At 28.5% G+C, this 51,667-nt stretch carries 52 protein-coding genes; 48 read left to right on the plus strand and 4 right to left on the minus strand.

The genetic code is table 11. The features are described from left to right. The 21 genes from QX51_RS01360 to QX51_RS01455 form a co-directional block, all read left to right on the plus strand. A partial coding sequence (locus tag QX51_RS01360; RefSeq protein WP_039678111.1) for an AbiH family protein occupies window positions 1–507 on the plus strand: 507 nt, incomplete at its 5' end. Continuing rightward, window positions 504–854 carry a hypothetical protein gene (locus QX51_RS01365; protein ID WP_039678112.1) on the plus strand — a complete coding sequence of 117 codons (351 nt, stop codon included), beginning with the start codon at window positions 504–506 and terminating at the stop codon, window positions 852–854. The genes QX51_RS01360 and QX51_RS01365, both read left to right, overlap by 4 nt. 204 nt (window positions 855–1,058) lie before the next feature. Beyond that, the gene (locus QX51_RS21045; RefSeq protein WP_052232806.1) at window positions 1,059–1,259 is read left to right on the plus strand and encodes a P-loop NTPase family protein; all 201 of its coding nucleotides are present in this window, start codon (window positions 1,059–1,061) and stop codon (window positions 1,257–1,259) included. A 212-nt stretch (window positions 1,260–1,471) separates the two neighbouring features. Next, on the plus strand, window positions 1,472–2,017 hold the full coding sequence (locus QX51_RS20960; RefSeq protein WP_207641676.1) for a hypothetical protein: 546 nt from the start codon (window positions 1,472–1,474) through the stop codon (window positions 2,015–2,017). A gap of 18 nt (window positions 2,018–2,035) precedes the next feature. After that, entirely contained in the window at window positions 2,036–3,157 is a 1,122-nt protein-coding gene (locus QX51_RS01380) for an SPFH domain-containing protein (protein WP_039678113.1), read from the plus strand. A gap of 200 nt (window positions 3,158–3,357) precedes the next feature. Beyond that, window positions 3,358–3,459 carry a hypothetical protein gene (locus tag QX51_RS21730; protein WP_408645544.1) on the plus strand — a complete coding sequence of 34 codons (102 nt, stop codon included), beginning with the start codon at window positions 3,358–3,360 and terminating at the stop codon, window positions 3,457–3,459. A gap of 84 nt (window positions 3,460–3,543) precedes the next feature. Further along, complete coding sequence (locus QX51_RS01385; protein WP_039678115.1) at window positions 3,544–4,176, plus strand: DUF3786 domain-containing protein; 633 nt, start codon at window positions 3,544–3,546, stop codon at window positions 4,174–4,176. 243 nt (window positions 4,177–4,419) lie between these two features. Continuing rightward, the gene (locus tag QX51_RS01390; protein WP_039678116.1) at window positions 4,420–5,226 is read left to right on the plus strand and encodes a hypothetical protein; all 807 of its coding nucleotides are present in this window, start codon (window positions 4,420–4,422) and stop codon (window positions 5,224–5,226) included. A gap of 120 nt (window positions 5,227–5,346) precedes the next feature. Continuing rightward, on the plus strand, window positions 5,347–6,012 hold the full coding sequence (locus tag QX51_RS01395; RefSeq protein WP_052232807.1) for a hypothetical protein: 666 nt from the start codon (window positions 5,347–5,349) through the stop codon (window positions 6,010–6,012). A 28-nt stretch (window positions 6,013–6,040) separates the two neighbouring features. Next, window positions 6,041–7,045, plus strand: coding sequence for a macro domain-containing protein (locus QX51_RS01400; protein WP_039678117.1), 1,005 nt, complete (start codon window positions 6,041–6,043; stop codon window positions 7,043–7,045). Window positions 7,046–7,144: 99 nt separating this feature from the next. Next, window positions 7,145–7,789 (plus strand): vWA domain-containing protein, encoded by a 645-nt coding sequence (locus tag QX51_RS01405; RefSeq protein WP_039678118.1) that lies wholly within the window; start codon window positions 7,145–7,147, stop codon window positions 7,787–7,789. Window positions 7,790–8,029: 240 nt separating this feature from the next. Beyond that, the gene (locus tag QX51_RS01410; protein ID WP_242842670.1) at window positions 8,030–8,353 is read left to right on the plus strand and encodes a hypothetical protein; all 324 of its coding nucleotides are present in this window, start codon (window positions 8,030–8,032) and stop codon (window positions 8,351–8,353) included. A 314-nt stretch (window positions 8,354–8,667) separates the two neighbouring features. Continuing rightward, complete coding sequence (gene pepV / locus QX51_RS01415) at window positions 8,668–10,017, plus strand: dipeptidase PepV (protein WP_039678120.1); 1,350 nt, start codon at window positions 8,668–8,670, stop codon at window positions 10,015–10,017. Window positions 10,018–10,338: 321 nt separating this feature from the next. After that, window positions 10,339–11,607: a cytosine permease gene (codB, locus tag QX51_RS01420; protein ID WP_277613719.1), complete on the plus strand. Its 1,269-nt coding sequence runs from the start codon at window positions 10,339–10,341 to the stop codon at window positions 11,605–11,607. A gap of 552 nt (window positions 11,608–12,159) precedes the next feature. Beyond that, window positions 12,160–13,128, plus strand: a complete 969-nt coding sequence (locus tag QX51_RS01425; protein WP_039678123.1) for a hypothetical protein — start codon at window positions 12,160–12,162, stop codon at window positions 13,126–13,128. 334 nt (window positions 13,129–13,462) lie between these two features. Beyond that, entirely contained in the window at window positions 13,463–14,275 is an 813-nt protein-coding gene (locus QX51_RS01430) for a transporter substrate-binding domain-containing protein (protein ID WP_039678124.1), read from the plus strand. Window positions 14,276–14,300: 25 nt separating this feature from the next. Beyond that, window positions 14,301–14,963: an amino acid ABC transporter permease gene (locus tag QX51_RS01435; protein WP_039678125.1), complete on the plus strand. Its 663-nt coding sequence runs from the start codon at window positions 14,301–14,303 to the stop codon at window positions 14,961–14,963. 31 nt (window positions 14,964–14,994) lie between these two features. Next, window positions 14,995–15,729, plus strand: a complete 735-nt coding sequence (locus QX51_RS01440; protein ID WP_039678127.1) for an amino acid ABC transporter ATP-binding protein — start codon at window positions 14,995–14,997, stop codon at window positions 15,727–15,729. 8 nt (window positions 15,730–15,737) lie between these two features. Further along, window positions 15,738–16,178: a GNAT family N-acetyltransferase gene (locus QX51_RS01445; protein ID WP_039678128.1), complete on the plus strand. Its 441-nt coding sequence runs from the start codon at window positions 15,738–15,740 to the stop codon at window positions 16,176–16,178. A gap of 8 nt (window positions 16,179–16,186) precedes the next feature. Continuing rightward, the gene (locus tag QX51_RS01450; protein WP_039678129.1) at window positions 16,187–17,341 is read left to right on the plus strand and encodes a MalY/PatB family protein; all 1,155 of its coding nucleotides are present in this window, start codon (window positions 16,187–16,189) and stop codon (window positions 17,339–17,341) included. Between the two features lie 337 nt (window positions 17,342–17,678). After that, the gene (locus QX51_RS01455; RefSeq protein WP_052232809.1) at window positions 17,679–17,879 is read left to right on the plus strand and encodes a hypothetical protein; all 201 of its coding nucleotides are present in this window, start codon (window positions 17,679–17,681) and stop codon (window positions 17,877–17,879) included. A gap of 129 nt (window positions 17,880–18,008) precedes the next feature. Here the strand turns inward: QX51_RS01455 and QX51_RS01460 are convergent, their stop codons facing one another. Further along, window positions 18,009–18,458 (minus strand): staygreen family protein, encoded by a 450-nt coding sequence (locus tag QX51_RS01460; RefSeq protein ID WP_039678130.1) that lies wholly within the window; start codon window positions 18,456–18,458, stop codon window positions 18,009–18,011. Window positions 18,459–18,638: 180 nt separating this feature from the next. Between QX51_RS01460 and QX51_RS19250 the strand changes: the two genes are divergently transcribed. Then, a complete protein-coding gene (locus tag QX51_RS19250) occupies window positions 18,639–19,682 on the plus strand; it encodes a hypothetical protein (protein ID WP_052232810.1) in 1,044 nt (347 codons plus the stop codon). A 242-nt stretch (window positions 19,683–19,924) separates the two neighbouring features. Further along, window positions 19,925–20,839, plus strand: coding sequence for an alpha/beta hydrolase fold domain-containing protein (locus tag QX51_RS01470; protein WP_039678131.1), 915 nt, complete (start codon window positions 19,925–19,927; stop codon window positions 20,837–20,839). Window positions 20,840–20,910: 71 nt separating this feature from the next. Here the strand turns inward: QX51_RS01470 and QX51_RS01475 are convergent, their stop codons facing one another. Further along, a complete protein-coding gene (locus QX51_RS01475) occupies window positions 20,911–21,345 on the minus strand; it encodes a hypothetical protein (protein ID WP_039678133.1) in 435 nt (144 codons plus the stop codon). A gap of 298 nt (window positions 21,346–21,643) precedes the next feature. On the opposite strand from QX51_RS01475, the gene QX51_RS01480 reads away from it, so the two are divergent. The 22 genes from QX51_RS01480 (at window position 21,644) to ilvA (ending at window position 46,582) form a co-directional block, all read left to right on the plus strand. Beyond that, window positions 21,644–21,892: a hypothetical protein gene (locus tag QX51_RS01480; protein WP_039678134.1), complete on the plus strand. Its 249-nt coding sequence runs from the start codon at window positions 21,644–21,646 to the stop codon at window positions 21,890–21,892. Window positions 21,893–21,967: 75 nt separating this feature from the next. Then, a complete protein-coding gene (locus QX51_RS01485; protein ID WP_039678135.1) occupies window positions 21,968–23,002 on the plus strand; it encodes a LacI family DNA-binding transcriptional regulator in 1,035 nt (344 codons plus the stop codon). Window positions 23,003–23,597: 595 nt separating this feature from the next. Continuing rightward, window positions 23,598–24,002 carry a beta-galactosidase trimerization domain-containing protein gene (locus tag QX51_RS01490; protein WP_152607190.1) on the plus strand — a complete coding sequence of 135 codons (405 nt, stop codon included), beginning with the start codon at window positions 23,598–23,600 and terminating at the stop codon, window positions 24,000–24,002. Between the two features lie 12 nt (window positions 24,003–24,014). Further along, the gene (locus QX51_RS21735; protein WP_408645545.1) at window positions 24,015–24,128 is read left to right on the plus strand and encodes a hypothetical protein; all 114 of its coding nucleotides are present in this window, start codon (window positions 24,015–24,017) and stop codon (window positions 24,126–24,128) included. 52 nt (window positions 24,129–24,180) lie between these two features. Then, complete coding sequence (locus QX51_RS01495) at window positions 24,181–25,344, plus strand: galactokinase (RefSeq protein WP_039678137.1); 1,164 nt, start codon at window positions 24,181–24,183, stop codon at window positions 25,342–25,344. A 19-nt stretch (window positions 25,345–25,363) separates the two neighbouring features. Beyond that, window positions 25,364–26,350: a UDP-glucose 4-epimerase GalE gene (gene galE, locus QX51_RS01500; protein ID WP_039678139.1), complete on the plus strand. Its 987-nt coding sequence runs from the start codon at window positions 25,364–25,366 to the stop codon at window positions 26,348–26,350. 14 nt (window positions 26,351–26,364) lie between these two features. Next, complete coding sequence (gene galT, locus QX51_RS01505) at window positions 26,365–27,894, plus strand: UDP-glucose--hexose-1-phosphate uridylyltransferase (RefSeq protein WP_039678140.1); 1,530 nt, start codon at window positions 26,365–26,367, stop codon at window positions 27,892–27,894. A gap of 107 nt (window positions 27,895–28,001) precedes the next feature. Continuing rightward, on the plus strand, window positions 28,002–29,042 hold the full coding sequence (locus tag QX51_RS01510; RefSeq protein WP_039678141.1) for an aldose epimerase family protein: 1,041 nt from the start codon (window positions 28,002–28,004) through the stop codon (window positions 29,040–29,042). A 36-nt stretch (window positions 29,043–29,078) separates the two neighbouring features. Next, on the plus strand, window positions 29,079–29,225 hold the full coding sequence (locus QX51_RS20260) for a hypothetical protein (RefSeq protein WP_330376022.1): 147 nt from the start codon (window positions 29,079–29,081) through the stop codon (window positions 29,223–29,225). Window positions 29,226–29,457: 232 nt separating this feature from the next. After that, on the plus strand, window positions 29,458–31,419 hold the full coding sequence (locus QX51_RS19255) for a sensor histidine kinase (protein ID WP_052232811.1): 1,962 nt from the start codon (window positions 29,458–29,460) through the stop codon (window positions 31,417–31,419). 390 nt (window positions 31,420–31,809) lie between these two features. After that, on the plus strand, window positions 31,810–32,055 hold the full coding sequence (locus QX51_RS01520) for a hypothetical protein (RefSeq protein WP_039678142.1): 246 nt from the start codon (window positions 31,810–31,812) through the stop codon (window positions 32,053–32,055). A gap of 190 nt (window positions 32,056–32,245) precedes the next feature. Continuing rightward, on the plus strand, window positions 32,246–32,887 hold the full coding sequence (locus QX51_RS01525) for a C40 family peptidase (RefSeq protein ID WP_052232812.1): 642 nt from the start codon (window positions 32,246–32,248) through the stop codon (window positions 32,885–32,887). A gap of 225 nt (window positions 32,888–33,112) precedes the next feature. Then, on the plus strand, window positions 33,113–34,075 hold the full coding sequence (locus tag QX51_RS01530) for a tetratricopeptide repeat protein (protein ID WP_039678143.1): 963 nt from the start codon (window positions 33,113–33,115) through the stop codon (window positions 34,073–34,075). A 202-nt stretch (window positions 34,076–34,277) separates the two neighbouring features. Next, the gene (locus tag QX51_RS01535; protein WP_161791883.1) at window positions 34,278–36,287 is read left to right on the plus strand and encodes a tetratricopeptide repeat protein; all 2,010 of its coding nucleotides are present in this window, start codon (window positions 34,278–34,280) and stop codon (window positions 36,285–36,287) included. Between the two features lie 11 nt (window positions 36,288–36,298). Next, the gene (locus QX51_RS01540; RefSeq protein ID WP_039678163.1) at window positions 36,299–37,996 is read left to right on the plus strand and encodes a molecular chaperone HscC; all 1,698 of its coding nucleotides are present in this window, start codon (window positions 36,299–36,301) and stop codon (window positions 37,994–37,996) included. A 198-nt stretch (window positions 37,997–38,194) separates the two neighbouring features. Next, window positions 38,195–38,668, plus strand: coding sequence for a HutD family protein (locus QX51_RS01545; protein ID WP_052232813.1), 474 nt, complete (start codon window positions 38,195–38,197; stop codon window positions 38,666–38,668). Window positions 38,669–38,829: 161 nt separating this feature from the next. After that, window positions 38,830–39,639 (plus strand): nitroreductase family protein, encoded by an 810-nt coding sequence (locus tag QX51_RS01550; protein ID WP_039678146.1) that lies wholly within the window; start codon window positions 38,830–38,832, stop codon window positions 39,637–39,639. A 236-nt stretch (window positions 39,640–39,875) separates the two neighbouring features. Further along, the gene (gene nrdE / locus QX51_RS01555) at window positions 39,876–41,975 is read left to right on the plus strand and encodes a class 1b ribonucleoside-diphosphate reductase subunit alpha (RefSeq protein WP_152607191.1); all 2,100 of its coding nucleotides are present in this window, start codon (window positions 39,876–39,878) and stop codon (window positions 41,973–41,975) included. Between the two features lie 12 nt (window positions 41,976–41,987). Beyond that, a complete protein-coding gene (gene nrdF / locus QX51_RS01560) occupies window positions 41,988–42,959 on the plus strand; it encodes a class 1b ribonucleoside-diphosphate reductase subunit beta (protein WP_039678148.1) in 972 nt (323 codons plus the stop codon). Window positions 42,960–43,189: 230 nt separating this feature from the next. Continuing rightward, window positions 43,190–44,512, plus strand: coding sequence for a putative DNA modification/repair radical SAM protein (locus tag QX51_RS01565; RefSeq protein WP_039678149.1), 1,323 nt, complete (start codon window positions 43,190–43,192; stop codon window positions 44,510–44,512). Between the two features lie 9 nt (window positions 44,513–44,521). Continuing rightward, window positions 44,522–45,268: a TIGR03915 family putative DNA repair protein gene (locus QX51_RS01570; RefSeq protein ID WP_039678150.1), complete on the plus strand. Its 747-nt coding sequence runs from the start codon at window positions 44,522–44,524 to the stop codon at window positions 45,266–45,268. A 111-nt stretch (window positions 45,269–45,379) separates the two neighbouring features. Beyond that, on the plus strand, window positions 45,380–46,582 hold the full coding sequence (ilvA, locus tag QX51_RS01575; protein ID WP_039678151.1) for a threonine ammonia-lyase: 1,203 nt from the start codon (window positions 45,380–45,382) through the stop codon (window positions 46,580–46,582). A 44-nt stretch (window positions 46,583–46,626) separates the two neighbouring features. Here the strand turns inward: ilvA and QX51_RS01580 are convergent, their stop codons facing one another. Next, window positions 46,627–47,166: a hypothetical protein gene (locus QX51_RS01580; protein ID WP_039678152.1), complete on the minus strand. Its 540-nt coding sequence runs from the start codon at window positions 47,164–47,166 to the stop codon at window positions 46,627–46,629. A gap of 186 nt (window positions 47,167–47,352) precedes the next feature. On the opposite strand from QX51_RS01580, the gene QX51_RS01585 reads away from it, so the two are divergent. Then, on the plus strand, window positions 47,353–47,892 hold the full coding sequence (locus tag QX51_RS01585) for a hypothetical protein (protein WP_039678153.1): 540 nt from the start codon (window positions 47,353–47,355) through the stop codon (window positions 47,890–47,892). 365 nt (window positions 47,893–48,257) lie between these two features. Beyond that, window positions 48,258–48,794: a flavin reductase family protein gene (locus QX51_RS01590; protein ID WP_039678154.1), complete on the plus strand. Its 537-nt coding sequence runs from the start codon at window positions 48,258–48,260 to the stop codon at window positions 48,792–48,794. Window positions 48,795–48,930: 136 nt separating this feature from the next. Here QX51_RS01590 and QX51_RS01595 read toward each other — a convergent pair whose 3' ends face one another. Next, the gene (locus QX51_RS01595) at window positions 48,931–50,025 is read right to left on the minus strand and encodes an acyltransferase family protein (protein ID WP_039678155.1); all 1,095 of its coding nucleotides are present in this window, start codon (window positions 50,023–50,025) and stop codon (window positions 48,931–48,933) included. A 230-nt stretch (window positions 50,026–50,255) separates the two neighbouring features. Between QX51_RS01595 and brnQ the strand changes: the two genes are divergently transcribed. Beyond that, window positions 50,256–51,575: a branched-chain amino acid transport system II carrier protein gene (brnQ, locus tag QX51_RS01600; protein ID WP_039678156.1), complete on the plus strand. Its 1,320-nt coding sequence runs from the start codon at window positions 50,256–50,258 to the stop codon at window positions 51,573–51,575. Window positions 51,576–51,667: the final 92 nt, after the last annotated feature.

Consider the following 51,667-nt stretch of genomic DNA (forward strand, 5'->3'; position numbering starts at 1 on the left):
GAAGTTGTAAAATTACTAGAAAAGTATAATTATACACTAGTATCTAATTTTGATAAATGGTCTGACTTAGAGAAAGGATTAGGAAAATATTTGGGAAACGTTACATTAGAAAATATAGAAAAATTTTTTAATGATTATGAAAATTTAAGATCAGATTTAGAGCATTATTTATCTAAAGAAGGAAAAAATTTAATGCATAGTTATGACGATGGAGTAAATATAAATGAATTAAAAAATAGTCTAATTAAGTTTTATGATTTTTTAACCCCAAAAGACAAAAATGATATATTAAGAAAAAGCAATATTAATTCATTGAATTATGAAAATATTTTTTCTCCTATCATACATATACATGGGAAATTAGATGAAGAAATGATTATAGGAGTAGATAATAAAACGCAAATTTTTAATAACGATATAAGGGATAATGAAGAAATAACATATTTAATAAAACCTTTATGCAATGAAGAATTAAGAAATGAAAAAATACATTATGCAAGAATATGATTAATAATAGCCATATAATATGCTTATTTGGTGTTTCATTAGGAGAAACAGATAGTCAATGGTGGGAAATAATAGATAATTGGTTAATTGATGTAAATAATGAAAATCGAAGATTAATAATTTTTACTTATAAACCAGACTGGAAAAAAAGTAATCCAAGGGAAAGGTTAGAAGTTCAAAACAAATTGAGGAATAATATGAAAAAATATTTACAAGAAGGTAAGAAGAAAGATCAGTCAATACAAGCACAATTAGATAATAAAATAATGGTTGCATTGAACACAGAGATGTTTAAATTAAATCAAATGAATGTTAAATTAAACGAAGTTTCAGTGACAAGTGAATAATTAGCAAGTCAAGTGACTATGTACATTGATAAGTACCTCAAGGGGTTCAGTTCTTAATGTTTTTTATCAATAACTTGTTAAAACTGAAAGGAGAAGAAAAATACAAATAGATACAGATAAGATGGCGCAACAGTACATAGATGCCATCAATGATAAAATCAAGAATCTGAAAAAACTCAATATAATTGTTGTAGGAAAAGCACGTTGATTAACAGTTTGTTTAGAGAAAATTTTGCTGAAACTGGATTAGGCAGGCCTGTGACATCAGAAATTAGAAAGCAAGAAAAAAAGGATTATCCTCTTGCAATTTATGATACGCCTGGATTTGAACTTTCAAATGAACAGCAAAACAACGTTAAGGAAGAAAATCTTGAAATTGTGAAGGTTGTTCCTGTTCTTGAATAAGATATGGATTTTGATGAAGAGTACATAGCAAGGGCATATGGACTTGACCAATTAATTGATGTTATGGCATAAGTATTGCCAGGTGAATTACAGGATACTTTGCAAAATGTTCAGAAAGTGAGTTTAGAGTCAAAAAAAGAGCAACCTATATTTTATTAAAGGTGTAAATAAATTTGTCAAATCTATACAAATAATAAGGGGGAGATGTAAAAATGAGTGATTACAATTTATATCCAAATGAAGCTATACTTCTTAAATCACAAGACGTATTTCAAGGAATGCGTAAAGGTGATCTTGTGCTTACAAATCTTGCAATCCTTTGGGCAGAAAAGACTCTTTTTGGAAAAATTAAAAATGTTAACCGTATACCATTTAATCAGGTGAAAATGTATAATGAAAACCCACAGGTACGTTTAGGTAAAGCTGGGAATGGAATATCTCAATTGGAAATATACCTTGTTAATGGACAGGAGAATTTTTCATTTAATAATACATTGTTGGGAAAAAGAGAGATTAATAAATGGATAAATGAAATTACGAAAGCAATAACTGGGCATGCACCTGAGAAATCATTTACAGCAATTCCTGGAACAGAATTTGTGGCTGATACTTTAAAGGGAACTGTAGGTGCATTTAAAGATTCACTTGGGTTGAAAAAAACAGTTTCAACAAAGTGCATGGCATGTAAAGCGCCAATAACAGGAAAGAAAGGCGAGGCAGTTCGATGCAAGTATTGTGATACACAACAAACTTTATAATTTTGGAGGAAAAAACATATGGGAATTATCAAAGCTTTTACAGATTCAGTTAGCACTACCTTAGCTGACCAATGGATTGATGTATTCACAGCGGCATCATTTGATGAGTTGACGGTTGTTTCTCCTGGTGTGAAAAAAACATCAAATAATGGCAGAGGGAGTAATTACAAGGGTTCTGAAGGTGTAATAACTAATGGTTCTAAAATATTTGTACCTGAAAATACAGCTGCTTTTATTTTTAGTCAAGATTCAATAGAAAATATTATAACTATCTCAGGAGCATATGAATATCAGGAAGGTGAAGATAGCATATTTAATGGGGACAGATTTGAAAATTCTGTTTTTGAGCAGGTTAAAGAACGTATAAAATTGGGAGGAATGACTTCCGCACAGAAACAAATTGCATTTGTTAATCTTCGAGAAATAAGAAATATAAAATTTGGAACAAGAGGACCTCAGGTCTATAACGATTTATATTATGGAGTTGATTTGGAAATATATGCGTATGGATCTTTTACTATTAAAGTAGTAAATGCTGAAAAATTTGTTAGAGAATTTTTACCACCAAATGTCAACTTCTACTCATTCGGTTGTGCTCAGGTTAGAGAACAGATAGTAGCAGAATTCCTGCAGTCCTTTGCTGTAGCACTAAATAAATTATCGGATAAATGTAGAATTTCAAAGATACATTCTCATGAAAATGAACTTTCTCAAGCAATTATAGATGATTCATTCAATGCTGGTACATGGGGAGAAAGATTTGGTTTTGAAATAGTCAAGGTTGCTATAGAAAATATAGAATTTTCAGATGAATCAAGACGTGTGGTTAATAAGTTTGCAGAACAGAAGTTGAGCATTAGCGCATATGAAGAAACTTCACAAAGAGCATCTAATATAGCTGCACAGCAAAAAATTGCTGAAGGTATACAGAAAAAGGGCTTAGGTGATGGAGGAGGAATGTTGTTTGGAATGAACATGGGTCAGAATATTTCAAATAATCTAGGTTCAAATGCAGAAGTTAAAACCACATCATTGGATGAACAGATAGAGACAATGAAGAAGTTAAAGGACCTTCTTGATTTAGGAATTTTAACCCAAGAAGAGTTTGACGCAAAAAAGAAGGAGATCATGGGTCTTTAATATTAGACTTTTCAAATATGGTGTTTCGAAGTAATTTTGAAGCACCTATTTTAGATTACCTTTATTTTGAATAGATAGAACTACTAGAAACAATGATTTCGGAATTGTAAGCCCTCCAGGGGTGAAGTTATTCACAGCTTATGTCAAAAACTTGCTATTAGTAATAAATAATTTAATAGAATATTTGAAGAGAGATTTACATAGTAGAGCGTGAGGAGAAAACTGGCAAGGGATATGAAGATTTTACTTTTCATCCACGAAGAAAAAATGATATGGATTTTATTGTAGAATTGAAAAAATAAAAATGTAGATGTGTCAATAAATCAAGAATACTTAACAGACATATTTACATCCAACAAAGATGCTTAAATCGAGGGGGAAAATATATGGAAGATAAAAAAATAAATAGAGCTTTCAATGAGATGTATATAGTAGCTCAAAAACGCCTAGAGAATAGGTCGCCTATAGATATTGCTAAAAAAGCTGGGGTAGTATTTTGTGAAGATACATCTACTTTAAAAATAAAGAGTTTAGATAAGACTATTGAACTTATATATCCATCATATGAGCCGAAGCAAAAACTAGAAGACTGGTATATTTTAATTTTACTACATTATCTAGATATAGCAGATGGAACACCTATATCTTATAAAGCAGTTCATTTTGGAGAGCTAAAAGATGGGCTTATAAGGGGAGTTAGATTTGATAAAACTGTGGAGGGAGAACTAGGTCGTTTCTTATTTAATAAAGAGTCAGAACAAGTAATAAATGTATGTAAATCATTAGGTGCAGAAATTATTGAATCTAAATTTGATTTATGTGCTGTATTTCATCTTTTTCCAAACTATCTAGTAACTTTAAATATATGGTTTGCAGACGAGGAGTTTGAAGCTAGTGGAAAAATGTTAGTTGATAAGAGTGCAGATCATTATCTTACAATGGAAGATTCGGTTATGGTTGGTGAATTTATGCTAAGGTGCATTTCAGAAAGGTACAATCAGTTGTATGATACTTTATAAAATGAAAGTTGGCATAACATGCCAACTTTTTCTACTTTATAAAGTTAGCAACTCAAAGAATATAATTGAAGTTCTTTAGCATCTGTGACAGGAAATATTACTCAAATAGTTATAGGGCTAATTATAGGTGTTCCTGTAGCTAAGGCTGTTAAAAAATATATTAGATAAAGTTAGATTGCTTTTCATTTTTACTAATATTACCAGTGTTATAATATGCTAATATTATTATAGGGGGTGTTTAATATGAAAAAAATAAAAAAGTTAAGTGTTTTATTACTATCAATAAGTATGATAGTTGGAAGTGTTTTTGTAGGAAACATTAATAGTTCATATGCTGCTACATCATATAAGAAACAGTTAACAATTGGAAAGTCATACAAATATGATTTAGACGGGGACGGAGATAAGGACAGTATAAAAGTTTATAGCACAGGTCATAAATTATTATTAAAAGTAAATAGCACAACTAAAACATTGGACTCAAATTACTATCCTGATTATGGTTACTATGATGTAAAAATTTACGACTTTAATAAAAAGGACAAAAGTTCAGAAATTGTTTTTTATTGGTCTGGAGATAGTGAGTGGGGAACAAAGATACTTAAATTTAAAAATAATAAATGTATGGTAAATAAGCACTATAAAGATGCAATGTTAAAAAGCTATGATCCTAGTACAGGAATGATAACTTTTGAGGAATATGATCAAGGCAGATATAGTAGTTTTGCAAAGGCAATGGGATTTTTTTGTATTTATGACAAAGTTCAAATAAAAGGATACAATGTTTATAATCAATACACTGCTAATACAAGTGGTAGTACTAGAAAAAATAAATATGTAGCGGCTAAAAAACTAACTGCATATACAAGTACAAGTGGGAAAAAGAAAGCATTTACTATAAATAAGGGTAGTAAGGCTTATGTTTATGCACTATATCAGAAGGGAAGTAGCAAGTATATAAGAGTAAAAAATAGTTCTGGTAAATATGGATATGTTAAAGTTGGGTCATCTATGCTATTTACTGAAAAGTCATGCTTGTGGTGGAGATAAAGAAATACACAGAATATATTCAAATATAATTACAAATATGTAAAAGAGAAGTAATGTATTAATCTAGAAAATGATTTTTAATGGAGCCTTAAATGGCTCCTTAAATAAGGGGGAAGCAATATGAGTAACACATCAAAAGGTCCAGCTACTAAAGGAAGTAAGTTTTGGATGCAATATGTTGTTAAGAATTTGCAAAGTGAATTAAACTCCAAGATTGGTTGTGATTTAACATGGATTTCGCCACTTGAAGGTAATAACAAAGAATACCTAGAGTATGAACTAAAACAAGATGACATCTGTAAAATACTTAATATATCAGCTGAAGAAAAGAAAGAAATATTTTCATTTTGGCCAAACAGGCAACCACAGTGGGATGGCATAGCAATAACAAAAGATAATAACACATTATACTTGGTAGAAGCGAAAGCCCATCTGTCGGAGTTAAAAAGTAAAATCGGTGCAAAAAATCCAAATAGTAAGGACTTAATTTTAAAAACTATGAAAGAAGTATTTGAAAGTAACTATCCAAAAGGTTCATTTCAAATGTGGACAGATGAATATTATCAACTTGCCAATCGACTAACATTTTTACATAAGCTTAATGATAAATTAAAAATAAAAAATATAAATGTAAAACTAGTATTGCTAAATTTTGTAGGAGATTATACATATAGGCCTACAAGCGAAGAAAAATGGAATATGCATTACAAAGAAGTATTTACAAATATGATAGGTATGGAAATACCTAAAAAAGATGTTATAGTTGTTAACTTTCCTGTAAGTTAATTCTAAAACTTTATATGGAGGTAGTAAAATGACATTTCAAATTTTACATAATGACATTACAAAGATGAACACAGATGCCATAGTAAATGCTGCAAACTCTAAACTCCTAATGGGTGGAGGCGTTTGCGGGGCAATCTTTAGAGCAGCAGGTGAGGAAGAGTTACAAAAAGAGTGTGAACAAATAAAACAATGTCCAGTAGGTCACGCCGTTATTACAAAGGGATATAATCTTAAAGCCAAATATATTATTCATACTGTAGGGCCCATATATAAAGATGGAAATTCAAATGAAGCCAAGTTTCTTAGAAGTGCCTATGAAACATCACTGAAGCTGGCAAAGGATTATAATTTAAAATCCATAGCATTTCCTTTAATATCTTCTGGTATTTATGGCTATCCAAAAAAAGAAGCATTAAATATAGCTGTTTCAACTATTAAAGAGTTTTTAGCTGACAATGATATGGATATTTATCTTGTGGTATTTGATAGAAAAGCTGTGCATTTAAGTGAAGAATTATATGAGAAAATTGAGCATTACATTAATGATTTTTATGAAGATGAAAATTATAGATTAAGAGATATATATTCATTAGAAATAGAAGAAATTTATCATGATGATTGCAATTTTCAGGAACCAATATATGAAACAAAAGATTTTAATAAGAGATCCTTAGAACGTATTTTAGATAACATTGATGAAAGTTTTTCACAAATGTTATTAAGACTTATTGATGAAAAAGGAAAAACCGATGTAGAAGTTTATAAAAAAGCTAATATGGATAGAAAATTATTTTCCAAAATAAGAAGTAATAAGGATTATAATCCTAAAAAATCAACAGCCCTATCCTTGGCCATAGGTTTAGAACTATCTTTGGATGAAACAAAGGATTTATTAGCGAAAGCAGGGTATACTCTATCTCCAAGTCACAAGTTTGATTTAATAGTAGAGTATTTTATAAAAAACAAAAACTATGACATATTCATAATAAATGAAGCTTTGTTCTCCTTTGAACAGCCTTTATTGGCAACTTAAAAATATATGTCGCTTTTAAAGCGACCAAGTATCTCCTTAAAAAAAGTATTCTTTATTTAAAGATAAAACTTAGTTATAAATTTTAGGGAGGTATTTTTTATGAAAAATAATTTAACAGAGGTTGTATTCATATTAGATAGAAGTGGGTCAATGTCGGGCTTAGAAGGTGACACTATAGGTGGATTTAACTCAATGCTTAAAAAACAAAGAGAAGAAGAGGGTGACGCAAATGTTACTACGGTTTTGTTTGATGATGAAATAGAAATGCTACACAAAAGAGTTAATATAAAAGAAATTAAAAACATTACAAGTAAGGATTATTATGTAAGAGGGTGTACAGCTCTTTTAGATGCCATAGGTTATTCTATTAATTTTATGATAAATGTGCAGAAAAATAAAAAAGAAGAAAAAGCTAAAAATGTTTTGTTTATTATAACTACTGATGGATATGAAAATGCCAGCAAAGAGTATACCTATGAAAAGATTAAAAAGATGATTACTTATGAAAAAGAAAGATATAATTGGCAATTCTTATTTTTAGGAGCAAATATAGATGCAATTTCAACAGCTAGAAATTTTGGTATATCAGAAGAATTTGCCTCTAATTATGTAAGTGATGAAGTTGGCACACAGATTACTTATGAAGTTATGAACTCTGCCATTTCAAACTGTAGAGTAGATGGAGTAGTAGATGAAAGTTGGAAGAGTAGGGTGGAAGAAGATTATGAAATGAGGAAAGAGTAAATCTTGTTTTTTATAATCATCTTAATTATGAATTTATGAATATATAAGTAGAAGTAAACAATTAATTATAAACAAATAAGTATTTAAACTAATTAAAAATATAGGAGGATAATGAAAATGAAAAAACTGATAATGATTGGTCTTTGCATGGTCATGCTCACAACGATATGTACTGGGTGTAGCTCTACTTCCACAAGCTCTGGCAATGGAGGTAAGACCCAGCAAAATAAAATACCTGACTTGAGAGGGGAATGGAAACAAAAAAATAGCAAATCTAATGACTCTTATCAAGCGGCAACAATAAGTGATGAGACTATTACAATCTATTGGATAAGTGATAACGGTGATACAAAATCACTTTATTGGGCTGGTTCTTTTGAAGCTCCAAAAACTGCTGATGAACCTTATTCATGGACTTCTAAAAATGACCATAGTAAAACTGAAACTGCTTTGTTAGCTTCCAGTGATGATACAAAAACTATTACCTACGAAAATGGGGTATTAAGCTATGAGGCTTCAGCTATGGGCACGACTACAAAGATTATACTGGAAAAGCAAAAATAGCAAATCCAATGAATTAACATGTCTTAGATATAGTTCAGGACAATTTTCACCTAAAAGTTATATTTATGCCTTAATAGCTGGAGGTAATGAAAAGAAAGGTAAATTTATCGAAGAATACTGGTACAAAATTCCATTCAATTGACTATTGACTAGATTGAGGACTATAATAAATGGTAGTATATTACAAAATATCTAACATAGTACTTATGCGCAGAATTTATTATTATAAGAATTTCACTTAAGTTATACAAAAACATATAACTACTGATTAAATGAAATAAAATATGATTATTTTATGAAAGAAGGTATAAGAAATGAATAATAAATTAAACGAAATAGTTGAAAAAAACAGTAAAGAATTAATCAAAGCCCTACAAGACATGGTTAAAATTAAAAGTGTAAGAGATACACCCAAAAAAGGAATGCCATTTGGTGAGGGAGTATGTAAAGCCCTTAATAAACAACTTGAGATTGCTGAAAAACTAGGGTTTAAAGTAACTAACGTAGACAATTACTATGGATATGCAGAATATGGTGAAGGAGAAGAATACGTTTGTGCTCTTGGTCATTTAGATGTAGTTCCAGAGGGAGATGGATGGCAATACGGCCCTTATTCTGGCCAGATAGTTGATGATAAATTATGGGGAAGAGGTACTATTGATGATAAAGGACCTATAAATGCAGCCTTGTTTGCATTAGCAGCACTTAAAGAATCTGGGTTTAAGCCTTCTAAGAAAATTAGAATTATATTTGGATGTGATGAAGAAACAGGTTGTGAAGATATGGAGTATTATAATGAAAGAGAAAAAGCACCTATTTACGGATTTACACCAGATGCTGATTTTCCAGCAATTTATGGTGAAAAAGGAATTCTTCGTTTTGAACTAACTACTCCATTTGATTTGACAGGTGGATCAAACATTAAGAGTATAGCTGGTGGAATTGTGGTAAATGCTGTTCCTGATAAAGCTGAAGCTGTTATCATTGGAAAAACGTGTCCAGATGCAGAAAACATTACATGCAAAGAAAATGCTGATGGAAGCGTAACTGTATCAGCTAAGGGCAGTCCCGCTCATGGAAGTATACCACATACAGGTAAAAATGCTATTGGAATTTTAATTAAATATTTAGTAGATAACAATCTTGTTGAAGGTAAAGAAGGAGAAAAACTTTCATTTATACGTAAGTATTTATGTGATGGAACTTTTGGAGCTGAACTTGGTATAGATATGGAAGATGAAACAGGATCATTAACAATGAATATGGGTATTGTAGATGTTGTAGATGGAAAACTTCGTCTACATATGGACCTAAGATATCCATGTACAAAGACTGATAAAGGAATATTGGAAACTTTCTTGGCTAAGTTACAAGGATTTGATGTGGAGAATGTGGAAAATACAAAACCTCTTTATGTTAGTAAGGAAAGTAAACTTATAAAAACTATAACAGATGTATATAGTGAATTTTACGATGGAGACAGTACTGCTACTGCAATTGGTGGAGGAACTTATGCAAAACACCTTCATAATATAGTAGCATTTGGTCCATGTATTCCAGGAGAGGAAGTTGTGGAACATACTAATCATGAATATATAAAAATAGATCATCTGATAACATTGGCTAAAATATATGCCAATGCACTTGAGTTACTTTCAAAGTAATGTATTTGAGATAATATAGTTAATAATAAAAAGGGAGCTATGATATAGCTCTCTTTTTATTATTAAAAGAGTTATTTAATCAAATTTTCTTATAAATCTATATCCATAGCCTCGTCATTTTCAAGTGCATGCTTATATATAGCTTCTGCAGCGCTAAACTACTACTAATTTTATTAAACACTATAATGATATTATAATATTTTTTCAAATGAAAAAAGAAAATTAAAAAATATTAATAAAATTGTTGAAAAATACCTAAAAATAATGGATTATAAATTAAAGCAAAAAGATAATTATTAAAACAGGGGGAAGAAATACATTATGAAAAAATATTACGTAGACAAAGAATATTCATTAGAAGCAGTACCACAAGATAAAAGAAAAAGTTTTCTACCCATGCTAGTTGTTATGTTAGGTTTTTCCTTCTTTTCAGTAAGTATGTTAGCAGGAGGAAGTTTAAGGGGAAATCTTACTATCAAAAATTTCTTAGATGCAGTATTTTATGGAAATTTATTATTATGTATTTATACAGGACTTTTAGCTTATATGGCAGGGGATACAGGACTTTCTACTCATCTACTTGCCAAATATTCCTTTGGAGAAAAAGGATCCCAGTTAGTATCTTTTTTAATTTCCATAACACAAATAGGATGGTTTGGAATGGGAATTGCACTTTTTTCAATACCAGCTTCTTATTTCATAGGAATAGATACTTGGATTTTAGTTTTGATTTCAGGTGTATTAATTACAATCACAGCTTATTTTGGTATGAAATTATTGATAATTTTAAGTGTGATAGCAGTACCTACAATAGGCATATTGGGCGGATTTTCTACAGTGAAGGCTATAGAAGATATAGGAGGACTAATAAATTTACTCTATATTAAACCTTCGGGAATAATAACTATAAGTACTGCTTTATCAATTGTTATAGGCTCTTTTATAAGTGCAGGAATTTTCACACCAGATTTTGCACGATTTGCAAAAAATAAAAAGGTAGCAGTTAGGTCTACAGTTACTGCATTTTTTATTGGAAATTCTATAATGTTTTTATTTGGTGCATTGGGAGTTATGACAGTAGGAAGTGCAGATATATCAGTAGTTATGTTTGCACAAGGTTTGATAATACCAGGAATTATTGTACTTGCACTGAACATATGGACAACAAATGGTAATGCTCTGTATGGGATAAGCCTTGGATTTACAAATATAACTAAGGCACCAAAGAGAAAAATGGTTATTGTAAATGGACTGATTGGAACTTTCATTTCCATATTTGTATATAGAAACTTGGTTAATTGGCTAAACTTGCTAAGTACACTTATACCACCTATAGGAGCTGTTATGTTGGCAGATTATTTTATAATTAACAAAAGAAAATATGTGGATTTTAAAGATGCAAAGTTTGAATATATAAATGTAAATGCTATATTAGCATGGCTTGCTGGAACTATTGGAGCTTATATTATACCTGGTATAATACACCTTAACTCTGTAGGTGTGGCAGTTATTACATATGTAATTTTGACAAAGTTGAATAAAAACAAAGATATTGAAAGTGTAGAAATGGCAAAGAAAATAGCGGCTTAATTGAAGAGAATTTCTATGAATTGTTTGAGATTCGTAATAGAAAACAATAAATTGAACTTAGTAAATAAGAAACCTTTGAAATATAAGATATTTATAGCAGGCAACTTGCTTTTTTCTTCTTATTTATTATTAAGTGGTTTATATCATTGTTAAATGCTTGTATTTTGACAAATACTTCTGCTGTTTTCATATATTATAGCAAGTCTATTTATTTCAAATCTTATATTTGCAACAGAAAATTGGAGTGGCTAAAAAAGACTGATAATATAATTGTGGAGTTTAGATAGATTTAATAGGTATAGTCTTATCTTTATATTTTCATTAATATAAAGATAAGACTATTTGTTTTAGAGAGATGCTGTCAACGTATATAAAATATACAGTTTTTAGCTCATATTTACCTCCTGAAATGTAGAATTTGACGGCATTTGTCTAGCTCTTATACAAAGGAATTTTTAAGACTAAGTAGAATTATGAATTATAAGTAGAATTTAGGGTGATAAGCAGAATTAAATAAATTAAAGCTGTAATAAAGGTAACAAAGGAGGAAAAATGAGCAGGGAGATAATGTTTTATGGTGAAAAAGGAATTTTAAATTCAATAATACTAGATATTCAAGGTGATATAGCTAAACAAAAGCAATTTCTTAGATCAATAATCTTGGCAGATAAAAGTAAACTTAATTGGGTAGATAACGTATATACAGTTAAATATTTTATGGGACCATATTTGGATCAATTTGGAAGCCCAGATATGATTATGGAAGCTATAACAATAAATGATGATAAATATGTATTATTTGTTAATGCAAAATTGACACCATATCATGAGAGTGCCCTGAGCATGGAACAAATAGAGAATAAAAATAATGATTACCTACCTAGAACCTATAGAAATAATTGCAAAAAAATTAATGTTCAATTATCTTTATTATACAGATTTGTAGAAGCTTATAAAAATAACCCATTAGATGTTAAAGATATAAGTAGTATAATAATTGAAGAAAGTACAGTATCATCAAGCTACAATGACGATATGGAAAGAAAATTAGAGGATTGGACAATTATGGACTATTGGAATCGAAATTTTGAAGATGCAAAAGATTACTACTTCGTTGCACTTACTAACGATTTGAAGGATATAATAGATGAGAAAAATTTGAATAGCAAATTATTTCCTTATAATAATAGTTGTATGATGCCTCCTATTGGTAATGAAAAATGGGAGCTGAATAAAGGAAAATTTGGAATAACAACTTATGATACTCTTGTACATAAAAATGTCATATCTAAAGATAACGGCTATTATAAAGACACAAGTGATCTAATGCTACTTAGCCCTCCAACTATTGCAGACTATAAGAAAAGAAGATCTCCAGAAGTTTTAGTGAATATTGATACTGATAAATGGAAGGAAAATCAAGCGGAATTATATAATATAATGAATGATATGAAAGATCTTGATACGGAGTTCAAATTATTTATTAAAAGCTTTATAGACTCAGTAGAATATAATCATTAAATTTATGTTATGGATGAATTTAGTATGTTGATGATAAATATTTAAAATAAGGATTATTAGGGGTGTATCAAAAATGATACACCCCTTGAATTTTATCTAAAAATAGGAAGTTAAATAATAACAAGAACTTTAACTTTGTATACTATGAACTTTAATTTATCAAGACTACCTATTCAACTATAGATTTTACTAATATACACAGATTATTTATTAATATAATTAATTGGACATATATATTTACCTTAGATATACTAAATTGACAGACAAAATGCTAAATATTTACATATTTAGACAAATCTGTAAATATTGATTTGAATAGAGGGAGGATTACAAAATGAAAAAAAGAATTTTAAAATTATTATTTCTAAGTATTGCAATGTTAGGATTATTAGTAGGATGTAGCCCTAAGGAAGAATCTACAGAAAGTAGTAATAATGAGGTAGAAAAGGTTATTAAAGTAGGGTGTGAAGCAACAACTCCTGGATGGATTCAATCAGGGGATGATGGAAAGTTAGCAGGTTATGATTATGATGTATGGATGGAAATAGGAAAAAGAACAGGTTATAAAATAGAATATAAAGTTATGGAATGGGATGGAATGTGGGCAATGCTACAAGATGGAAGATTAGATTCTGTTGGCGAGCAAATATCAATTTCACCTGAGAGAGAAGAAAAATATAACTTCTCAGAGCCATATGCATATAATCGTTATTGTTTATTAGCTGCTAAAGATAATAAAGAGTTAAATAGTATGGATGATTTAAAAAGTGGAATGTCAATATCGTGTGAGACAAATACAAGTGATGAATCTATAGTTGATGCAATAGACAAAGAATATGGAGTTGAATTAAAAAGAACTTATTATGATGGTATGTCAGTACAAGATGTGGCACTTGGAAGATGTGATTTATGGCCACGTGCTGAAACTTCTTGTAATTTAACTGTAAAAGAAGTAGATAATTTAAAAATTCTTGGTAAAACAAATATTTTAGAAACAAATGCATATCCTTTTGCAAAAAATGATAGAGGTGAAGAACTTAATAAAGTTGTTTCAAAAGCAATTAAAGAGATGAAGGAAGATGGTACACTAAAAGAGCTATCTGAAAAATGGTTCTCAATGGATATATCAGAAAAACCTACAAACTAGTATTAATTTTAGGAGACATATATAGATGGATATCAATTTTTCAATATCAGTAATAAAGGCAATTACAGAAGCTTTGCCAATAACTTTATCATTAACGCTATTATCATTTATTGCGGCTTTAATACTTGCTATTATTATAGCTATGATAGATTATTTTAGAGTTCCTGTATTGAGACCCATATGTAATTTATATGTGTCATTTTTTAGAGGGACTCCCTTAATACCGCAATTATTTTTGCTTTATTTTGGAATACCATCATTTATTCCCTCATTACGTGAGATTCCAGCATTTACAATATGTGTTATAGGTCTTACACTTAATGCAGCGGCTTATATGAAGGAAGTTATAAGAGGATCATTGTTATCAGTTCCAATAGGACAAAAAGAAGCAGCAATTGCTCATGGAATGACACCGATACAATCTATGTTTAGAATAATATTGCCTCAAGCAGCAAGGGTTGCTTTACCATCTCTATTTAATAACTTAGTGGATATAGTAAAAGGAACATCGGTAGCTTTTACCATAGGAGTTATAGAAATTACAGCGACAGCAAATTTAAGAGCATCAGTAACATTTAATTATTTTGAGTCTTATATGATATTAATGCTTGTATATTGGATTATTATTCTTATATTAGAACGTTTAGAGAGTTTATTAGAAAAAAAATTATCTATAGGATATAGATAGAAGAAAGAGCAAATGTAGCAGGGAGAAAAATATGATAAGAGTTAAAAATATACATAAAAGTTTTGAAGGAGTAGAAGTTTTAAAAGGAATCGATTTGGAAGTTTCTAAAGGAGAAGTTATAGCTATTATAGGTTCCTCTGGTACTGGAAAATCAACTTTTTTAAGATGCTTAAATTTCTTAGATAAACCTGACAAAGGAATAATTAATATAGGTAATTTATCAATAGATGCTGAAAATTGTACAAAAAAAGAAATTCATGAGTTGAGAAAACACTCTGCTATGATTTTTCAAAATTACAATCTTTATAATAATAAAACAGTGTTGCAAAATGTTACAGAATCATTAACTACTGTAAAAAAAATGAATAAAAATGAGGCGAAAAAGTTAGCAATATATTATTTAGAAAAAGTAGGTATGGCAGATAGATTAAATCAATACCCAGCAACTTTGTCAGGAGGCCAGCAACAAAGGGTGGCTATAGCAAGATCCATGGCGACTCAACCAGATTTGTTATTACTAGATGAACCAACATCAGCATTAGATCCTGAATGGGTTTATGAAGTTTTAGAAGTAATAAAAAAACTTGCAAAAGAACATTTTACAATGATAATTGTTACACATGAAATTCAATTTGCAAAAGAGGTTGCAGATAGAGTTATATTTATGGATAAAGGTATCATTGTAGAAGAAGGAATTGCTAAGGAGATTTTAAATAATCCTAAATTAGATAGAACAAAAGAATTTTTAAAACTTAAGGTAATATAGGAGTGAATATGAAATTTAACATATTAGAAACTAAAGAATATTTTCCACTAGTACCCATGTATATTGAGGCAGGTTTAGAAGTTAATATAGAAGATCCTGAGCCAGAAGGCATTATATCATGTTTAAAAATGATGTCCGATGATAATATGATTGGCTGTGCAACACTAACAGAAGTTAACGGAGAACATATAATTAGATGTGTAGCCATAAAAAAAGAATATCAAGGTAAAGGATTAGGTAGTATTTTAGTAAATAAAGTAATAGAAAAAGCTAAAGAGAGAAAAGCCAAAAGGGTATTACTAACAGCTAAGGTGCCAGAATTTTATAAAAAATTAGGATTTGAAATAATTTCTAGGAAAGAAGCACCTTTTGAATCAGATTGTATAAATTGTCATCGATTCCATAATGGATGTGAATCAGAAGTAATGAAACTTGATTTAAATTATTAGGAGATAATATGGAAAAAGTAATTTATAAAGAAAGAAAAAATACTAATTGTGAGAAATGGGATGGATTAAAGAAAAAATTTGGACAAGATGATTTATTACCTCTTTGGGTAGCCGATATGGATTTTCAAGCAGCTAAATGTATTCAAGATGCTTTAAAGGAATATGTAAATCAAGGGACTTATGGGTATTATAATGTACCTGATTCTTATTTAGATACATTTATAAATTGGCAAAAAAATAACCATAATGTTAAGCTAGATAAGAAGTGGATTCGTTATGCCCCAAGTGTAGTTACATCAATAAATTGGATTATACAAATCTTATCCAAGATAAATGATAGTATTTTAGTTTTAACGCCAGTATATTATCCATTTTTTAATGCTATAGAAAATAACAATAGAAAGCTAGTTAAAAGTGAATTGATTTATAATAATGGAAAGTATAAAATAGACTATATTGATTTTGAAAATAAGATAAAAAATAATAATGTAAAACTATTCATATTGTGCTCACCACACAATCCTGTAGGACGAGTGTGGAAAAAAGAAGAATTAAAACAAGTTTTAAAAATATGCAAAGAGTATGAAGTTAAAGTAATTGCTGATGAAATACACCAAGATATAATAATAGGAGAAAATAAGCAACACTCCATAATTAAATTTGACGATTATAATGATATGATAGTTACTTTAACATCAGGAACTAAAACATTTAATTTAGCATCTCTTCAAAATTCTTTTGTTATTATACCTGACGATAAAATAAGACAATGCTTTGACGAATATGTAAAGAAAATGGATATAGTAGAAGGAAATGCATTTGCATATGAACAAGCATATGCAAACGGAAGATTATGGCTGAATGAAGTGTTAAAAATAATAACTTCAAATTATAAATTATTAAAGTCAGAATTAAGTGAGAGACTTCCAAAATCAATAGTATCTCCTTTGGAGGGGACATATTTAGCATGGATTAATTTAGATCATTATCTAAATGATGAAAATTACATTGATTTTATTCAAGGAAAATGTAAGCTGGCAGTAGATTATGGTAGTTGGTTTGGTGGAGATAAATATAATAAATTTATAAGAATTAATTTAGCTACAAGTAAAGAAAATATAATAAAAGCTGTAGAGCAACTTGAATATTTAAAAAGTGAGTAATTATAAGAAAGAGCTATTTCTAAATGATTTTTGAATCAGGAGAGGAATAGCTCTTTTTGAAAAACTAAATAATAATATAATCTTTAAAGTATTAAAAGAATGAATTATATAAATTTATTAGTAAAATATTGGTATAGAATTAAGGATTTAATTGGAGGGGAATAAGTGAAAATATTTAAAAATAAAAAGTTAAACCTTTGTTATATTGTATTAATACTAATGTTAATACTCATGGGAAATAGCAATAATTAATTGTAGCAATGAAACTCAAGAGTTTAGTATAAAAATAAAGTCTCCTTCTTTAATAAAAAATCATATAAACAAGGATTATGTTGCTTTGAAAAAGAAGGTGGAAATTTATCCTAAGGAAGGGCAAAATGTATATATAAATGAAGATTTTGACTTTGATTTTAAAGATAATAATGCAGGTTATAGCATTCAGGCTTTTGAGTATGTTTTATTTGACGATGATGAAAATGTTGTTTTTAAGGGAACTGTAGATGATTATTTTGTAGATGAGATGTACTTGGACTATTAGATTTTAGGTGGATGATGAAAGTTAGTGAAGTAGATAGTTTGATAAATAGAAGTCCTTTCCCTTTAACGAGTGGAAGGACTTCTATTTTTAGTGTTTATTTTATATATGGTTAAACTTGAATTTTGTTTATTATAATATATAATCTCTCACATAACCATAAGGTTCATAGTTATCAAACATGGCAATATCAGAATCAAACTTCACATAAATAGGTGTATTAAGAAGATAATCATATTCATCAAGTAAAGCTCTATCCCCATAAAAAACAGCATTAAGAGCTAATTTCATATGATATTTAAAAGCTGCATATTTCATAGAAGCATCTAAAAAATTACCATCCCCAACATATGCATAAAAAATTAAAATAAAAGAGTTATAACCATATCTTTTCCACTTTCCAAGAAGTTCATCTCTAAGATTTTCATCTATGGCAGAATAATTGTATTCCTCTCCTATATCTAAAAATAACATTCCAGTTTCATCTGAGTGAGTTAATGTGTATTTTCTCTCTTCTACGGGTCCAGTTTCAGTCATGGGTTCATAGAAGGTAGTCTCAAGCATGTTTGAATCAAAGTTCATAAGATAACCTACTTTCAAAAGTTTGTGTTAATTTATAATATAGGAAGAGGGTAGGATTTGTTACTATGGAGAGATAAAGGGTTTGAAATCCTATATAATATAACTATAAAGATAAAAACTAAATAAAAAATTTATAAAGATGGGAATATTTTACCAAATACAATCAAATTAGGGGGAATCATGGAATATAATATAATAGGTCAAACAGTTTTACATAAAGCATTTGGAAAAGGCGAAATTTGTGATTTTACAAACAACATAATAAAAATATCCTTCCAAACAGGAGAAAAAGATTTTGTTTTTCCTGATGCATTTGAATTATATCTAAAAGCAGCAGATGAAAACTTTCATAAATATGTAAAAACTTTAATAAAAGAGAAAAAGATACAAGAAGAAAATGAAAAAGCAGAAAAACAACGTATAGAAAGAGAAAATGCTTTAATTAATTCTAAAACTAATAAAAAATCAGTAAGAAAAAAGAAAAAGGAGATTCCACGTGAAAATATAGCATTTAAATGCAACTTTTGTGATGGAGGAAAATCAGACGAACAAGTTGGATATACTAGTGTCTGTAGTGATGATGTAATTTACAACAACATAGTAATAGAAAATAAAACTTGGTGTAAATCTCCAGAATGCCCTTGTTTTCAGTATCATAATAATGAGATAACTAGAAAAGAATTAGACTCATATTGCAATGATGGAGGTTTTGTATGTTATGAAAGTCAGATGCTAAGAGAGTGGAGGGCTTATGCTGGTATTGTACAAAGAGGGGAGAGAAAAGGTGAGCCTATGAAATTAAATAAAGTACAACGAAACAGTTTATGTGTACTAACTACACGAAATCCACAAATGGTCGAAAGTGAGCGATACATATTTGCAGTATTTTTAGTAGATGAAACATATAGTGGAGATAAAAGTGAAGAAGGATATGTTGGGACTAGATCCAAGTATAAAATTAAACTTTCACCTGAAGAAGGTAAAAGTATGTTATTTTGGAAGTATCATAAAAATAGTAATAGTCCTAAAAAAACTGCATGGAGCTCTGGGCTTCATAGATATTTTGAAGATGAAATGGCAGCACAAATTCTAATAGATATTGTAAATATAAAAAAAGGTACAAAAGATGAAGTTTTAGCTACTGAGTTTTTGAGATATTTTTGTAAAATAAATGAAATTGATATTAATAAAGTGAAAAATCCTAGTGGTGCTTTAACATTATAAATTTTTAGATAATAGGATAAGAGGATTTTGAGAACAATAAGCGAATTATATATATGAAATATAATCCACTGAAAATATAAACACACAAAAAAATAAGACCATGAAGGTACTGTAATAGCAACTGAAGCTATAAGGACTTTCATGGTCTTTTCCCCTTTAAGGATAATTTAAGCTTGCTATGTTTAAATATACTTAAAGAATTATATTTACAGAACAAGAATACAATTTGAGGAGGAACAAGAATGAAACAGGAACTAATCCCCGCATACAAAGATATGGAAGAACAGATTAAAAGAATAGCTAAAAATAAGCAAAAGAAATCTGAACCAATATGTATAAGTGGAAAGCCAATGTATCTACCTCTGAAAGGACATAAGATAGAAGTTACTTATTATAAAGCCAAGAAAAGAAATGCACCAATTATATTTGGTACTTATGGCGGTGAATTTATTATGGATGATTATTCATATGATAATTTATTTTGGGAGATGATTTCTCATGAATTTGAATGCAATGTAGTTTCTATATCATATAAAAATTTTAGAAAAAGTAAGTTTCCATGTGCCATAAATAATGTATATGACGTGATTTGTTACTTTATGGATAACGCATCACAGCTTGATTTTGACAAGAATAAAGTAATAATATTTGGAAGCGGTATAGGTGCAAATTTTGCCACATCAGCAGCTTTGTTAGATAGAACAAATAATACTAATTACATAAAAACACAAATATTGAACTATCCATATTTAGATTTGAGTACAAACTTAAATAAACAAGTATGTGATAAGTTTATATCTCCAGATAAATATGTCAATGACGTAGCTGAATTAAAAAATCCATTTGTATCACCTATTTTCGCATCGAAAGAAGCTTTGCAAGGGATGCCCAAGACTATTATGATTTGTGGAGAAGAAGATTCTTTGCGCTTGGAGTATGAGAAGTATGCTAAAATGCTACGAAATAGTGGAACAGAGGTATATTATCAAAATTATAGTGAAATGGAGTATGGCTTTGTAGAACTTTATTTCTTGCTAAAATATATGCCGCTTAAATCTCAAACTTTGTCTAATAAGATGAAAGAACATTTTATTAGTGGACAATTATATCAATCTGTTATGTCAGCAATTGAGTTTATTAAAAAACATTGCTTCTAGCTGAACTTTCATAATAGAACCTTTACAAATACCAAGGGTGTATCAATTTAATTTTGATACACCCTTGAATTTTAATAATTTAAACCAAGTTGTGAGTCAGGTGTTGAATTTGCTTTAAAAGGTATAGTTTCAATTTGGTTTTGTAGTGGTTTCATTCTATCTTCTTCGTCCCAGCTAAACCAAATAGTTCTAGTCTCACCCGTAGAACCTAAATGAGATAATTCTGGGATTTTCAATAATATCTCTTCTTTTGGCTTAATAATAAAATTATTAAAATGATGGGATGAATCAGTTTTGTTTATATAAAAACTGTATGTCACATCCAATTCTTTGTCTGTATTATTAGTAACTCTAAGTACGGGATAGCCATATTCATTTGTTAATGTTTCATTATTTTCTAGTTTAATATGATTTGAGGTGAAGTCAAAAGTTTCACCAAATGAGTTATTTGAAAGTATAATTACAAAAAAGAATAAGCTAAGTAGTAAAAATTTCACTTTTTTCAATTGAAAAACCTCCTTTAGGATATAGTATTTACTATTAAATAAAAGAAATTCAAAATCATATAAAAAAATGGAATTTTCAAACTTATTAATTAAAGAAGAAAATTAAAAGGTAAAAGTAAGTAAAAAATAGTAAAAATAAGTAAATATTATTGTAAATATTATTGATGGTATGTTACTATGAAAGAAACATCAACGTTTAACATAAATAGGGAGGAAATAAAATTAATAATGAAAACGAAAGAAAAATGTCCTTTGAACATATTCAAGCTATTTATGATATAGTAAAAAAGTTAAAGAAATGGTGTATGATTACAAAAATATACGAGAAATAGTACAAGAAGATGATTTCTTCAGATTGGAAAATACTTCATCCAATGATTGTCATCTGTTTGAGTATACAAAAGAAGACCAAGCTTTATTATTTGTATTCTTACCTCAAATAAAAATTGGACATAGACCAGTTAGAGTTAAACTTAGAAACTTTGATGAAAAAGCAATCTATGAATATAAGCTAAATGATGAAGTAATAAGTAAGGAGCTTATTTAATGAATCATGGAACAAATCTACATTTAAGAGGAGACTATGCAAGCGAGATAATATGTTTTTAGAGGAGGTAAAAGAGTGGCAACACTAAAAGAAATTGCCAACAGTGTTGGTGTATCTGTGGGGACTGTATCTAGAGTTTTAAATCACGATAGTAGCATAAGTGTGTCTGATGAAACTAAAATAAAAATATTTGATACAGCAGAAGAATTACAATACAAAACTTTAAAACAAAGAAAAAATATAAATAATGTTAATATAAATAAACTAAGAGTGGGTATCGTTGAGATGTATAATCACAGCGAGCAATTACAAGATCCATATTACTTACTTTTAAGGAGTGTGGTAGATAAAGAGTGTTTTGATAATGAAATAGAAGTTGTTAATATATATAAATCAGAAAATGGATATAAGTTTATTGGTAATGAAGAATTAAATGGAGTTATAGCCATAGGAAAGTTTAGTAAAAAAGAAGTAAAAATGTTAAGTGAAATAAGTGATAATATTGTCTATTTAGACTCTTCACCAGATGAACAAAAGTTTGATTCAGTAAATGTAAACTTTAAACTAGGAACAAATAAAGCTTTAGACTACTTATTAGAACTTGGTCACAGGGAGATAGGATACATAGGAAGTTATAAAACTCTAGACGACTTTAAAGAAAAAACCATGGATAATAGACTTAAAAATTATACAGAGTATATGAAAAGTAAGGATTTATATAAAGAAGAAAATGTTCTAGATACAAAGGAAATGACTACAATAGCTGGATACGAAGCAATAAAAGATTTTATAAATAGTTCTAAAAAAATGCCAACAGCTTTCTTTGTAGGTACAGACACAATTGCAACAGGTGTGTTAAAAGCTTTGTATGAAAATAATATTAAAGTACCAGAGGATGTCAGTATAATAGGATTTAATGACTTAATAGCATCTCAATATACCATACCACCTCTTACTACGGTTAGAGTTCATATTGAACACTTGGCCAGTGCATCAGTAGATCTTATATTAGAGAAAATTAATAAAAGTAGATCTTACTGCAAAAAGGTTATAATACCAAGTGAACTTGTAATAAGACAAAGTACTATGGAATTAAAAAATAACAATTAAATAATAGAATACTAAAAAGATTACAATCTTAAGATTGTAATCTTTTTTTGATTAAATTTCTTAGAAAAAAACAAGTAAAAAGACTGGTGAAAATGGTTAGAAAACTTTTTAGTGAAAATATTGAATAAAAAATATAGTAAAAGTTTACTGGAAATGTTATAAAAGGATATGAATTACTTACACTTTATGTAGAAATAACCTTCATATGGTTTAGCGGAAATAGGTGGATTAATGTTATTAATATTTGGTTTTATAGCACCTACAAACCCAGTACTTATAGCGGCTGCTGGTATAAGGTTCGGGAATGTTACTTGGAGCTAAAACAGTTATGCTTGTAGATGTTGTTGACTACGGACTATACAAACCTTATTAGATATGTAAAAGTTAGGTTTTTATCTATATTAAATAGATAGAATAAAAATCTAGTAAAAAAAAGTAAAAAAATATAAAACTTTTACTAAAACTATTTACAAAGAAAACCATATTTAATATTATAAAGTTAGGATGAACATTATAGGAGGAGTAATATGTACTTAGGAGTAGATTATTTGATAGAATAATAGAAAAAGTTAAAGAAAAAATCTAAAAGTTATATTTGGAATACCAACATCAACAATGTCAGTTTTTAATGTACTTCAGATATAGAGGAGCAACTAAGGGAGCAGAACCATTCTTTGAAAACAATGTGAATATAGATGTAATACAATCATATGCATCTTTTGATGAGTACCAAGTACTATTACTTCCAGTAATGATAGTTTATAAGAAGGAGGTTCAAGAAAAAATAAGAGAATTCGTTAAGGCAGGAAAAACTGTATTACTAAGATTTATAAATAGTGTAAAAGATTACTACAACAATTTAACTTTAAATGAGTTTAACCCAATCAACTTTACAGACTTTGTGGGAGCTTATGTGGGATGTGGTGCAGACGACAACATAGTGAATAAGTTAGAGTATAAAATCCTAGTAGAAAACAATATAAAAACTATAAAATCATAAAAGGATGTAGAAATAGTTAAAAATTCTGTTAGTGGAAAAATAAAATACTTTGTAATGAATCATACAGACAAAACTCAAGAATTAAAAAATACAATAGTAAAGCCTTACGAAGTTTTAATAGTTTAAAATATATTAAAATTATTGTGGTTGAAAAAATATAAATGTAGGGAGAGACAAAATGAAAGCAAATATGATAAAAATGTTTAATGAAATTTATGGGGAAAATGAAAACCTAAGAGTATTTTTTTCGCCAGGAAGAGTTAACTTAATCGGTGAGCATACAGATTATAACGGTGGGAATGTGTTTCCATGTGCTTTAAGTTTTGGAACTTATGGAGCTATAGCCCTAAGAGATGATAAAACAGTAAGAATGTATTCTGATAACTTTAAAGATTTAGGGATAATAACTTTTAATATAGATGAATTAGTAAATGATGAAAAGCACGATTGGGCAAATTACCCAAAAGGTGTTATAGATATAATGAGAAAGCATGGATACAATGTGGAAAGTGGATTTGATATGGTTGTATTTGGAAATATACCAAATGGAGCAGGATTATCTTCATCAGCATCTATAGAGTTATTAATGGCTGTAATAGCAAACGATTTATTTAACTTCAATTTAGACAGAGTAGAATTAGTAAAATACTGTCAAGAAGCAGAAAATAAATTTATAGGAGTTAACTGTGGTATAATGGACCAATTTGCCATAGGAATGGGTAAAGAAAATAGTGCAATCTTACTAGACTGTAATACTCTAAACTATTCATACAGCCCTGTTGATTTAAAAGAAGAAGTTATAATAATAGCTAATACAAACAAAAGAAGGGGACTAGCTGACTCTAAATACAATGAAAGAAGAAGTGAATGCGAAAAAGCTTTAGAAGAACTTCAAACAAAATTAAACATAAAATCTTTAGGTGAACTTACAGAAGAAGAATTTGAAAATAATAAAGATTTAATAAAAGATGAAATAAGAGTAAAAAGAGCAAGACACGCAGTTTATGAAAATCAAAGAACTTTAAAAGCTGTGAAAGCTTTAGAAAATAATGATATACAAACTTTTGGAAAGCTTATGAACGAGTCTCATACTTCTCTTAGAGATGATTACGAAGTAACAGGAAAAGAATTAGATACCCTTGTGGAGCTTGCATGGAAACATGAAGGTACTATAGGAGCTAGAATGACTGGTGCTGGATTTGGGGGATGCACAGTATCCATTGTAAAAAGAAGTCTTGGAGAAGATTTTATAAACACTGTATCTAAAGGATACAAAGAAATAATAGGATATGATGCAGATTTTTATGTGGCAAATATAGGAAATGGAACTAGAGAAATATAGTTTATTGGAGGGAAATAGTATGATATTAGTTTGTGGTGGAGCAGGATATATAGGAAGTCATGCCGTAAGACAACTTATAGATAAAGGTGAGGAAGTAATAATAGTAGATAATTTAGAAACAGGACATGAAGATGCAATTCATCCAAAAGCTAAATTTTATAATGTGGATATAAGAAATGAAGAAGAATTAGATAAAGTATTTGAAGAAAATAAAATTGATGAAGTAATACATTTTGCAGCTAACTCATTAGTTGGAGAGAGTATGACTAATCCATTAAAATACTACAATAACAACGTTCACGGGACAGAAATACTTTTAAAAGTTATGATAAAACATGATGTTAAGAAAATCGTATTCTCTTCAACAGCAGCAACTTATGGTGAGCCAAAGAGTATACCAATATTAGAAACAGATCCAACTTGTCCAACTAATGCTTATGGAGAAACAAAACTTGCCATGGAAAAAATGATGAAATGGGCAGATGTGGCTCATGGAGTGAAATTCATATCACTTAGATACTTCAACGTGGCAGGAGCTCATGCAAGTGGAGAAATAGGTGAAGACCATAACCCAGAAACTCACTTAATACCATTAATATTACAAGTGCCACTTGGAAAAAGAGAATTTATATCAATCTTTGGAGATGACTACGATACTCATGATGGAACTTGTATAAGAGACTATATACACGTAATAGACTTAGCTGATGCACATATATTAGCAGTGGAAAAATTAAGAGCAGGTTCAAGTAGTAACATATACAACCTGGGAAGTGGAAATGGATTTACAGTAAAAGAAATGATAGAAGCAGCTAGAAAAGTTACAGGACATGCAATACCTGCAAAAGTTTGTGAAAGAAGAGCAGGAGATCCAGCTAAACTAGTGGCAGCTTCAGCAAAAGCTAGAAAAGAATTAGGGTGGGAGCCTCAGTTTGAAAATGTTGAAGCTATGATATCTTCAGCATGGAAATGGCACCAAGAACATCCTATGGGGTTTGAAAAATAGTGGGAGATGATAAAATGAGCATATATACAGAGTTTGAAAGATTGATTAATTACGGATTAAAGAAAAAATTATTTGAAGCAGAAGATATAACTTATGTGAGAAACTCTCTTATAGAGCTATTCAAACTAGATGAATATATAATAGAGAAAGTTGAAGATGAAAATTTAGAAAATCCAACATCTATACTGGATAATTTACTAAATTACGCCTTTGAAATGGGAATACTTGAATCTAACACATCTGTTTATAGAGATTTATTAGATACTAAAATAATGAACTTACTTATGCCTAGACCGTCTGAAGTTATAAGAGAATTTAATAAAAGATATAAAGCAGATAAAATAAGTGCTACAGATTATTTATATGATTTAAGTAAATCATGTGATTATGTTAGGACTTCAAGAATTGCTCAAAACATCACTTGGAAGGCTGACACGGACTATGGTGAAATAGATATAACTATAAACTTATCAAAGCCAGAAAAAGATCCAAAAGCAATCGCTGCTGCAAGAAATATGAAATCAGCATCTTACCCAAAATGTTTACTTTGTAAAGAAAACGTGGGATATGCAGGAAGATTAAATCATCCAGCTAGACAAAATTTAAGAATAATACCATTTGAACTTAATAAAGAAGAGTGGAACCTACAATACTCTCCATATTCTTATTACAATGAACACTGCATAATATTTGCAAGTAATCATGTGCCTATGGTAATAAACAAAAATACTTTTGATAGAAATCTAGAGTTTGTAGAAAGATTCCCTCACTATTTTGTAGGTTCAAATGCAGACTTACCAATAGTTGGAGGTTCTATCCTTACTCATGATCACTACCAAGGAGGTAGATATGAGTTTGCCATGGAGCGAGCAGAAGATGTTTATACTTTTGAAATTGCAGGATATGAAGATATAAAAATATCAATAGTCAAATGGCCACTATCAGTTATTAGACTAAATGGAGATAACAGAGTTAAGATAAGTGAACTTGGAGAAAAAATATTAAATCATTGGAGAAGCTACTCTGATGAAAATGTGGGAGTACATGCCTTTACACATGAAACTCCTCACAATACAATAACTCCTATAGCTAGAAGAAGAGGACAAAATTACGAGCTAGATTTAGTCCTAAGAAACAACAGAACAAGTGATGAACATCCAGATGGAATATTCCATCCTCACAAAGAACTTCATCACATTAAAAAAGAAAATATAGGATTAATAGAAGTTTTGGGTCTGGCAGTTTTACCAGCTAGATTAAAAGAAGAATTAACTCAAATAAAAGAATGTTTATTAGATGAAAATAAATCTAATTTAATAAAAGAAGATGAAAACTTAAGAATTCATTTAGAATGGTTTAATAAATTAAAAGAAACATACACTGATTTAAATGAAGAAAACGTGGATGAAATACTAGAAAAAGAAGTTGGAAATATATTTACTAAAGTATTAGAACATTGTGGTGTTTTCAAGTGGGACGAAGATGGAAAAATAGCAATGAAAAGATATATGGAAGATGTTAAAAGCAATATAGAAAATCTATAAGATTTGATAAAATATAATTCCCGCTGCTCTTTGTGAGTTGGCGGGAAAATTTACATAGGAGCTAATTTACTCTTAAAAAAATTTAGACACTAAGAAAGAGGATTGTTATGAAATATACTAAAAGAATAGTAGGCAGTTTAAATGGAGAAGTTATAGTGGCTCATAATATTAAAGCAACAAATGGGTTTGAAGTTGAAATACTAAATTTAGGTGGAATAATAACAAAAATAATAACACCAGATAAAGATAATAATTTGGAAAATATAGTAACAGCATATAAAAACATAGAAAGCTATTATACTAATCCTTCTTATTTTGGGGCCATAGTGGGAAGAACTTCAGGAAGAATTTGTGAAGGAAAGGTAGTTATAGAAGGAAAAGAATATAATCTAAATAAAAATTACGGACTTCACCAAGGTCATGGTGGAAACAGTGGACTAAGTAGTAAAGTATGGCAAGTAGATATTGAAGAAGGTAGAGATTATATTAAATTAAATCTATCAATAAAATCTTACCATAATGAAGAAAACTATCCAGGTAATTTACATATAGTAGTTTCATTTAAAGTTTATGAAAACTATATAATAGAAGAAACATACAGTGCAATAACAGATAAAACTACATTGATAAATATGACTAATCATACTTATTTTAATTTAAGTGGAAATCTAAAAAGACCTGTAACGGATCAATATATGAAGTTGGATAGCAATAAATTAGTAGAAATAGATGACACATGTGTACCTACAGGTAAGCTTTTAGATGTGACAGACACGCCTTTTGACTTTAGAAATATAAAGTGCATAGGTGAACATATAGATGACTCTCATGAGCAGATAAAAATAGGATGTGGATATGATCATCCATTTTTACTAGAGAAAAAGAAAAATATATATATGGAAGATAAAATATCAAAGCGAAATATGAATATAACTACAAATCAAAAAAGTGTGGTAGTATATACTATGAATTTTACAGATGACCAAACTTTATATAATAATAAAAAAGACCAAAGACGTTATGGAATATGCTTTGAAACACAAGCCCCACCAATAGGTAGAAATATGTGTTTTATAGAAGACTCTTTAATAAATAAAGATGAAGAGTATTCACAAAAGACTATATATAAGTTTGGTATAAGTAAATAAAGTATAAATAAAAGGGATTGAATAGTTCTATCAAGCATAGGAAATGATAACCTATACTTATTTGCACACTCTATGGGAGGAGCTATAGGTGGATTATTTTTAGAAAAGTACAATGATTATTTTCACGCAGCCATATTAAACATGAATATCTTCAAACATCAGGAGCTTCATTTAGATGGTTAAAAGAAAGCTTTAAACATACTAAAAACATTGTGAAAAAAGTATATGTAGATGAAGTGATTAATTAATCGAAACAAACAGTTTTAAAATATGTAACAAACGTATTGAGTATAGTAATTAATATCGAAAATTGATTTCCTAAGGATTGTTATAATTTATCTTATTGTAAAGAATATGAATATTAAGTATAATAACTTATGCATTACATTTTTACAAACAGGAGCATAAATTCAATATGAAAAAAATAAATAGATTGTTAATAATATCGCTATTAATATTGATAAGTTCTATATCCCGTATATATGCGGATACAAAAGATAGTAAAGACATGTATAATATTCTTTTGATAAATTCATATGATATAGATAACAAATGGGAAAATCGTGTAAAAGATGGTTTGAAAGAAGTAACAAAAGATAATCCTAATATAAACATAAAAACTGAATATCTAGATATTAGAAATAACAACAATGAGTATTATATAAGAGATTTTGAAACATTATTAAATACAAAATACAAAGATAATGCTTTTGATATGATAATAACAGTAGATGATGAAGCATTTAACTTAGTTAGAAAGGGATTATTTGACAAGAATAATATATTTTATAAAAAAATAATTGTTTTTACTGGAGTAAATGAGAGAATAAACCTTACATCTCAGGAAAAAAAATATATAACTGGTTTTATGGATTCTAGATCTAAAATAGAGATAATAAAGTTAATAAGCAAACTTCATCCAAATGCTATAAATATAAATGTGTTATTGGATAACACTAATTATAGCAAAGATATAAAAGAAAAATTATTGGAAAATGCATATTTATTAGATAATAATATAAACTTAAATTTTATCCAAGGTAGATATGAAAATGAAATACTAGAAGAACTTAAAAAAATAGATGAAAGTAACCAAGCTGTATTAGTATGTGGTGTATATAAAGATAAGAATAGCAATAATTATATAAAGCCTGAGGAACTAATTACTAAAATAAAGGATATAAAGGACCAGCCAATTTATACAAGTATAGCAGATTATATAGGCAAAGGCACAGTAGGCGGATACGTGGATATTGGAGTGGAATATGGAAATGCCCTTGGGAAAATGGTTTTGAAAATATATGAAGACAAAAGTATATCACAAGTACCATTAATTAATAAGTTAGGTGGTAATTATGTAGTTGATTATCAGCAAATATATAATTACAATATAAATCCAGTAAATCTTCCAAAAGAAACTATAATAATAAATAAAAAACCTTATCAATTGCTTTTACCAATAAATCAAATAATACAAGCAGTGATACTTATAATAGCTTCATTTTTTATAATATTATATATAATTATGATGATGTTAAAACATAGAAAAAATAATATTAAAAATAGAAAGTTATACAAAATTGCAAAAGAGAGGGAGCAATTAAAGACTGATTTTATAGTAAATATGAGTCATGAGCTGAGAACACCATTAAACATAATAAGAAGTGCATCAACTCTATTGGAATTAAAGGCTAATAAAAATGAACAAGTAGAAAAAGAATATATATTAGATAAAGTAGAGCGAATTAATCAAAATTCGGATAGATTAATTAGACTTATAAATAATTTAATAGATATTACAAAGTTCGATTCTGGTTTTTATGAATGTAAATGTAAAAATGAAAATATAGTTTATGTTGTGGAAGATATAGTATTTGCAACTGTTGACTATGCTAATGAGAAAAATATAGAATTAATATTTGATACGGACTCAGAGGAAATAATAACTTTCATAGATAAAGAAAAAATAGAAAGAGTTATTTTAAATTTACTTTCTAATGCCATAAAATTCACCAATGAAAATGGTAAAATAGAAGTTCATATAAAACATGATGATAAATTTGTTTATATCAGCATCAAAGATAATGGAATAGGAATACCAAAGGAAAAAGTAAATCAGATATTCCACAGGTTCTATCAAGTAGATTCAATTTTATCTAGAAAAAATGAAGGAAGTGGAATAGGCCTTTGTATAGTAGATGAGATAATAAAAATGCATGGTGGCAAGGTAAATATTGATAGCGAAGAAAACAAAGGAACTACCTTTGAAATAATTCTAAACCTTGAACGAGATAATTCTATGGATGATGATCACATGGAAGATAAAACTGATAGAAATATTAAAGACGTGGTAAAAGTGGAAATGGCAAATATATAATAATAAAGCTACTAAATTTGTATGAAGATACTTATTTAGTAGCTTATTTTAATGCTTAAATCAGGAATTTTTTATCAAGTGAGAAAGGGATATATATTTAGTATTTTTTATATGATTTGAATAGAAAAATATGAGCAAAATGAGATTAATTTGTTATAAATTATAAAAATATGTAAGAATATTGTTGAAAAAATTTCATATTGATATACTATGTAAATTAGGGGTAATCATAATTGATATCCCTAATTTATGTTTTGACCTCAAGTTAAGATAAGGTAATATTTTGGGTGATAGTAAAAATAAGACCTATGAATCCATTGAAATAGAGAGGTTAATGAAGATGATTGATCCTTTATATAACATATAAGGGGAAATGGGGGAAGCAAAATTATGGATAAAAGAATGGATAAACGCTTATTGATAGTTTTATCAGGGATTTTAATGAGTAGAGCTTTAGCAACAAGTGTACCTTCTTATGCTGAAAACAATGAGGAAATAGAACCTGAGTTATCAATGCATAATCTAAATGAAAGAAATACTATAAAGACAGGAAAAGTTACAACAAGTTCATTAAATGTAAGAGCAAATGCTTCTACTAAATTGGTTCATTTAAAAAAGGAGCAATTGTTGAGATAGAAAATATATCATCTAATGGATGGTACAAAATTAAATATAAAAAGGTTATGGATACATAAGTGGATCATACGTAGTAGATGCAAGTTCTGATGGTGAATCAGATAGAGTTTATAAAAATCCACCAGGATATATTCAATTAAAAGATAAAATAAGTGTAAGTGGAGCAGGAAAAAACCTAGTTAGAGGAACAATGGGCCTTAGAGTTGCGAAGGTTCAAAGAAAACTAGGCATGGGACATGTATGGGAAATCGTAGGACCAACTACAATATCAAAGGTCATGGCTTTCCAAAAGACAAAGGGTCTAAAGGTAACAGGTGTAGTTGACCTTACTACGTGGAAAAAAATGGGCTTTAGTGAGTCTTCTTGGTATACATTGGATTCATATGTAACGCCAGTTAAGACAAACTCAAAGTCAACAAGATCAGATCTCGTTGAACAAATGATAAGGACTGCAGAAAGTTATTTAGGTACAGAATACGTAGTTGGTGCTGCTGGTGTTCCAGGAAGTGGAATTGATTGTAGTGGTTTAGTTATGCAAGCCATGTATTCCATAGGAATTGACCCAGCTCCAGTAAGTGTAACTCGTCACACTCAACCAGGATATGAGTATGAGTCTAGAAACCTTTGGAATCTTCCAACATTAAAAACAGTTCAAAAGCCACAAAGAGGAGATTTAGTATTTTATAAAAATAGTGCAGGAACGGTAATTCATGTGGCTATATATTTAGGCAATAATAGGGTAATAGAGGCTTGGCCAGAAAAAGTTGTAAATTGGCCGTTAATACATCCAGAAAGACCGTTAATAAAGGGTTATAAAAGAGTTCTAGGTTAATAAGTTAATAAATAGTTAGTTTAATATAAAATGGATATACTCCTTTCATGGCATATGGTTTTAATAATAAAACTGTTGTTATGAAAGGAGTATTTTTTTAGAAATACAAGTGATGTATGAAAAATGAATATACTCTATTAAAAATACACGGTACAAACAAGATTATATTCTATGTTATAATATTTTTTAGAAGGTTAAAAATGACAAAAATGTGAGGGGAAAATTATGGATATATTTCAAATATTAAATATAGACAAAACAAAAGACAAAGATATTATAAAAAGAGCTTATTTAACCAAGCTTCAAAATACCAATCCAGAGGACAAACCAGAAGAGTTTATGCAACTAAGACTTGCTTATGAGAAAGCTTTAGAATACGCAAATTCACAAGATGAAATCATTAATGAAAAAGATAATTTAAATAGCAAGAAAAGTGAAATAGATATATGGATGGAAAAAGTAGAAGAAGTATATAAAAATTTCAAATCAAGAAATGACCTAGATAAATGGGAAGAACTTTTAGAAGATGATATATGCCAAAATTTAGATTCCAAAATAGAAGTCAGAGACTCTCTTTTAGAGTTTCTTATGGAAAATTACTTTATACCATCCACACTAGTAAGATTTTTAAATAAAGAATTTGATTTTATGGACAATTTAGATGATTTATATGAGAAATTCCCAAAAGCATTTATAGATAATGTAATTATATACAAAATGAGTAATGATGAATTTCCACTATATTCACTATTTGATTTAAAAGATAATCTAGATTATGATGAATTTTTGATAAAGTTTTATGAACTTAGAGATTTATATAGCGAAAGAGAATATACTTCAGCTTTAAAGCTTTATGATGAAATAAAATCTCTAAATATTTATCATCCAGAATTACAGAAAAAACTAGCGCAAATTTATTACTCAATTGATGAGTATGATAAATGTTTAGAAGTAATAGATAAAATGAATATAAAATATGTAGAAATGCTAGAAATAAATTTACTTAAAGCCATGGCACTTGCGGGTAAAGGAAATCATAAAGAGGCTAAAGAGTATTATTATGAAATTTTGCAAAAAAATCCAGTAAATTCTAGAGCAATAGAAGGACTTACATATATTTATCAAGAAGAAGGCAGATTTTTAGAAGCTAAAGCATTAATATATGGTCTATATTTCAATGGGATTTAGATTATAAAAATATGATATTTTTGATAATATAAATAAAAAAATCATAGAGAAATATGAAGAAAATGAAGATGAAAATTACAATAAAAATGAATTAATCGAAATTGCATGGGCTTATAATGATGATAATAATTTTGAAAAAGCCCTTCAAATATTAAACTCCATAGAAATAGATGAATCAATTGAAGATATGTATTATGCATTAATGACTAGAATTTACTCAAATTTAGATAAATACAATGAAGCTTTTGATTACATAGAAAGATGGAAAAAATCAATTGAAAATGTAAAAGAAAATGAAATTACAGATTTTAATAGAAAATATAAATGTTTAAGCCAAGTTTATAAATCAAAATCATGTTGTTATTATAATTTAAAGAAAAAAGAATTAGCTCTTGAAAATATAAATAAATCCTTGGAAATTCTGCCTACAGATATTAATGCTTTAATGCCAAAAATATATATACTTTATAGTCAAAGAAAGTTCCAAGAAGTAATTGACTTATGTGATGAAGTTCTAAAGTTATCACCTGAAAATTTAGCCGTATATAGATCAAAAGCAAATGCCCTATACGATATGAATTATTACTCTGATGCATTTGATATATGTGATGAAATGTTGGAAATAGATAGATATCAAATATTCCCACATATTTGCAAAGCAAGAATTTTAATAGAAGTTGAAGAAATAGATGATGCAAAGGAAATTATAGATTTTCTTCAAGAAGAAGAGGTTGAATCTGAATCAATAAACTTACTAAAAGGACTTATATCTTATTATGAAGATGATGCAGAAACTGCAAAAGATATACTTGAGAAAGTAATAGAAAAAATGGAAGAAAATGAAGATACATATGTGGAATTTGATGAAGATGCTTATTTATATTATATAAAATCTACTTATAAAGATAAAACGCCACAGGAAATAATAGAACTTGCTAATAAAGGATTAGAATATGACAGCAAAAACACAGAGCTTATGTATTATAAAGCTTGGTATTTAGCTGAAGATGATAAATTAGACGAAGCTCAAAGTATTTACGAAGAACTAAATATTATAGATGAAGGTAACTCATATGCAAACACTCAACTAGGTCATATTCATAGAGAAAAGAAAGAGTATGACAAGGCATTGGAATATTATACTAAACAAATAGAACTAGAAGATGACGACGAAGACTATTTTCCTAGAATAGCTTTGAATATGAAGTTATATAATTTAGACAGTGTATATGAAGACTTAAAATATTTAGAAAGTGTCATGCCACAAAGTGTAAGGGTTTATGATAATCTTGGAATATACTACAGTATCCTTGATAAAAATGAAGAAGCATTAAAATATTATTTGAAAGCTAAAACAATTGAAGATAGTAATGAAGAAAATGAAGTTGTATATTTAAATTATAGATTAGCAACTGTATATAGAAAGCTTGGAATGTATGAAGAAGCTATCAAATGTTATGAAGAAGATTATGCGGATGATGAGGATGAAGATACTTTATTTGAAATTTACAATGTATATATGGATATGGGGGATTTCAAAAGAGGTGAAGAACAGTTAAAGAAATATTTAAAAGCAATAAATAAATCAAAATTCAGTGTGGAATATAGATATAGGATGGCAATGATGCTTTGGCAATCTGGAAGATTATCTGAAGCAAAAAAATATTTCTCACTAATAATTAACTGTGATGATAGTCAAATAAATAGAGACAAAGGTAGACTTTATTATTATATGAATAACTTAAATAGAGCTATACTTTCCATAGAAAAAGGACTTGGCATAAATGAAGTGGAAGTTGAAGTAGATGAAGAAGAGCCAGATATAAATGCTTATATGCATGCAGCTAGAATATATAATGAGTTAGATTGTAAAGAAGAAGCCATTGAATATGCTAATACAGTATTAAATTTAATACCGAAAGATTTAGATTATAAAAAAGATGAACTTCCTATGAATTATAAATATGCAGGTGATGCTTATGCAATTTTAGGAGATTTAGATAAAGCTGAAGAATATCTAAAAAAAGCTTTGAACTCACCTACATGTATGTATTGTAACAAGAGAAAATGTACAGATGCTATCGCAGGGTTAATTTATTTAGAAATTTTAAAAGAAAATATAGATAAAGCCAAAGAGTACTTAGAAGAAGGAAAAAAAATAGATCCTTCAGATGAAGACATAATTGGTTTTGGAGAAATACTTGGTTGTTAAGAGGAGAAAAAATGATAATTGGAATAGATTTGGGAACAACAAATAGTTTAGTAAGCTATTTTCATGAAGGAGAAACAAAAATAATACCAAATAGGCTGGGAGATAATCTTACTCCTTCCGTTGTTAGTATAGATGAAAATAATAATATATATGTGGGGAAAATAGCAAAAGAAAGAAAAATATTATATCCTCATATGACGGTAGATGTATTTAAAAGAAGTATGGGTACAAATAAAGAATTTGTACTTAATGATAAAAAATTCAAAGCAGAAGAACTATCTTCTTTTGTATTAAAGTATCTAAAAGAAGATGCACAGTTTCATTTAGGACAAAAAGTAGAAGAAGCCATTATAAGTGTGCCAGCATATTTTAATGATGACCAAAGAAAAGCAACAAAAAAAGCAGGAGAACTGGCAGGTCTAAAGGTAAATAGAATTATTAGTGAACCTACAGCAGCAGCCATTGCTTATGGTATAGATAAAAGAGATGATAATACTAGATTTTTAGTATTTGATTTAGGTGGAGGGACTTTTGATATATCCATACTAGAGATGTATGGTAGCATAATGGAAGTTAGAGCAGTAGCCGGAGATAACTACATAGGTGGAGAAGATTTCACAGAAATACTTTATAAAATGTTTTTAGAACAAGTAAATTTGAAAGAAGAAGACTTAAGTACAAAGAATTTATCTCATATAAAAAAGCAATGTGAAATAGCTAAGATGGAATTTAGTTCAAAGAAAGTTGTACAAATAAAATGCAAGGTGGAAGATAAAATTTACGAAACAAGCATAAACATGGATGACTATGAAAAATCTTGTGAACTTATTTTATCAAAACTTAAGAAGCCTATAGAAAAAAGTTTGAAAGATGCAAAAATTAAATTAAATCAAATAGATGAAATAATATTAATAGGAGGAGCAACAAAACTTCCTATTATAAGAAAGTTTGTAGGTAAAATATTTGGTAGGCTACCAAACACAAGCATAAATCCAGATGAAGCTGTTGCCATGGGAGCAGCTATTCAAGGAGCCATGAAAGAAAGAAATAAATCAATAAAAGAAGTAATACTTACAGATGTGTGCCCTTTTTCACTGGGAACAGAAGTAGTGATGAATTCATCAAATAATAGATACAACGAGACTTATTTCTGTCCTATAATAGAAAGGAACACAACAATACCAGTAAGTAGAACTGAGACATTTTATACAGCTTACGATAATCAAAGCAAGTTAATAGTTGAGATACTTCAAGGAGAGAGTAGATTTGTAAAAAACAACTTAAAATTAGGACAACTAACTGTAAGTGTGCCTAGAGGAAAAGCCGGTGATCAGTCCATAGATGTAACTTATACATACGATATAAACTCTTTATTAGAAGTAATAGTGAAAGTAAACTCAACTGGAGAGAAGAAAAGAGTTATAATTCAAAAACAAGAAAACAAAATAAGTGAAGAAGAAGCTAATGCTAGATTTGAAGAGCTAAGTTATTTAAAAATTCACCCTAGAGAAGATGAAAAAAATAAAGAAGTACTTTTTAGGGGCGAGAGAATGTATGAAGAAAGTATGGGAGAAGATAGACAGGTAATTAACTCAGCATTGATAGAGTTTGAAAATATCCTTAATAAACAGGATAAGATTGAAATTGAAAATGCAAGAGAGAAGTTAAATAATTTATTAAATGATATAGAGTTTGATCAGCTATATTAATTGTATATAAGAAAAATATAATTTGAATTTTAAAGGGTGTATCAAAAAATGATACACCCTTTGTACATATACTTACTCATATTTTCCTTAAAATTTAATTATTAACAAGAAACTTTTCAATTTGATAAAAACTAGTATATAATTAATATGTAGGGGTGTTAAAGTATGAGCTTATTTAACTACAGAGGGGAGAATACTATGAGGCAGATTAAAATTATAAAAAAAGACAAGCTTTCAAGTAGCAAGTGGTCAGGTGGAACAACTACTCAGCTTTATATTTATCCAGAAAATGAACTTTATGAAAATAGAAATTTTACATTTAGAATTAGCTCAGCAAAAGTTGATTTGGAAGAATCTACTTTTACAAAATTACCAAATATAAAAAGAAGAATAATGATACTTGATGGAAAACTTAAATTAATCCATGAAAACTACCATAGTGTAACTCTTGAAAAGTTCCAACAAGATACTTTTTATGGAGACTGGAATACTAAGAGCTATGGAAAAGTAACTGATTTTAACTTAATGTTAAATGATAATGCAGATGGATTTATAGAATATATTAATCTAAAAAATGAAAAAATTATTAATCCTTATAAAAATGATAAGTACAATAATACAACAGAAGTTTTTTATTGTGTAAGAGGAAAATTAAATATAAGCATAAAATAAATTCAGATATTATAAAACCAAAAGTAAACTATTAAACTTTTATTGAAAAGTTAAAATTAAAATAATATATTATGAAAAATAAAAATATAAAAAATAATTAAACAAAATATAATTTGGGTATATATGTAATAAGTGATAAATTAAAACAGGGGGAACATATTATGGATTATAAAAATCTTATATTAAACAGAAAATCAGTAAGAGAATTTAAAGATACAAGTATAGATTCTAAATACTTTTGTGAAATAGAAAAGTACATCAACAATTCTAAAAAATTATTACCGGAAATAGAAGTTGAAATGAGAATGTATGACTTTAAAGATTGCTATGAAAAGATAAATGAATTAGCAGGATATAATGGATTTTTAATTCAAGCACCAAACTATATTATCTTACTTTCAGATGTGAAAAATGGTTATATAGAAAATAGTGGATATATTGGTGAAAGATTAATATTAAAAGCTAGAGATCTAGGAATTGATTCTTGTTGGATAACATTTAAAGATAGCAAAGATATAAAAGAAAAGTTGAACATTTCTAGTGATAAAGAAGTTACAGCAATAATTGCTTTAGGTTATGAAGATGATATAAACTCTAAAAATAAAAGTATATCAGAGAGATTAAGTGTGGAAGAAATTGTATTCATGGATGAATGGGGAAATAATGCAAGTGTAACTGAGCTGGAAGAAAGATATCTTCTTGATGCATTCTCTTATGCAAGAATGGCTCCATCTAGTCTTAATAGACAACCATGGAGATTTATAATTGATGGTGGTAAGGTTATACTAGCAGTTAAAAGTGATGACTTTAGTAGTGATTATGAAGGAAGTATAGACACAGGAATAGCAATGCTTTATTTCAGTCTAATAATAGATACAACAATGTTTGATTTAACATGGCATGTGGGAAGTTTAGATAAAGATTATAAAATACCTAGTGATTATAAAATAGTAGGGTACTGTAATATATAAGTAGGGGAAATGGCATATCAAAGAGATATGCCATTTTTTTTGTGAAAAAATAAAAAAATTAAATAAAAAAGTTTAAACTAATATAAAAATGCGTATATACTACATATAGTGTTTTAAAATATAATAACAACTATATGTAGTATTGATTGCTAAAGTACATATAAAAATATATTAAATATTAATGAGCAAAATAAAACAAAGTAAATAAACGTAGTAAATATAAAAGGATGGTAAACATGAACTGGATAGAACTTAACAATCAAGTCATAATAAAAGATGAAGATGGAAAATATCAATTAGGAAAAGATAAAGAAGCTTTAAAAAGCTATATTGAGGAATATGTAAATCCAAATATAAAAAAATTCAATAATATAGAAGAAAGAATAAAGTACTTAATAGAAAATAATTATTACGATGAAGAAGTAATAAACAAATACAGCATGGAGTTTATAAAGAAAGTTTATAACCATGTAAGTAATTGTGAGTTCAAATTCCAATCATATATGAGTGCGAATAAATTTTATCAAAATTATGCTTTAAAAAGTGATGATGGAAAAACAATACTTGAGACTTATAATGACAAGGTGTTAATAGTAGCTTTAGCTCTTGCAAATGGAGATGAAAGTCTAGCTATAAATTTAGCAGATAAACTAATAAAGCAAGAGTTTCAACCAGCAACACCAACATTTTTAAATGCAGGAAGAGCAAGAGCGGGAGAGATGGTTTCTTGTTTCTTACTTTCAGTGGAAGATAGTACAGATGGTATATCTTATGCTATATCTTCAGCAAACCATTTATCAAAAATAGGTGGAGGAGTAGCTCTAAATTTAACTAGACTAAGAGCCGCAGGAGATCCTATAAAAGGAATAGAAGGGGCAGCAGGAGGCCCTGTTGGTGTGGCAAAAATGTTGGAACAATCTTTTAGTTATTTTAACCAAATGGGTGCTAGACAAGGAGCAGGTGCAGTATATATAAGTGTATTCCATCCTGATTTTGAATTATTGATGGATACTAAAAAAATTAATGCAGATGAAAAAGTAAGATTAGCATCACTTTCTTTAGGTGCTATAATTCACGACAAATTTATGGAATTAGCAGAGAAAAATGAAAAAGCATATGCATTTTATCCTTACAGTGTATACAAAAAATACAATATTCACTTAGATGAAATAAAAATGGATGAATGGTATGACAAATTAGTTGCTGATGATGATATTAGAAAAAAAGAAATTAATCCGAGACAAATGTTAACGAAAATAGCTGGCATGCAACAAGAAAGTGGATATCCTTATGTAATCTTTATAGACACTGCTAACAAAGAGCACACTTTAAAAGATTTAGGAATTATAAAAATGTCAAACTTATGTTGTGAAATATTCCAATATCAAAAACCATCAGAGATAAAAGGTTACTCTGGTGATAACAATTGGGGACAAGATATCAGTTGTAATTTAGGATCACTAAATATAGCTAATGTTATGGACAATAAAGACGTTGAAAAAATAGTAGAAACAGCCATAAGAGCTTTAACTTATGTATCTGATAAAACAAGTATTTCTCAAGTCCCAACAGTGAAAAATGGTAACGACAAATCTCATTCTATAGGACTTGGAGCCATGAACTTACATGGATATTTAGTAAGAGAAAATGTGCTTTATACTTCTGATGAAGCAATAGACTTTTGTAATGTATTTTTCGCAATGATTAGATTCTATGCCATAAAATCATCTATGAAAATAGCTATGGAAAGAAATAAAACTTTTGAAGGATTTGAAAAATCTGAATATGCAAAAGGAAAAAATAGCTTAGTTTTAAGAAAATACTATGAAAATTCATACTTACCAAAGACTGAAAAAATAAAAGAATTATTTAAAGAAATATATGTCCCAACAAAAGAAGACTGGTCAAAATTATTAGATGAAGTTAAAGAAAATGGAATATACAATGCATACTTAACAGCTATAGCACCAACACAAAGTATAAGTTATGTGCAAAATGCCACATCTAGTATAATGCCAATAACAGAACCAGTAGAAGTAAGAACTTATGGTGATTCTACAACAATTTATCCTATGCCATTTTTAACTAATGAAAATATGCTTTATTATCAATCAGGTTATAGAATGGATATGAGAAAAGTAATAGACATAGTTGCTACTGCGCAGCAGCATGTGGATCAAGGTATATCAACAACATTATTTGTAACAGATGATAAAACAACTAGGGATATAGCAAGATATTATATTTATGCTTATAAAAAAGGATTAAAAAGTTTATATTACACAAGAACAAAGATGACAAGAGATGATAATGAGTGTCTTATGTGTTCAGTATAGGGAGAGAAAGTTATGACATTTAGTTTAAATAAAATACACAAAGCAGTAAACTGGAATAAAGAAGATGATAATTTTACACAAGCATTTTGGGATCAAAACGTAAAACAGTTTTGGCTTCCAGAAGAAATTTCAGTATCAAAGGATTTAAAAGTTTGGAATGAACTTAAAGAAAATGAAAAAATCTTATATAAAAAAGTTTTAGCAGGATTAACATTACTAGATACAAAACAAGGGAATAATGGTATACCTTCAATGATGAGCTTAACTGATAATCTTCAAAGAAAGGCTGTACTTTCATTTATGGGAACTATGGAAGAAATTCATGCTAAAAGTTATTCATCCATATTTACAACACTACTTTCAAATAGAGAGATAGATGAACTATTTGATTGGATAGAAAGTGAAGAAACTCTTCAAAGAAAAGCTGATTTAATACTTCAGCAATATGAAAATACAACTGACGAAAAAAGTTTATATTTATCTATGGTAACAAGCGTATTTTTAGAAAGTTTTTTATTTTACTCAGGATTCTTTTATCCGCTATTCCTTGCAGGACAAGGTAAAATGGTGGCAAGTGGTGAGATAATTTCTCTTATTTTAAGGGATGAATCACTTCATGGAAAGTATATAGGGCTTTTAGCACAAGAGAAGTTTGAAAAATTCAATGAAGAAGAAAGAAAAGAATTAAAAAATAAAATGTATGAAATATTCAATAATCTTATGGAAAATGAGATAAAATACACGAAGCTAATTTACAATGAAAGTGGACTTGAGGAAGAGGTAATTAACTTCTTGCAATACAATGCTAATAGAGCTTTAGAAAACTTAGGATTTGAAGATTACTATGAAGTTAAAGATATTAATCCAATAGTACTAAATGGATTAAGCACAGAAACAAAAACTCATGATTTCTTCTCTACAAAAGGAAACGGATATCAAAAGGGTATCTATGAAGAGTTAGAAGACGAAGATTTTATAATATAAATAAGATATAGAAAAATAAAGGCAATTACCTTAGATATTAATTTCTAAAGTAGTTGCTTTTTTAATATAAAAATAAATTATCACATATTACCATTGTAAAATTCATAAAAAATGCCTATAATTAAATCAAAGAACATATGTTCTTAATTATGGAAATATTTATTATAAAGACTAAATACTTAATATATCTTATTAAAATTAAAGTAAAAGATTACATAGGAGGTGAAGTTTTGGATTTACAAAGAAAACTGGAAATATTATCATCAGCAGCAAAATACGATGTATCATGTTCATCAAGTGGTAGCAATAGAAAAAATAAAAAAGGTGGTATAGGAAATGCATCTATTGGAGGTATTTGTCATTCGTTTACGCCAGATGGAAGATGTGTATCACTACTTAAAATTCTTATGAGTAATGTGTGCATCTATGATTGTAGTTACTGTGTAAGCAGAACTTCCAACGATTTTCCAAGAGCCACTTTCACGCCTGATGAAATATGTGATATAACCATAAATTTTTATAAAAGAAACTATATTGAAGGTTTGTTTTTAAGTTCAGCCATAGTGAAAAATGCAAACTTCACCATGGAGAAACTATATCAAACTGTTTATAAACTTAGGAATGAACATAATTTCAATGGATATATACATTTAAAAGCGATACCAGGTGCAGACCAAGATTTAATAAATAAAACAGGACTTCTTGTAGACAGAATGAGTGTAAATATAGAACTTCCATCTCAAGAAAGTCTAAAGATTTTAGCACCAGACAAAGATAGAAATAAAATACTTTTGCCTATGAAACATATTAGTAATGGTATTATACAAAATAAAAATGAAAGAAAATCTTTTAAAACTGCTCCAAGTTTTGTACCAGGAGGGCAAAGCACTCAACTAATTGTTGGTGCATCACCAGAAAGCGACCTGAAAATACTAACCTTAAGTGAAAGTTTATATAAGAAAATGAATTTAAAAAGAGTGTACTACTCAGCTTTTGTACCTGTAACAAATGACAAAAGACTACCAGAAATCAAAAATCCACCTACACTTAGGGAGCATAGATTATACCAAGCAGATTGGTTACTTAGATTTTATGGATTTAATGCAAAGGAATTATTAAGTGAGAATAACCCAAACTTTGATATAAATTTTGATCCAAAAACAAACTGGGCTTTGCAAAATATGCATATATTCCCACTGGAAATAAATAAAGCACCGCGTGAGATGTTGCTTAGAATTCCCGGTATAGGTGGAAAATCAGTGCAAAGGATAATGGCAGTTCGCAGAGTTTCAAATATTACTTTTGAGGATTTGCGAAAAATAGGGGTTGTGCTAAAAAGAGCCCAGTATTTTATAACTTGTAATGGAAAATATTACGGAGATGTGTCCTTCGATGAATCACTTATAAGAAATAGATTGACTCCTAAGGAAGATTTAAATATATTAGAAAGTCAAGGAGAGCAACTTAATTTTTTTGATTTGCCTGTACTTTCCACTTCTCCAGCACTAACAAAGGTGGACGATATATTTACTTCCATAACAGGACAATTGTAGGAGGTATATATGAAAGTATTTTTACACGAACCAACTTTTGAAGGATTACTATCAGCTATTTATGAAGCTTATTACTCTAGTGTTAAGCCAGATAAAATATATAGTAAAATAGTATATGAGCAAAATTTAATTGATGAAGTTATTATAATAAAAAGTGATAGTATTAAATTTGAAAAAGTTTATAATGCTATAAAAAATAAAATTTCAAAAGAATCATTAAATAAAATATATTACGTCTTTTTATCAGAACTTAAAGAAAGTTCTAATATGATTTATTTATATGTACGAATGGGATTCAAACTAGGTAAAAATATTGATTTACATAAAAATAATGACATAGTTTTAGATATGGATAAAATAAGTAAAAAGGTATACTATGAAGAACATAGATTTACAGGATTTGTTAGATTTAAAGAAATAAATAATATTTTATATGCTGCAATAAATCCGGATTTTAATATTTTACCAATATTGGCAGGTCATTTTAAAAATAGACTAAGTAATGAATATTTTATAATTCATGATATAAAAAGAGATATTGCAATTGTTTATGATAAAAAAGATTACTATTTAAGTAGTTTATCAAATGAACAAAAAAATATTCTAATGAATACTGATGATAAGGGTGAATACGAAAACTTATGGAAACAATATTTCCAATCAGTAAATATAGAAGAGAGAAAAAATCCTAGACTTCAAAAGAGAATGATGCCTAGCAGATATTGGGAGAACATGGTTGAAGTAAATAATAAATAATTTATAAATTTTATAACAAGTATATTAACTTAAAAATAGAGCAAAAATAAATGTGTATGATTAAAATTAACATACTTTATAAATTATTTATACAGCTGGGAGTGAATCAAAGTGACAAAATTATCTCTACAAGATATTCAAAAAGCTCAAGAAACCATAAAGGACATAGTAAAAAAGACGGATATATTGGAAAGTGCTAAATTGAGTTCAATGACAGGAGCAAATATTTATTATAAATGTGAAAATTTGCAAAAAACTGGTTCATTTAAAGTTAGAGGAGCTTGTAACAAAATAGCAAATCTTACAGAAAAGGAAAAAGCCAGTGGTGTTATAGCATCAAGTGCAGGTAACCATGCTCAAGGTGTGGCACTTGGTGCAAAGATGAACAACATAGAAGCAACTATAGTAATGCCTGCAACTGCACCTCTTGCAAAAGTTACAGCTACAAAATCTTATGGTGCCAATGTGGTACTAGAAGGTTTAGTTTACGATGATGCTTATGCAAAGGCTGTGGAGCTTCAAAAAGAAACAGGAGCAACATTCCTTCATCCATTTAATGATGAGTATGTCATAGCAGGACAAGGAACTATAGGTTTAGAAATTTTTGAACAAATGAACAACAAAGTAGATACTATACTTTGTCCAATAGGTGGAGGCGGAATAATTGCTGGGGTTGCTGTGGCTGCAAAAGCACTTAATCCTAATGTAAAGATAATAGGAGTGCAAACAGCAAATATTCCATCTATGCATGAATCAATGAAAGCAGGAAAGGTAACAACAGCCTTTAAATCTACTTCTGTGGCTGATGGTATTTCTGTCAAAACTGTTGGAGAGTTAACATTTAGCATAGTAAAAGATTTAGTAGATGAAGTTGTTCTTGTGGAAGAAGATGAAATAGCAGAGGGACTGCTTTTCCTAATGGAAAACCAAAAAGTTGTGGCAGAAGGTTCTGGTGCTGTAACCACTGCAGCACTTCTAAGTGGAAAGTATAAACCAAAAGCTGGTGAAAATGTTGTTTGTATAATTTCAGGTGGTAATATAGATGTTAACACATTAAACAAAATAATAGTTATAGCATTAATTAAAAGTGGTAGACGTTTTACTTTCAAAACAGAAATACAAGACAAACCAGGTGGACTTGCTGAACTTACAAGAGTCCTAAGTGGATTAGATGCTAATATAATTACAGCAAATCTATCTGCAACAAATGCTATTGGTAAATTAAATGCTCATATGACTTTGGAAACTATTGATCATGATCATATAGAAAGAATTAGAAAAGCCATAATTGATGCTGGCTTCGAAATAGAATAATATAAAAAAGGGATAATGCTTATAAACATTATCCTTTTTTATTATTAATTTATAAATTTAAGTTTATAATCAGTTTTTAAAAATCCATTTAAGTTAACTAATAATTTTTTATTATTATAAAAATTATTCTTATTAAATCTTAATAAAATAACCCCAGATGATTGAAGTCCTGATTCTATATCTATAGAATTCTTGCTTTCATCTAAAACTTTATATTTGATTTTAGCAAAACTAGTTTCTATACCATTATTTCTATTTACACTTTTTACGTTTAAACTAGTACCTTTAAACATATTCCAATTAGTACTTATTTTAATAAAAACATCTACATATTCGTCGTTAGCAATGATTTTATCAATTAGTATTTGGCTATCTTTATATTTGTATATGTTTTCTTCTTTTTCATATTCATAATCTTTCTTAGTATATTCCTGGGGAACTATTTCAAAAGATATATTTTCTTTTAAAAAACTCTGTTCTATATTATAAAATCTTCCATAGAGTATTTTATTTTCTGTAGTGTGAATTGATATTATTATAATAATAGCAAGACATAATAGTATAAAACATATACTTTTTTTCAAATTATCACATCCTTAATATATTTACTAATTTTAATAGTATCATAGTTAATAGAATAAAATTAAATTTATTTATAAAAATCTATCTGTTAATCAAAGGGGTACAAAATCAATTATTTTTATGGTATATTATATCTTATTGTTTAAAATAATGAAGACATTTAAGACAGTTAGGAAAGGAAATACCACATGGAAATACTAAGATTTAAAGATGAAGAATTTAATTTAGAAAGTTTTATACATTACTACAATGATAATATAGAAGAACTACTTTCAGAGTATCCTCACTATATATCAAGAGTTTGTTTAGTAGATAGAGACTATATGGATGTAATTGTGTTTGATGAGGATTATGAAAATTTAAGTGATGCGAAAGATTATGCAGATTTGTTAAAAGAAGGAGAGTATGCACTTCATTTTGTTATAGGGAAAACTTATGAAGGAGCAGAGAAGATAGAACTTCTTCATGGTCAGACATACGGACTGAATCACTATATGGAAGATATATATGAAGATGAAAATACAATAAGAGATATAGGTGATTTAAGCTTAAACGTGGATAATCTTATAGGATTATTATTCGATTTAGAAGATGATGAAATAGTAGTTCACCCAGTAGATTTTGAACATGGTGGAGAAATATCACAACCAAGAATAAGAAAAGTAGACTACTGCGGAGATATGGAAGAAATTTTAATAAATATTTTAGATGAGTTTTTAATAAAATAAATTCTTGGAGAACAGTTTTATTATTAAACAGAATATATTTAAAGATGAGCTATATCACGATAATTTTTAATTATCTGTGAATAGCTCATTATAGTATTTAAAATAAATTATGCATTTTCCACTTTCCACCAATTAAAGACATGGCATAAGCAAAAGGTTTGATATTTACTTCATTATCCGTACAGGATTTTACTTGTTTCATTTCACACTCTCCTTTTAGATATCATCTTACAAAAAAGTGCATACTATCATTATTTTTCATTTGTTATATAATTAAATATATAAATAGCACAAGGAAATATTTTCTTTAGTGGCCCATTGATAAGGTTACTAAATTATATTAATGAATTAAAAAGGGGGATATTATGAAGAAAGAAATAGAAGTATTTGATTATGCAAGTGAAATTATAAAAGCCGTTAATGAAGGTGTTTTACTAACAACAAAAGCAGATGATAAAGTTAACTCTATGACAATTTCATGGGGAACATTAGGAATTGAATGGGGAAAATTAATATTTACAGTTTTCGTAAGAGAAAATCGCTTCACTAAACAACAACTTGAAAAAAATCCCGAGTTTACTATAAACATACCAATAGGTGAGTTTAATAAAAAGATATTAGGTGTATGTGGTACAAAATCAGGTCATGCAACTGATAAAATTAAAGAACTTGATTTATCACTAGAATCACCAAATGTTATTTCAGTTCCAGGAATAAAAGAACTTCCTCTAACTCTTGAATGTAGGGTTATATATAAACAAAAACAAGATGAAAAAGAGGTTACAGAAGAAAATAAAAATAAATTCTATCCACAAGATGTAGAGAGTTCATTCCATGGATCAAATAGAGACTATCACACAGCTTACTATGGAGAAATTGTAAGTGCATATATCATAGAGTAATATGTTTTAAAGTTAATGCTACAACAGAAGAATACAATAAATTTTACAAAGATTATGCTAGTAATCTTAAGAATGTGATTTATGATTTTATACAAAAAAGGGCTTAACACTATTTTTGGTGAAAAAGCCCTTTTACTTATTTTATTCCCAAAACAAAATTAAAAATCTTAATTTTATTTAATACTTCATAAACTAAAAATGTTAAAACGGTAGAAATAATAATTATTAATGCAATAGATAAAGTAGTTGATTTAACTGTAGGTATAATTAAACATGCAAGTATCAATAAAATTGGTTGATGTATAATGTAAATTGGAAATGCACATTTATTTAAATATTTTAAAACTTTATTGCTTTTATTTAAATAAATACTACTAAAGCCAATTACTGTACAAATTGCACATATTAAAACTCCATTTTTTAAAAAGCTATCAATAATCCATAAAGTAGCATTAATTTCTTCTGGTCTAAATTTTAATGTATAAACAACTCCACAAATTGCAAAAGAAATAAGTGTAATTAAATACTTATAACGATTTCCTATTAATCTTTCCAAAAGCATATTATCTTCATAAACAATATAACCTAGTAAGAAAATCAATAAACATGCCAATATACTTTTTCCCATTATACTTGGGAATAAATCGCTACATACTCCAAGAGCTAATAAAAGTGGAAAACTAAATTTGCTATGCAAAGATTTTCTTAGAGAATAAATAATACTTATACCTTTTTCCTTTTTGAATACTATAAATAAGATAATTCCTCCTAAAATAGAAACAACAAATAAATAAAGTATAAACCATAAATGTGCAGGAGTAAAAGCACCATCAAATCCTGTAAAGTCTGTTACATTTGAAAAAAAGAAATCTAAATGACTAAAATAATTTAAATTTCCCTCGCCTCGCCAAACCCTTGCCAGATAAGTTTGTGGTGGAACTAAAAATATAATACCAAATAAAAGTGGTATAAGAAGCTTTTTAATTCTTTCTATTATATATTCCTTCATATTTCTACGCTCAAAAGAAAAATATGTGGAAGCTCCCGCAAGGAAAAATAACATGGGCATATACCAAGTAAATAATAATAAAATAATTAAATCAGCAAAAAAATTTTTTTCTTGTGAAATAATATAAAAGTCACCAAATTGGCAGAAAATAGCACAAGTATGATAAACAAAGAGCATTAATATACTTATGTTTCTAATCCAGTCTATTTCGTATCTTCTCATTTTACCCTCCGATTTCATACTAAGATTCTAATATAATTATATTAGCTATTTAACTTTATCATAAATTAAGTAATAAGTATGTAAAATAAATTAAAAAAATCATAAGTAATGGTGATAAAATTTAATATTATTAAATTTTTTTTGATATATTGTATACAATATATTGACATAACTGTAAAATATTACTACAATTATTACAATAATCAGAATTTTCAAAGGAGGAAATTGAAATGAACAAAAAAAGCAAAGATATAGCCGTAGTTGGATTCGCACTATTTTCCATGTTCTTTGGAGCAGGAAATTTACTGTTTCCTCCATACTTAGGACTTATATCTGGAGGGCATTGGTTAACGTCTCTAGCAGGATTTGTTTTAGCCGATGTAGGTTTAGCATTACTTGTAATAACAGCAGCAGCAAAATGTGGGGGAGAGTTAGATACAGTTTTATCTAGAGCCGGAAATAATATGGCCAAGTTTGTAGGTATAGCATCTGTACTATGTATAGGTCCACTTTTAGCAATACCAAGAACTGCTGCAACAACGTTTGAAATGGGAATATCACCTATAATTGGTGAAACAGGAAGTATTATTCCTATTATAGTTTCTGTAGTATTTTTCTTACTTACATTAATTTTAACTATTAAACCATCAAAGGTGGTTGATATAATAGGAAAAGTTTTAACACCAGCACTTTTAATAGCATTAGGAATACTTATAGTTATAGGAATTATATCTCCAATAGGAGTAATTAGTGAAAATGCACTTATAGATAAAAGTTTATTTTCAGAGGGTGTTTCTCAAGGATATTTAACAATGGATGCTCTAGGAGCTGCTGCACTAGCCACAGTAATCATAGCATCTATAGGAGAAAGAGGATATAACAACCCTAAAGATAAGGTGAAAATAACTGTTCAATCAGGGTTAGTAGCAGGACTTGCTTTAACTTTAGTTTATGGAGGTTTGACTTTCTTAGGATCAATGTTATCTTCTACTTATGGAATAGATACTCCTCAAGCATCATTAATGGTTGTTATAACAAACTCATTACTTGGATATCCAGGAAAAATTGTTTTAGGTGTAATAGTAACACTTGCATGCTTAACAACTTCTATAGGACTTACTTCAGCAGCTGCTAAGTATTTTTCAAGTATAAGTAATAATAAAATAAAATACGAAACAATAGTAATAGCAATATGTATATTTAGTGCTGTAGTATCAAACTTTGGAGTAAGTACAATAATTAAGTTTTCAGCTCCAGTTTTAGAAATAGTTTATCCAGTACTTATAGCTTTAGTTGTTATGACTTTACTTGGAGATCACATTAGAAATGATAATGCATTTAAAGGAGCAGCATATGTTACTTTAGTTATAAGTCTTTTAAGTGTTGGAAGTAATTTACTTTCATTAAAACAAATATCAGATCTATTAAGTTTATTACCTTTTGCATCAATAGGATTTAACTGGATAGTACCTGCAATAATAGGAGCAGTTGTAGGCGGGTTAATTAAGGGTAAAAATAACAATAAAGCTAGCATATCTAAAGGAGCATAAAAGCAATTAGAAAATAAGTTAATCTTTTGTTATATAGCAGAAGCTGGAAGATAATTCTTCCAGCTTTTTTATATACAAATTTTATTCTAGAT

Origin of the sequence: Terrisporobacter othiniensis, assembly GCF_000808015.1 — a bacterium.
Lineage (GTDB): Bacteria > Bacillota > Clostridia > Peptostreptococcales > Peptostreptococcaceae > Terrisporobacter > Terrisporobacter muris.

Coding starts and splice junctions, on each gene's coding strand:
- QX51_RS01365 (WP_039678112.1), top strand. CDS start 504: ATGATTAATAATAGCCATATAATATGCTTATTTGGTGTTTCATTAGGA.
- QX51_RS20960 (WP_207641676.1), top strand. CDS start 1,472: ATGAGTGATTACAATTTATATCCAAATGAAGCTATACTTCTTAAATCA.
- QX51_RS01380 (WP_039678113.1), top strand. CDS start 2,036: ATGGGAATTATCAAAGCTTTTACAGATTCAGTTAGCACTACCTTAGCT.
- QX51_RS01385 (WP_039678115.1), top strand. CDS start 3,544: ATGGAAGATAAAAAAATAAATAGAGCTTTCAATGAGATGTATATAGTA.
- QX51_RS01390 (WP_039678116.1), top strand. CDS start 4,420: ATGAAAAAAATAAAAAAGTTAAGTGTTTTATTACTATCAATAAGTATG.
- QX51_RS01395 (WP_052232807.1), top strand. CDS start 5,347: ATGAGTAACACATCAAAAGGTCCAGCTACTAAAGGAAGTAAGTTTTGG.
- QX51_RS01400 (WP_039678117.1), top strand. CDS start 6,041: ATGACATTTCAAATTTTACATAATGACATTACAAAGATGAACACAGAT.
- QX51_RS01405 (WP_039678118.1), top strand. CDS start 7,145: ATGAAAAATAATTTAACAGAGGTTGTATTCATATTAGATAGAAGTGGG.
- pepV (WP_039678120.1), top strand. CDS start 8,668: ATGAATAATAAATTAAACGAAATAGTTGAAAAAAACAGTAAAGAATTA.
- codB (WP_277613719.1), top strand. CDS start 10,339: ATGAAAAAATATTACGTAGACAAAGAATATTCATTAGAAGCAGTACCA.
- QX51_RS01425 (WP_039678123.1), top strand. CDS start 12,160: ATGAGCAGGGAGATAATGTTTTATGGTGAAAAAGGAATTTTAAATTCA.
- QX51_RS01430 (WP_039678124.1), top strand. CDS start 13,463: ATGAAAAAAAGAATTTTAAAATTATTATTTCTAAGTATTGCAATGTTA.
- QX51_RS01435 (WP_039678125.1), top strand. CDS start 14,301: ATGGATATCAATTTTTCAATATCAGTAATAAAGGCAATTACAGAAGCT.
- QX51_RS01440 (WP_039678127.1), top strand. CDS start 14,995: ATGATAAGAGTTAAAAATATACATAAAAGTTTTGAAGGAGTAGAAGTT.
- QX51_RS01445 (WP_039678128.1), top strand. CDS start 15,738: ATGAAATTTAACATATTAGAAACTAAAGAATATTTTCCACTAGTACCC.
- QX51_RS01450 (WP_039678129.1), top strand. CDS start 16,187: ATGGAAAAAGTAATTTATAAAGAAAGAAAAAATACTAATTGTGAGAAA.
- QX51_RS01460 (WP_039678130.1), bottom strand. CDS start 18,458: ATGAACTTTGATTCAAACATGCTTGAGACTACCTTCTATGAACCCATG.
- QX51_RS19250 (WP_052232810.1), top strand. CDS start 18,639: ATGGAATATAATATAATAGGTCAAACAGTTTTACATAAAGCATTTGGA.
- QX51_RS01470 (WP_039678131.1), top strand. CDS start 19,925: ATGAAACAGGAACTAATCCCCGCATACAAAGATATGGAAGAACAGATT.
- QX51_RS01480 (WP_039678134.1), top strand. CDS start 21,644: ATGGTGTATGATTACAAAAATATACGAGAAATAGTACAAGAAGATGAT.
- QX51_RS01495 (WP_039678137.1), top strand. CDS start 24,181: ATGAAAGCAAATATGATAAAAATGTTTAATGAAATTTATGGGGAAAAT.
- galE (WP_039678139.1), top strand. CDS start 25,364: ATGATATTAGTTTGTGGTGGAGCAGGATATATAGGAAGTCATGCCGTA.
- galT (WP_039678140.1), top strand. CDS start 26,365: ATGAGCATATATACAGAGTTTGAAAGATTGATTAATTACGGATTAAAG.
- QX51_RS01510 (WP_039678141.1), top strand. CDS start 28,002: ATGAAATATACTAAAAGAATAGTAGGCAGTTTAAATGGAGAAGTTATA.
- QX51_RS19255 (WP_052232811.1), top strand. CDS start 29,458: ATGAAAAAAATAAATAGATTGTTAATAATATCGCTATTAATATTGATA.
- QX51_RS01520 (WP_039678142.1), top strand. CDS start 31,810: ATGGATAAAAGAATGGATAAACGCTTATTGATAGTTTTATCAGGGATT.
- QX51_RS01525 (WP_052232812.1), top strand. CDS start 32,246: ATGGGCCTTAGAGTTGCGAAGGTTCAAAGAAAACTAGGCATGGGACAT.
- QX51_RS01530 (WP_039678143.1), top strand. CDS start 33,113: ATGGATATATTTCAAATATTAAATATAGACAAAACAAAAGACAAAGAT.
- QX51_RS01535 (WP_161791883.1), top strand. CDS start 34,278: ATGACTAGAATTTACTCAAATTTAGATAAATACAATGAAGCTTTTGAT.
- QX51_RS01540 (WP_039678163.1), top strand. CDS start 36,299: ATGATAATTGGAATAGATTTGGGAACAACAAATAGTTTAGTAAGCTAT.
- QX51_RS01545 (WP_052232813.1), top strand. CDS start 38,195: ATGAGGCAGATTAAAATTATAAAAAAAGACAAGCTTTCAAGTAGCAAG.
- QX51_RS01550 (WP_039678146.1), top strand. CDS start 38,830: ATGGATTATAAAAATCTTATATTAAACAGAAAATCAGTAAGAGAATTT.
- nrdE (WP_152607191.1), top strand. CDS start 39,876: ATGAACTGGATAGAACTTAACAATCAAGTCATAATAAAAGATGAAGAT.
- nrdF (WP_039678148.1), top strand. CDS start 41,988: ATGACATTTAGTTTAAATAAAATACACAAAGCAGTAAACTGGAATAAA.
- QX51_RS01570 (WP_039678150.1), top strand. CDS start 44,522: ATGAAAGTATTTTTACACGAACCAACTTTTGAAGGATTACTATCAGCT.
- QX51_RS01585 (WP_039678153.1), top strand. CDS start 47,353: ATGGAAATACTAAGATTTAAAGATGAAGAATTTAATTTAGAAAGTTTT.
- QX51_RS01590 (WP_039678154.1), top strand. CDS start 48,258: ATGAAGAAAGAAATAGAAGTATTTGATTATGCAAGTGAAATTATAAAA.
- QX51_RS01595 (WP_039678155.1), bottom strand. CDS start 50,025: ATGAGAAGATACGAAATAGACTGGATTAGAAACATAAGTATATTAATG.
- brnQ (WP_039678156.1), top strand. CDS start 50,256: ATGAACAAAAAAAGCAAAGATATAGCCGTAGTTGGATTCGCACTATTT.